This window comes from Bifidobacterium sp. VU/mBH4 (B4), assembly GCF_058199535.1.
In genome coordinates this window covers 288,358-339,287 of record NZ_JBVPQJ010000002.1, presented here as the reverse complement: position 1 = coordinate 339,287, position 50,930 = coordinate 288,358, and the positions used below count along the sequence as shown (strand labels likewise).

The following is a 50,930-nucleotide window of genomic DNA, read 5'->3' as shown; positions in this document are numbered from 1 at the left end:
ACCCCAACACCACACTCTGACCAACACACAACCAAACCCACACACAGAACCTAAAACAACGCGTTTAGTTCCTATAGGCCCCGATCTGGCGTTTGCAAGCCCAACGAATATAAAAAGATCCCGAGGTGACCTCGGGATCCTATCTGTGGAGCTAGGGGGATTCGAACCCCCGACCTTCTCCATGCCATGGAGACGCGCTACCAGCTGCGCCATAGCCCCGTGCTTGCCTTGCTTGGTGAAGCCTTGCTTATAGTACACCGGGATTGGCGAATGGAGCAACTCAGTGTGTTGCCCCGGAATTGCAGGGATTGTGAGCTAATTGATGGATTTTATCCTCGAATGGTCTTGAGTCATTCCTGAGCTTGCAAGTGCGCTAGCATGATGACAAGGGGCGACCAAGGGGGTCGGCAGCAACGGAAAGGCGGCGGACCATGACCGGCAAAAACGATGCCGAAGTGCGGGTTGAAAAGCGGAACGAGAACCATCCTGGGGACCAGCTCATCATCAACTGCCTGCCCTTGGACCAGAGTGAACGACAGGAATTCCTCCAGGCGGCTCCAGGCGTTCGTCAGGAGTTCATTGTCGACACGGACATGCGGCAGAGCATGCATTGGCTCATCGATGTCCCTCAATCCCTCAGATCGGAGGCCACGATCATTTTGGGTAATCCGCCGGCCGAGCAGGTGGTTGCCTGCCGTAACCTGGTCTGGTTGCAGACCAGCAGCGCGGGTGTGGATGCCTACATGAAACCGGGGGTTCTGCCTCCGGACGCCATGTTGACCAGTGCTTCAGGCGCTTACGGGCAGTCGGTCTCCGAGCACATGTTCGCCATGATGTGGGCTCTGATGAAGGACCTGCCGGCCTACCGGGACAATCAGCGTTTGGGCCGTTGGGAACCTCGCGGGGCCGTCCTTTCGCCGCATGGCTGCCAGGTTCTGGTTTTAGGCACAGGGAATATCGGAGCCTCCTTCGCTCGTCTGGCCAAGGCCGTAGGCGCGCGGACCATCGGTATCAGGCGCCATCCCGACCAGCCGGTGGAGGGGTTCGACCGTCTGGCTGGTTTTGACGATCTGGATGCCCTGCTGCCTGAGATGGATGTAGTGGCTCTGGCCCTGCCTTCAACGCCGCAGACCCGGCACATCATCGATGACCATCGTCTTGCATTGATGAAGTCCACCGCCGTGCTGATCAACGCGGGCAGGGGAGATGCCGTGGACTGCATGGCTCTGGCCCAAGCCTTGGATAAGGATGGCATTTTCGGTGCAGGTCTGGATGTGACCGAACCGGAGCCCCTGCCTGAAGATCACCCACTCTGGAGGCAACCACGCTGCCTGCTCACCCCGCATGTGGCCGGGGGAGCCCATCTACCCTCCAACATGGACAAGGTTCGGGAAATCTGCCTGGATAACCTTCATCGATTCATGGATGGCAGGCCCCTGCGCAACCGGATGAGGTGACCGCTGTGTCTACAGAGCGAAACCGCGGCGGCCGCAGCCAGCGGCGGACAGTGGTTCTGCGGTGGGCGGCTGTCCTGCTGGCGCTTGCATTGATTGTGGCGGGCTCCTTGGCCCTGGCTGGCAGGCTGGTGGGCGTCGGGCCTGCTCGCCATTCAGACAATCAAAACTCCTCCGCAAACGGCCCCAGGACCGCTTCTCACGGCCCTCCTGGATATTCTCCAGAGCAGACCGCGGCCCATTCGCCTCTGACCTCGCCTGTAGACTACAACCATGACGGCGTGGATGACTACACGGCCATGGTGCGTGGAGCCCATCAGGAGGCCCGCCGCCATCCTCATTATGACAGCGGCTACTACCAGGGCGGCTATCCTCCCGATGACCGCGGCGCCTGCACCGACGAGATCTGGAGGGCCTTCCGGCAGGCCGGCTACGATCTGAAGACCATGGTCGATGCCGATATCGCCTCGTCTCCTGGGGCCTATGCCGGAGTGATCAACAGTCCGGATCCGAACATCGACTTCAGGCGGACCAACGTCCTCGGCGTATTCCTGTCCCGGCATGCCCAGCGTCTGACCAACGACACTGCGGCCACCGACCAGTGGCAGCAGGGCGACATCGTCATCTTCGACACCTCCTGGCACATCGGCATGGCCTCCGATAGAAGGGACAGCCGGGGCATTCCCCTGCTTCTGCACAACATGGGCCAGCGCGACAGGGAGAACGACTACCTGGGCTCGCCAGGCCACCGTCCCATCACCGGGCATTTTCGCTTCGACGCCTCCAAAATCCAACCCGCCGTCCTGCGGCCATGGCGGGGATGACCGGGGACTACCCTGCGGAATTGAACACGGCGGTAACTGGTTATCTGCTACTATCGGTTCGGCCAGAAACGTCGGCCAGGTTTGAGCACGAGAGGCGGTGATGGCGATGATGAGAGTATTCAGCACCATGAACGGGCAGATCGAGCAGATCGGCAAGGCTTCCAAGGGCTCATGGATATGCTTATCGGCGCCCACCGATGTCGAGCTGGCCAACGTCTCCCAGACCACCGGTATCGACCTGGCTGACCTGCGTGCCCCCCTGGATGATGAGGAGCGCTCGCGTGTGGACGTGGAGGACGAGTACACCATGGTCATCGTCGACATTCCCCGGGCCGAGGAACGCGACGGGCGGGACTACTACGAGACCATTCCTCTGTCCATCATCGTCACCGAGGATCTGATCGTCACCGTCTGCATGCAGGACACCGTCCTGCTTCATCCCTTCATGGAGGGCACCATCCGGGGGTTCAACACCTTCATGAAGTCCCGCTTCATCCTGCAGATCCTCTACCGGAACGCCACCCTCTACCTGCGTTACCTGCGCATCATCGACCGCGAGTCGGACCGGCTGGAGCTCAAGCTGCGCCACTCCATGCAGAACCGCGAGATCCTCATGCTGCTGGAGCTCAACAAGACCTTGGTCTACTTCGCCACCAGCCTCAAGTCCAACGAGATCGTCCTGGAGAAGCTGACCGGGCTGGAGCGGATCAAGCGCTACCCGGACGACGAAGACCTCTTAGGTGACGTGATCACGGAGAACAAACAGGCCATCGAGATGGCCAACATCTACTCAAGCGTGCTTTCGAACATGACCGACGCCTTCGCCTCCATCGTCTCCAACAACGTCAACAATGTGATGAGGATCTTCACCATCATCTCCATCAGCCTGTCAGTGCCCACGCTGATCTTCTCCATGTACGGCATGAACTTCAACCAGGGCATGTTCGGCATGCCCTTCACCGACAAGCCCTGGGGCTTCGCGGTCGTGGTGATTCTGTCAGGTCTGGTGACCGCCCTGGTGACCTGGTTCCTGACGCGCTCGAGAATGTTCAAGTAGGGGCTGATCATGTTTGCACGCAGGATTGCGGCGGCTCTGGCGGCGCTGGTTCTGGCGGTGCCCCTGAGCGGGTGCGGCCGCCAGGAGGATCGCTACCGGGCCGGCTCCATCGGGCCCAAGATCAGCGTGGGCATCTCCTTCGACCAGCCCGGGCTTGGATTCGCCCAGTCCGGCCAGTACCGGGGTCTGGATGTGGATGTGGCCCAGTACGTGGTCCACGAGCTGGGATACGCCGAGTCGCAGATCGTCTTCCGCCAGGTGAAGCCTGCAGACCGCGAGCGCATGCTCGAACAGGGCCAGGTGGACATGGTCGTGGCCGGCTACTCCATCACCCAGGAACGGCAGAAGCTGGTGGATTTCGCCGGGCCCTACCTGGCTGCTGGGCAGGACCTGCTGGTTCGCCGTACCCAGAGCGATATTGCCGGGGTGGAGGATCTGGCCCAAAAGCGGGTCTGCGTGGCAGCGGGCTCCACCTCCGGGGCTCTAGTGCGCTCGCTGGCTCCGCAAGCCCGGGTCCAGGAGCGGGAGGAGTTTCCTGAGTGCGTCACGGCTCTGCTCAGCGGGGATACGGATGCTGCCAGCGGCGACGATTTTGCCTTGGCTGGACTGGCTCATGTTCGTGGCGGTGGCCAACTGCGTCTGGTCGGCAACCCCTTCTCCAATGAACATTACGGTATCGGCGTGCCCCACGGGGATCCGGAGCTGGTGGACGTCATTGACCAGGCTCTGAAGAGGATGATGCGGGACGGGTCCTTCAAGGCCGCCCTGGGCCGGGCCTCCAGGTCCATCGGCTATTCCATTGATGCCGCCGCCCGCACCCTGCGGCCCGGCGATCGCTGAGCACGGCTTCCGCCAAGGCGACGGATGCTGGACATTGGCTCGGCCGTGTCCATGTGAATGGCGATAATTCACCATATGAACGCGAATGAAGACAGGGATCATCAGCAGACCCAGGAATCCGATCAGCCCAAGTTCCGCTACGATGCCGCCATGGCGCAAACCATTGAGGAGCACTGGCAGAAGCGCTGGGACAAGGAGGGCACCTTCTGGGCAGCCAACACCAAGGGTGATTTGACCGATGCCCAGGGCGATCATGCTGGGGGCCGCAGTCCCTACTTCGTCATCGACATGTTTCCCTATCCTTCGGGCAAGGGCCTGCATGTGGGCCACCCACTGGGCTACATCGCCACCGACGTGGTCAGCCGCTACCACCGGATGAAGGGCGAGAACGTCCTGCACGCCATGGGCTACGATGCCTTCGGCCTGCCAGCCGAGCAGTATGCGGTCCAGACCGGCCAGCACCCCAGGGTCACCACCGAGCAGAACATCGCCAACATGCGCTGGCAGCTGCACCGGCTGGGGCTCAGCTTCGACGACCGCCGCTCCTTCGCCACCATCGATACGGACTACGTGCGCTGGACCCAGTGGATCTTCTCGCGCATCTACGAGTCCTGGTACGACCCCGACTACCGCCGTGCCGACGGGGGGACAGGCGCGGCCAGACCCATCAGCGAGCTGGTCGAAGCCTTCAAGGCCGGGAGCAGGCCCATCCCCGGCCATGCCGACGCCTCATGGGAGGACCTGGATGAGGCCGAGCGCTCCGAGGTGCTCAACGACTTCCGTCTGGCCTACATCTCGCGCTCGCCGGTCAACTGGTGCCCCGGGCTGGGCACGGTCCTGGCCAACGAGGAGGTGACCGCCGAGGGGCGGTCCGAGCGGGGCAACTACCCGGTCTACCAGCGTGAGCTCAAGCAGTGGTCCATGCGCATCACCGCCTACGGCCACCGGCTTCTGGAGGATCTGGACATTCTGGACTGGCCCGAAAAGGTCAAGCTCATGCAGCGCAACTGGATCGGGGAGTCGCACGGAGCCTCGGTGGATTTCACCGTGCCCAGCCCCGACGGGAACCAGACCATGGAGGTCTACACCACCCGTCCCGACACGCTTTTCGGCGCCACCTTCGCCGTGGTTTCGCCCGAGCACGACCTGCTGCAGCATCTGCCGCAGGAGTGGCCTGAGGATGTGCCTGAACAGTGGAAAGGCGGCTATGCCAATCCCGCGGAGGGCGTGCAGGCCTATCGCAGGGCCGCCGAGGCCAAGACCGCCAAGGATCGCGTAGACGAAGGCGGAGCCAAGACCGGCCTGTTTACCGGACTGTACGCTCTCAACCCCATCACCGGGGCCAAGCTGCCTATTTTCACCGCTGACTACGTGCTGATGGACTATGGCACGGGGGCCATCATGGCTGTGCCTGGCGGTGATCAGCGCGATTACGACTTCGCCGTCAAGTATGGCCTGCCCGTCGTCTACACGGTCAGCCCGCTGCCTGAATCCGGACAGACCCTGGACGACTATCGGGGCAAGGCTCCCTTCGTTTCCCACGATGGCATTGTGGTCAACTCCTCAGTCCAGGCCACCCAGGCCGCTGGCGACCCGCTCAGCCTGGACGGCCTGCGGGTCGACCAGGCCATCGAGAAGGTCACTGCCTGGCTGGAGTCGGCCGGAGTCGGCCATGGGACCGTTTCCTACCGGCTGCGCGACTGGCTCTTCTCCCGTCAGCGCTACTGGGGCGAGCCATTCCCGGTGGTCTACGACGATCAGGGCCTGCCCCACCTGCTGCCCGACGACCAGCTGCCGGTGGCCCTGCCGGACGTGCCCGACTACTCGCCCAAGACCTTCGACCCCGAGGATGCCCAGTCCAGCCCGGAGGCCCCGCTGAGCCGCAACCAGGACTGGGTGAACGTGACCCTGGACCTGGGCGACGGACCCAAGGTCTACCACAGGGACACCAACACCATGCCCAACTGGGCAGGCTCCTGCTGGTACTACATGCGCTACATCGACCCCAAGGACGACCGGCACATGGTCGATCCGGAGGAATACGACTACTGGCTGGGGCCCAAGCACAACGCTACGGCAGGGGAGTCAGGCGGTGTCGATCTCTATGTGGGCGGCGTGGAGCACGCGGTCCTGCACCTGCTCTATGCCCGCTTCTGGCACAAGGTCCTCTATGATCTGGGATACGTCTCTTCCAAGGAGCCCTTCCACAAGCTTTTCAACCAGGGGATGATCCAGGCCTACGCCTACACGGACCAGCGCGGCCAGTATGTGCCCGCCGCCGAGGTGGAGGAGCATGAGAAGGGCGGCAAGGTCAGCTACACCTGGCAGGGGAAGCCGGTCAACCGCGAGTTCGGCAAGATGGGCAAGAGCCTCAAGAACATCATCACTCCGGACGACATGTACCGTACCTATGGGGCCGACACCTTCCGCCTCTACGAGATGAGCATGGGACCCCTGGACGAGTCCCGGCCCTGGAACACGCGCAACGTGGTGGGCGGCATGCGCTTCCTGCAGCGGCTCTGGCGCAATGTGGTGAACGAGCAGACTGGCGAGGTGGTCCTGGATGAGGGCGAGCCCGACCAGAAGACCCTGAAATTGCTCAACACCACTATCCACGACGTGACTGTGGAGATGGAGGCCATGCGGCCCAACACAGCCATCGCCAGGATGATCGTGTTCAACAACCATCTGACCGGGTTGAATCCGACGCCTAGGGCAGCCGTTGAGCCACTGGTGCTCATGCTCTCGCCCATCGCCCCCCACATCTGCGAAGAGCTGTGGAGCCGTCTGGGTCACAAGGAATCCCTGGCGCATGCCCAGTGGCCGACCTGGGATGATCGCTATCTTGGCGAGGACACCGTCACCGCCGTGGTCCAGATCAAGGGCAAGGTCCGCGGCAAGTTGCAGGTCAGCCCCGACATCGCGCCTGACCAGCTCAAGGCCATGGCCCTGGCGCTGCCTGCCGTTCAGGAGCGGCTGGGCGGCAAGGAGCCGAGAAAGGTCATCGTCAAGGCGCCCAAGATCGTTTCGGTCGTGCCAGCCTGATCCTGCACTGCCCGCAGCCAGGCTGTGGACAGGCGATGACCTTCGACCACATAGCCCCTCGACCTCATATCGGGGGGCTTTTTCATGACAGGCTGGGCCCATGAGCATCAACATCACCCAGCCGCCGGCGCCGCCCCTGCAGGCTCTGGCCCTGAATCAGTCAAGTCGGTCGGAGCGATCGGCTGAAGACATGGCCGAATCACAGATTCGACGTGATCGACCCGTCTGGTCGTTTACGCCGCTTCAGGCCTTGACAGCCATTCTTATTCTGGTAGTTGCCCTTGCGGTCAGCCTGACCCTGCTGGCCCAGCAGGAACGGGCGCTGGCTGCAGGAGCAGCAATCGACGGATCCGGGGGCATGTCATCGACTCCGGCAAACGGCGATGCCCACAGTGCTGCACACCGCAGCAAGCACCGCTCAGGAAGCGATCGTAGCCGGAACACCCATGGTGACGAAGGCAGCGAACATACCAATGCGGCATCAGATTCCGCTCAGGATGGCGAAAGGGCAGACAATGCCTCTGCTGCTCCGGTCTCCGATGCATCCGCGGGAACAGCGGATCAGACCGGACGCGTGAATCTCAATAGCGCCAGCCAAGCGGATCTGGAGAATGTCAAGGGGATTGGACCGGTCACGGCAACAAAAATACTGGAGCATCGGCGTGCTATCGGCGGTCGCTACGCCTCGGTCGATCAGCTGCTGGATGTCCCCGGCATCGGTGCCAAGACCCTGGCCCGATTGCGCCCATATCTGGTGGCGCAATGATGGCCGGCCGGGCAGGAGATCGTCCTGCTGCTGATCGAGCAAACGGCAATCGCAATCTTCGTATGCTCCCCGCTGCTTGTCTGGCCTGGGCGGTTGCCCTGCTGGTCCCCTGGCTTCTGGACCGCAGCATGGGTGGATCCGTGGCCGGATCAGCCAAAAGCGGCGGCTGGTCCAAGACGGCAGGGGAGTCCAGAGGTGGCATAGCTGGTGGGGGCACGGGCATGTCGGTCTGGTTGATGCCGCTTGTCTTGGCGCTTCCATTACTCATAGCTATGGTCCTGCTTGCCTTCAAACTCGTTTGCTTGGTCGCTGCAGAGAACTCCGATTGCAAGGGTCAGGTATTGCGTCACCCCTCTCGCTCATACCCACGAAACCGCCTGCCCCAAGGTTGTGAGTCTCCGTGTATCCCCACCGTGCCGACCTTGGCATCCACTTGGTTTGGTCCTCGGAAACTGCCGACCTTGGCTGTCTTGGCTGCGGTGGCTCTGACTGCATCATTGGCCGCCGCAGTTGGTCATGAGTCAGCGCGCAGCTGGCCGGCAGCCCGGCAGATACGTCAGGGCAAAGCGCTGGCCGAGATTCGTGGCCGGGCTGTGGGCCCTATGAGTGCATCCTCTCGGCGAGGCTGGGACTGTCAGGCGGAGATCAGACTGCAATGGGTGACTGTGGCCGGAGTGCGCATGCCTTCCGATGAGCGCATCATGTTCTTCGCCCGCAGCCGGTCATGCCTGCTGCAACAGGGAGGGCAGTATCGTGCGAGAGGCCTGTTGGAGCCCCCTGCTTACGGCCGTCCTATTCCCTGGTTGGCTGTGGAAGACGGCACGAAACAGGTCGAGCCGCCAGGCCCTTGTAGACGGTTGATCGCCCGTATGCAAAGGGCCTTTCTCGAACAGACCAGCAGACTGGACGATCAGGGACGGATCCTGGTGCCGGGTTTGACCATGGGCATTCTGGGCAACCAGGCCCTGCCCGGGTCGGGTGGCTCCCTGGGCAGGCCGGCAGTGGAGCCCGCCTATGCCACCCGTCTGACCCAGGACTTCCGGACATCGGGCATCCTGCACCTGATGGCGGTCTCTGGCGGGCACTTCATGATCCTGGCCTCGCTGTTGGTCAGGATCATGCGAGCCCTGCGCTCGCCGCCCTTGCTGATGGCCTTGGTTTTGTCCGCCACTTATCTGGGTTTGGGCATGCTGATGGTCCCAGGTGATTCAGTTCTGCGAGCTCAGGCCATGGGGCTTCTTTCGGCCTTGGCTCTGGCTGCCTGCCGGCCTGCCCAGTCATTGAACACGCTGTCCTGGTGTGTCCTGCTGGTGCTGATCCTGCGACCTTCCATGGCTGCCAGCTTCGGCTTCGCGCTCTCTTGTGGAGCCGTGCTGGGCATCGGCCTGGGTAACCGGCGGTTGGCGGCCCTTCTCGAAGATCATCTTCCGACATTTTTGGCACGTCCATTGGCCACGACCCTGTGCGCCCAGGTCGGAACCCTGCCCGTGCAGGTGCTGATGAGTCCCGGGTTGCCTCTCCTGGCTCCACTGGCCAACCTGCTGGTCACTCCTGTGGTCGACGCTGCCACAGTGACTGGCCTACTGGCTCTGCTCACCTCCTGGCTCTGGCCTCCAGTGGGTCTGTTCCTGGCCCGACTGACCTCCCTGGGTACCGGAGTCATGGCTTTTGCCGCCAGGTGGCTGGGCGAAGCGGCTGCTCCGGCGGCCTGGCCACCGGGACCGGTCGGTAGCGCCTGCCTGGTTGGTCTGGGTCTCATGGCCGTGATCGATCATCGGCTGATTCGATTCATCCGTGCTCTGGAGCGAGACCATTCATGGCCGGCTGTGACAGGGGTGAATTCCGAGGTTCCCTTCCGGCCGTCCGCTTGGGTGTCAATCAAGGGCTGGCTACGGCAGACCTATGGCCTTCTAGCCCGGCTGGTCTTCAAAAATGACCGAGGGTAATGTCCAGCGATGAAGGGAGATTTGAGTCATGACCAAAGCTCAGCAGGAGAACCCTTCCGTCCATCTGGTGGTCGGCGGCGATCCCTTCCTCAACGCCCAGCGTTTCAAGGAGCTGTGCGCGCAGGCATGCGCCGCTCACCCGGACAGCGAATACATCGAGCTGGATGCGGCGGACTGCGACGCTTACGCCTTTCAGGAGGCGGTCGGACCCTCCCTGCTCAGTCAGACGGCCGTGGTTTGTCTGGATGATCTGCAGGCGGCTGATGAAGCCCTGAGCCAGGCCTTGATCGATTTCTGCCGCGAGAGCGCAGAGGACGAATCCAGTATCGTCATCGCACGTCATGACGGAGGCAACCGGGGCCGCAGGCTCCTGGACCAAATGGCGCGGGTCGGAGCTGTCACGGAGCGGATGCCGGATCTGAAGAAGTTCGACGACAAGATCGACTTCGTCTATGGGCGTTTCAAAGCCCATCAGCGCCGTATCCAGCCACGGGCTGCCCAGCGCCTGGTGGATGTTCTGGGCGAGCGCACTCCGGAACTGGCTGCCATGTGCTCCCAGCTCTGCTTCGATTTTGACCAGGATTCCATGACCTTGGAGATCGTCAACCGTTATCTGACCGATAACCCGGCTGTATCCGGATTCGCGGTGGCGGACAGGGCCCTTGCTGGCAGGCCGGCCCAAGCCGTCGTCGCTCTGCGTACGGCTCTGGAGCAGGGCAACGAACCAGTCTCCCTGATTGGCGTACTGGCCCTGAAGCTGCGGACGCTAGCCAAGGAGGCGGCCATCGAGTCGGGATCCATTACCACAGCCGAGGCCAAGGCCGCCTACTGGCAGTTGCGGGAGGCCAAGAGACAGCTGCATGGATGGACCTCCTCCGGCCTGGCGTCCTGCATCGAGGCCTTGGCCCAGGCTGATGAGATCAGCAAGACCAGCAGCGGCGACGCCCGCTATGCGCTGGAACGGGCAGTCGAGCTGATCGCCGCCAAGGGAAGGACATGGGCATGAGCTTGCAGGACAGTGCCGGGCAACAGGATGGATTTGAACTGGCTGTGCCCACAGGCGAGGACATGCAAGGCCTGGGCAGAAACCTGGCCTCGTGTCTGCAAGGCGGGGACGTGATCCTCCTGTCCGGGCCTCTGGGAGCGGGCAAGACCACGCTGGCCCAGGGGCTGGGCGACGGACTCGGAGTGGACGGCCCTGTGGTCTCGCCCACGTTCACCATCGCAAGAGAACTGCATGGCCACCTGTCCAATGGCTCGCCGGTTACCCTGATCCACGTGGATGCCTACCGGCTGGGCGGACAGGGCTATCTTCCTGGCGAGGATGCCGTGGATCGGCTCCTGGACGAGCTGGAGTCCCTTGGTCTGGATGAGGAATTGGAAGATCCTGGCCAAAGGACCATCATTCTGATGGAATGGGGCGAGCAGATGGCCTCTGCCTTGGCCGATCAACGTCTGGAAGTGACCATCGACCGGCACGTGGATCCCCGGGAAGATCCTGAGGCGCCACCCAGCTCCCAGGGTCAGCGTATGGTACGTCTGCGTGGAGTGGGTCCGTCATGGGCCAAGAGAATGGATCAGCTGAGAAAGGCGATGACGGCATGAGCGGGACCGATACGTCCCTTTTGGTGATCGATACCTCCTATGGCTCGACTGTGGGGCTGCCAGGGCGTGAGCCGTGCATCGAGACCGACTCGCGCTCGCACGTAGAACGCCTCCAGGTCAATATCGCCAAGGTCATGGATCAGGCTGGGCTGTCTGCAGACGATCTGCGGACCATCGTGGTGGGACTGGGGCCTGCGCCTTTCACCGGTCTGCGGGCAGGCATCGTCACCGCCAAAGCCCTGGCGTTTGCCACGGGTGCCCGTCTGCTGGGACAAGACATCCTGGAGCCGCAGGCCCGCTATGCCTACAGCAGGTTCAAACGGCAGGGCCAAGACCATGCACGGCTTCTGGTCCTGGCTGTCAACGATGCTCGGCGGCGGCAGCTCTACTACCGTCTCTTTGACGACTTCGGTGGCGCCGAGGCTCCGGCCCGGCCGCTGACCGACATGAGCATCGACTATCCAGCGGCTATCGGTGAGAAGATCGCGGCCATCGCGGAAGAGCGGGAGTCGGTGGATCAGGGTCCTGTCGCTCTGGTCATTAGCGGCCATGGAGCCGGCCGCTATGCCGACCAGTGGGAGCGTCTGGATCAGCATTCCGATATACGGGTGATGCTGGACGAAGGATCCTTCCTGGAGGATCGGACACGGGGGACAGGCCTGATGGCTGCTTGCGCTAGCATACGTGCCCAGCATGGGCTGATCGACCCGGTGGAGCCCCTGTATCTTCGCCGTCCGGACGTCTCCGTGCCTAATCCGCTTAAACATGTGGCAGTCCAATCATGATTCGCGGTGCGGTCTTGGAGGACCTGGACCGGTTGGTCGATCTGGAGTCGCGCGTCTTCGGCGACCAGGCCTGGAGCCGGCAGGAATTGCAGTTCGAGTTGTCTGCGCTTTCACGCACCTACCTGGTATGGGAAGACCAGGATGCCATCCTGGGCTACGGAGGCTACTGGTCGGGCGAAAGGGATGCCGAGCTGATGACCCTCGGGGTTTTGCCTGAAGCCCGGCATCGGGGCATTGCAGGATCTCTGCTGGCCAGGATAATTACCGGAGCCGATCGCGAGGGTCTGCAACGCATGAACCTGAAGGTCCGCGTAGACAACCCTGCGGCCATCGACCTCTACGAGAAATTTGGCTTCTCACAGACGGGTCTATGCAAGGGCTACTATCAGCCTGAAGACGTGGACGCCTGGGCTATGACCAGGCCTTTGCGCTCGGTTGGGCCGGGTCCGGTGGGTTTTGTCAGCAACAAGCCTTCGAAAGGACAGGAAAGGATCATTGACCATGAGTGAGCCCCTGGTGCTAGGCATCGAATCCACCTGCGACGAGACCGCTGCCGCCCTGGTCCAGGGCAACCGGCTGCTGTCCAACGTGGTCGCATCCTCCATGAACGAGCACGCCCGCTACGGCGGCGTCATACCTGAGATCGCCTCGCGGGCACACGCTGAGTCCTTTGTACCGGTCGTCTCCAAGGCCATGAAGGATGCGGATATGGACCTGTCCCAGGTGGATGCCATAGCGGTCTCGGCTGGTCCTGGACTGGCTGGATGCCTGGCTGTAGGCGTTTCCGGTGCCAAGGCGCTGGCTTGGGCGGCGAAAAAGCCCTTGTATGGCATCAACCACGTCATAGGACACATAGCGGTCACCCAGCTCCAGTTCGGCCCCTTCCCTCAGAATGCCCTGGCTCTGATCGTCTCCGGCGGCCACACCTCACTGCTGCATGTCGATGATCTGGCGCGATCGGTCCAAGTGGTGGGCACCACCTTGGACGACGCGGCGGGGGAGTGCTTCGACAAGATCGCACGTCTGCTCGGCTTCCCCTATCCGGGCGGCCCCCACATCGACCGCCACGCCCGGTTGGGCGACCCCCACGCCATCGCCGTGCCCCAGGGATTGACCAAGGGCCGGGCCGGAGCCGAGCATCCTTATGATTTCAGCTTCTCCGGAGTCAAGACCGCCGTGGCTCGATGGGTCGAACGCAGACAGCAGGCCGGACTCGATATTCCCGTGGATGATGTCTGCGCCTCCTTGGCTGATTCCGTGGCCACCGTCCTGTCCCGCAAGGCCATGGCCGCCTGCCACAGGTTCGACACGGATACCCTGATTGTCGGCGGCGGGTTCTCAGCCAACTCGCAGCTACGCGGCAAGCTCCAGGAGTTCGGCGACCAGGAGAGCGTCAAGGTCCGCATTCCGAAGATCAACCTGTGCACGGACAACGGCGCCATGGTGGCCATGCTGGGCGTCAACCTGGTCCAGGCCGGACTGCCCCCCTCTGCTCCTGACTTCTCCATCGATTCGGCCATGCCCATGGACAGGATTCTCATGTGATCGACACGCCAAGTTGTCGTATACGAGAGTCCTGACTATAGTATGGTAATTGTGTTCAGCGAGAGTTGAACGGGACATTCCCGCATAGCTCAGTTGGCAGAGCGTTCGACTGTTAATCGAAATGTCGCTGGTTCAAGCCCAGCTGCGGGAGCTCTCAGCCGCCGGTTCTCCGGCGGTTTTTTTCATTTGTATTGTGCGATCAATGCAACGAATGCAAGACCCGTTGCCCCAAGCGCTCTTGGTTGCTGTATGTACAGATATCAGAATGATCATTTGATTGAATTGCTGTTCAAAATGAATGATTAGGCAGCCGTTCGTTTAACACCAGGTGGTCCCTTTTCGAGATTGTGCAAAGCTGCAGCTGAGTGCTTTGCAGAATACACAACGTTGTACCATTCAGATGATCCATACTTCCAACATGAACGAGAAGTATGGACGACAAAGTCAGAACGAGGGAGTCAGACAGTGGCGCAAGGGCAGCAAACTCGCAGGAGCAGGGCACAGTTCAATGTGGATGAGGAGCAGGTGTCCACGTCCATTGACGATCGACTCTTCGGATCTTTCGTGGAACACTTGGGCCGGGGCATCTATTCGGGCATCTATGAGCCGGGCCATCCGACAGCAGACGAGCAGGGTTTTCGCGGCGACGTCATGAATTTGGTCAAGGAATTGGGCGTGACCACCATCCGATACCCGGGCGGCAACTTCGTCTCAGGCTATCGCTGGGAAGATGGGGTGGGTCCACGCGAAAGCCGTCCTCGTCGCCTCGACCTTGCCTGGCACTCCAGCGAAAACAACGAGTTCGGCCTGCATGAGATGAGCGATTGGCTGGACAAGCTGGGTGGCAACGAGCTCATGGAAGCCGTCAACCTAGGCACCAGGGGCATGCAGGAGGCCTTGGACCTGCTCGAATACTGCAATGTGCCATCTGGTACCGAGTTGTCGGAACGGCGGCGTGCCAACGGCCATGATCGTCCCTTCGACATCAGGATGTGGTGCCTGGGCAACGAAATGGACGGCGACTGGCAGATCGGCCACAAGAGTGCACAGGAATACGCCGATCTGGCCAACCGGACGGCTGTGGCCATGCGGATGATCGATCCGGGCTTGGATTTGGTCGTATGCGGATCTTCTTCGCACACCATGCCCACTTTCGGTCTCTGGGAGCATACCGTCCTGGAGCGCTGCTTCGACAATGTGAACTTCCTCTCATGCCATGCCTATTACGCGCCCAAGGATGGAGACATGGGCAGCTTTCTGGCTTCCGGTGTGGGCATGGACAGTTTCATCACTGATGTGACGGCCATCATCGCCGCCTCGCGTGCCCGGCTGGGCAGTGATCATCAGGTTTTCATCTCCTGCGATGAGTGGAATGTCTGGTACCAGGATGAAAAGGCCAGCAAATCGCCCGAAGGCATCGGCAATTGGCCTCTAGGCGCGCCGCTTTTGGAGGATGTCTATTCGGTGGCAGATGCCGTGGTGGTGGGTGACCTGCTGATCACATTGCTCAGGCATGCTGACGTCGTTCATGCGGCCAGCCTGGCCCAGCTGGTCAACGTTATTGCCCCCATCATGACCGAGTCCGGCGGCCCGGCCTGGAGGCAGACCATTTTCTATCCCTTCGCCCTGACTGCCCGTTATGCGCGGGGTGCCCGTGTACTCAAGAGCCTGCAAAGCGGCGACACCTATGAGACCTCTCGCTATGGTCAGGTGCCCATGACTGATTCTGTGGCCGTTAGAGGTGCCGACGGTTCCCTAAGCGTATTTGCAGTCAACCGTAGTCTTGAGCGTGCCGTTGATTTTAGCATCGTGCTGCCTGAACAGGATCGACATCGGAAGGTGGCGGTCAGCACCCTGCACGAGGATGACCCGTTGGTTCGCAACACCCTTGAACATCAGGAACGGGTCGTCATGCACGCCAGACAAGACTTCAAGATGGAAGAAAATGTCATCAACCTTCAACTGCCTCCCATCTCTTGGACGCTCATTCATTTGGCTTAGAGGGCAAGAAGGCATCTTGGCTGGGAATCCTTTCGAGGACTCTCGAGTAGCGTGTCTTGACAATCCATCTGAGTGTGGACGACTACATATTCGACCACATGCCTCCTATTAGTCCGCAAGGCTTTGGCATTAAGTCCATCATGATGGTGGACGCTCAATCGGGCATCCGTGATGACGGAATGAAGGTGCGATTATGGCCTGTGCGCGTGACCATAAGAAGAAGGGCATCCAGAGGGTTACCGGCCGGATGCCTGACATGCCTTCCGGCTGTCGGCCTCCCTGGTTTCCCAGGACCCTGCTGGCACTGATGCTGGCCCTGGTCCTGTCGGCCGCGGGGCCTACGGCAACCGTCGCGGCTCAGCCTGCGCCGACCCTGCCTTCGGCTGCAGCTCCGGCGCAGAATGGTCGGGTTACCTCATCGACCTCAGCCTGTCGCCGGGGCTGGCTGTGGCCCCTTGAACCTCTGCCTGGCGACAAGGCTGTTCCGCAGGTTATGCGTCCCTTCGATCCTCCGGATCATCCATGGCTGAGCGGTCATCGCGGGATTGATCTGGCAGTGCAACAAGGCAGGCGCATCCGGGCCCCAGCAGACGGTGTCATCACTTTCACCGGTTCTGTAGCAGGCAAGGACGTGGTCTCCATTCGTCACGGCAAACTGACCTCCACCTATGAGCCGGCGAAGAGCTCTTTGCCTGCGGGAACCCGGTTGCAGGCAGGCACAGTCTGGGGAAAGGTAGATGGGGTCTCTGACCATTGTGACCAAGATTGCCTGCACTGGGGGCTGAAAGATGGTCATAACCACTATCTGGATCCAGGCGCTAAAGTCGGACGGCATCGCATTCGTCTCAAGCCTCTATAGGAGTGCAGGGGTCCGCCTGCAAGACTCGCGCGTCTGCAGACCAGGTATATCGCAGGCCCGGGGAAGCGGTTAGAATCGTAAAGCATAACGCCGTTTCAGCAGGGAGTGGTCATGCAGAACATGCAGCAAGAATTTACGCGTCCGCTTGAGAAGCCCATAGACGCCGATGCCGGTGTCTTCTCCCTGCTTGAGGACAGGGTGAAGCGCCTGGGCGACGATCCTCTGATCGAATACCGGAGCGGACGCGAGTGGAACACGATAACGGCCCGGGAGTTTCGCGACCGTGTGGTCGCGCTGGCCAAGGGGCTTATGGCTCGAGGGGTTGGCCGGGGGGATTCGGTGGCCATCGTCTCGCACACCCGATGGGAATGGACCGCCCTGGACATGGCCATCCTGGCTATCGGAGCCGTGACGGTGCCGGTCTACGAGACGGACTCCCCCGATCAGATTCGGCGCATCTTCAACGACTCCCATGTCGGCATGGCCTTTCTGGAGGATGACGACATGAGGGCCCGAGTGGATGCGGTTCGCTCCCAGTGTGCCTATCTGAACGACTTGTATGTGATCACCAGGGGAGCGCTGACCACCATGACCGCCTACGGACGGGCGGTGGACCAGGCGGATTTCCAAGCCCGTGCCGACTCGGTGCAGGGCTCCGACTTGGCCACCATCGTCTACACCTCAGGCTCCACGGGCAAGCCCAAGGGCATAGAACTCAGCCATAGCAACATCGTCTTCACCGTCCGTTCGGGTGTCCAGGCCGTCCCTGGCATCTGCCTGGGCGAGGGCAGACGGCTTCTGCTCTGCCTGCCCCTGGCCCACGCTTTCGCCCGTTGTCTGCAGTTCTTCGCCATCGCCACGGATCTCACGCTGGGGCTTACCGGGTCCATCCGCAATCTGTTGCAGGACATGCAGACCTTCAAACCCACTTTCATCCTGGCTGTGCCGCGGATCTTCGAGAAGATTTACAACGCGGCCTCCCAGCGGGCCGGAACAGGTGCCAGGGGCAGGATTTTCCTGGATGCCGCAGGGGTGGCCAGGCAGTGGTCTCGTCATCAGCAGACCGGAAGCCGGGTTCCCATGTCGCTGAAGACCAAGCACCTCATGTATACGGGCACCGTTTACGATCCCATCCTGGAGGCCTTGGGCGGCCGGGTCCGGTATGCCATTTCGGGCGGCGCTCCTCTGGACAGGGACATCGCGGACTTCTTCAACGGCATAGGTCTGCCCCTGCTGGAGGGCTACGGCATGACCGAGACCATGGGTCCGGTGACGGTCAACCCCACCAAAGGCTACCGTCTGGGCACCATCGGCCTGCCCATGCCCGGCATCACCGTGGGCATTGACCAGGAGGGCCAGCTGTGTGTCAAGGGCCCCGATGTCTGCATGGGCTACCACAACCATCCAGAAATCACCACCAGGCAGATTCGCGAGGGCTGGCTGATGACCGGCGATCTGGGCAGTCTGGACGAAGACGGATTCGTGCGGTTGACTGGCCGGCGCAAGGAGATCATCATCACCGCAGGGGGTAAGAACATTTCGCCGTCGCTGCTGGAAACAGCCGTTGAACGTTCGCCCATCATCAGCCATTGCATGGTCATCGGGGACCGCAGGCCTTTCATTTCAGCCCTGATCACCCTCAATCTCGAGGAGGTCAACAAGTGGTTGCGGGATCAGGGTGCTGAACCCTTGGACGATGCCGCTTCGGCTGGGGAGAACCCCATCATCCGCACGGAGATCGATCGTGCAGTAGACGCGGCCAATGCTCAGGTCTCCCGGGCCGAGGGCATCCGCCGCTATCTGATTCTGGATCAGGACTTCACTCGTGAAAACGGATTGCTGACCGCGTCATACAAGCCCCGCCGTCAGGAGGTTCTCAAGCGGTATGAGGACCGGATCGAGCAAGAGATCTATGCTCAAAGACCCGCGTCGGCTGGCTTGATGTAGCCTGTATCGATCAGCGCCGCCTTGAGGTTGGAGGCCGAAACCGCAACCAAGGGTCTTGATAGGCGGCGCAGTTGCTTGCCGTCCTGGTTGACGGTCTGGATCGTATCCATGACTGGCACCTTGCCCTGGCTGTTGAGTCCGACACAGGCCTTGGCAATATCAGCCGCAAGCCCCAGTCTGTCCTCCAGGCCAGTCATCCACTGCCGTCCGTCCACGATTTGAGGGATGTTGTCTACGTAGGCGCCGTATCCGCTGATGATGGGCCAGGCAGCGTGGTCGTCCGAGGGTGTGGAATCCTGAGCCCTGCCCGTACCCTGTGAAGGATCCGCCTGCGACCCCGTCGGATTCTGTGCCGTAGGGCTATGAGCGGGTTTGGGCACGCGCTTCCGGTGCAGATCCTGGCGACCGACCATGGATCCCACAATGCCTGATATTGAGATCTCTGGGTTGACGTCCGCTGAAGAACCCCGATATCCCAGATCCCCGAGCTCAGAGACCACACCGGAAACAATGAAGTCGTTCATGGCCAGAATGCCGTCCACCTCAGTGTGCGTCTTGGCGCCATCGTTCGTGGCCAGGCGGGTCGCCAGCTCTTTGCCGGTAGCCGAGGCGTCCTTGCCTGGATCAAAGGCGATCGCCTGCCAGTCCTTCTCGGTGCTGTCTGCCGTCAGGAGCCCCGAGGGGCTGACAGCCCGTCCATCTTTGAAATAGGGCCCCAGCACCTGCCAGATGCCAGCGAAAGCCTGGGCGGGGAAGGAATTCTGCTCGGCCTGGCCGGTGTCAACGCCCTTGTCAGCAGGGGATGCATCGGATAATGCATCAGCTGTCCGGTTCGGCAGCAGAATCTCGATGCGGCAGGGGTTGTCCTTGCTGGCCTTGTCCAGCTCCAGCTTGCTGGCCAGCTTGTCCGCCTGCATCTGACCGATGGCCCGTGCGTCAGACAATTGCACGAACAGATCCGGTTGGATGCCCGGCACCTGGTTGGCCAGCAGGACCACATGCATGCCCGCGCCCGCAGCCAGCCGCAGAGACGAGACCAGACGTGCGCGCGCCTTGTCTTTGGCATCGGCATCCAAAGACTTGCTGATATAGTCGCCATACTGGCGGGTGATGGAATCCGGCGAGGTCATGGGTGCCACCACCAGTGTGGTCGGCTCTGAAGTCTTCCCGGCCTTGCGCTCCGAAAGGCGGTTGACCAGGTAATCCTGCAGCTCCTTGCTTTGATCCTCCAGATTCCCGCTGGTGTAGGCATCGATGTGTTTATCGGAAAGGTGCTCCTTGGCCAGAGCCGCCTTGAGCTCAGGAACCAGCGCGGCCCACTTGTTGATGGGCGTGTGCTGGGAGAGGGTGATGCCGTCGGAGGGAGTGAAAATGGCCACCCGACCGGGAACTTCAGCGGCCGGGGTGGTTCCCTGGCTCTGTGAGGCGCTCGGAGACTGTTGTCCACTGCCTGAGGCCGGACCACCGCAAGCAGCAGCCGAGGCTACCATGGCCAGGCCTGCCAGCAGGGCCAGCAAGCTGGACAAACGCCGTGCAAAGCCGGTCTTCTTCACGTTCGCTCCTTCATTCCGACAAAGCCCGACTCTGGCCGGGTCCCGAGCAACCATTCTATGGGCTCTCGGGCAGGAGCGTATGAAGGGTCGATGTTTCGCGTACACGGTCCTCGCCGATGGGACTGACAGTGCAGGCGGATCTGAGGAGATTCACCGCCTGCAATAACCGTCTGCAATGGCAGGAGATAGTAGTTTTGTCCGATCTGCTAGTCTGCTTTGGCCGTCTTGCGCCCCCTGGTCTCTGCAGCACCTGAAGCCATACGCTCGGCAAGTGCATGGTCCAAGGCGTCCATGAACCCGTCGGTGTCCAGCCAAGGCTGATCAGGACCTACCAGACTGGCAAGATCCTTGGTCATGCGACCGGCGCGCACGGTCTCGATGACTACGGATTCCAGTGTTTGCGCGAACTCGGCCACTTTGGGTGTGTCATCCAGCCGCGCTCGCTGCTTGAGCCCTCCGGTCCAGGCGAAAATGGAAGCGATCGGGTTGGTGGAGGTGGTTTCCCCCTTGAGCCAGCGCCGGTAATGCCTGGTCACGGTCCCATGGGCGGCCTCGGCCTCTACCGTCTGCCCGTCGGCCGTCATCAGCATGGAGGTCATGAGGCCCAGGGATCCGAACCCTTGAGCAATTGCATCTGACTGGACATCGCCGTCGTAGTTCTTGCAGGCCCAGACATAGCCGCCCTGCCACTTGAGCGAGGAGGCCACCATGTCGTCGATCAGCCGATGCTGGTAGGTCAGCCCCTCTTGCTCGAACCGACTCTGGTACTCCTGCTCATAGACCTGGGCGAAAATATCCTTGAACCGGCCGTCGTAGGCCTTGAGGATGGTGTTCTTGGTGCTCAGGTAGACCGGATAGTGCCTCTGCAGGGCATAGTTGAAGCAGGAGCGAGCGAAGTCGCGGATGGAGTCGTCAAGGTTGAACTGGACCTGGGCCACGCCTGGACCTGGGTAGACGGTCACCTCGCGGGTCACCGGGTCGCTCCCGTCTTCAGGGGTGAAGACGACGCTCAGCTTTCCCGGCCCCGGAACAGTGAAATCAGTAGCCTGGTATTGGTCGCCGAAGGCATGGCGCGCCACCACGATGGGCTTGGACCATCCGGGAACCAGCCTGGGGATGTTGTCGATGACGATGGGCTCACGGAAGATGGTTCCGCCAAGAATGTTGCGGATGGTGCCGTTGGGCGACTTCCACATGCGTTTGAGACCGAATTCCTGCACCCTGGCCTCGTCAGGGGTAATAGTGGCGCACTTGACGCCCACATGCTCGCGCTGAATGGCCTGGGCCGCCTGCACGGTGACCTTGTCGTCGGTGGCGTCCCTGTTGCGGATGCCCAGATCGTAATAGTCCAGGTCCACATCCAGATAGGGCAGAATCAGCCGTTCCTTGATCATTTTCCAGATGACCCGGGTCATCTCGTCACCGTCGAGCTCGACGATGCGTCCCTTCACGGCGATCTTCTCCATGGCGGCCTCCTAACAGTGGGCGGGTCGGGGGCCGGATCCTGCTCCCGGTGCCGCAGTTGCGCTCGCGAACAGTTCTATCCCAAGTTTGTTACTCTCTGTTCCCCTGCTCGTAACCCGTTCGTAGCAAGCCGGAGCGTCATCATGAGGCGCTAGGCTGGCAGACATGACACAGGAAATCGAAATCGGTCTCGGCAAGAAGGCCACGGTGGCCTACACGCTCGATGATGTCTCCATACTCCCTTCCAGAAGGACCCGGGATCCCCAGGATGTCTCCACGGCCTGGCAGGTGGATGCCTACGAGTTCGACCTGCCTCTGCTGGCGGCGCCCATGGACTCGGTGACCAGCCCTGAGACGGCCATTGCCCTGGGACGATTGGGCGGACTGGGTGTGCTGGACCTGGAGGGGCTGTGGACCCGATACGAGGATCCGCGCCCCCAGCTGGACCGGATAGCCCATGCCTCGCCAGAGCAGGCGACCGGGGTCATTCAGGAGGCCTACCGGGAGCCGGTCAAGGCGGAGCTGATCACCCGCCGTCTGCAGGAGATTCGCAAGGCCGGGGTCACGGTGGCCGGAGCCCTGTCCCCTCAGCGCACCCAGGAGTTCTATACCACGGTGGTCGATGCGGGTGTGGACCTCTTTGTGATCCGAGGAACGGCGGTCTCGGCCGAACATGTCTCCACCAGCCATGAGCCCTTGAATTTGAAGAAGTTCATCTACGACCTGGACGTGCCGGTCATCGTCGGCGGGGCCGCCACCTACCAGGCTGCCCTGCATCTGATGCGCACCGGTGCTGCCGGGGTGCTGGTCGGATTCGGCGGGGGAGCCTCCTCCACTGACTCCGCCACCGTCGGAATTCAAGCCCCGATGGCCACGGCCATCTCGGATGTAGCCGAGGCGCGTCGTGACTACTTGGACGAGTCCGGTGGACGCTACGTTCAGGTTATCGCCGACGGGGAGACTGGCACCTCGGGTTCCTTTGTCAAGGCCTTGGCCATGGGGGCCGACGCGGTCATGCTGGGCACGCCCCTGGCCAAGGCCACGGAGGCTCCAGGCCAGGGCATGCACTGGGGGGCCGAGGCCCATCATCCTGATCTGCCTAGGGGTCGCAGGGTCCAGGTCGGTCAAGTGGGGAGCTTGGAGCGCATACTCTTCGGTCCCAGCGACCGCACCGATGGCAGTCTGAATCTGATCGGGGCCCTGCGCCGGGCCATGGCTTCCACCGGTTATGTGGATGTCAAGAACTTCCAGAAGTGCCGTGTGGCAGTGACCCCCGCCCCCCGCTGCTGAGCAGAATAAGGCATTCACGGTTCAGTTATCCACAATCCGCATCAAGGCCGGTTCAGGTTGACCACATTCCTGAACTGGCCTTTACAATCCCTCGGTGCATTCCTACTCTGGACGTAATCGCTGTCGTTGCGTCGGTTGCCCAGTGCGCCTCGCCGGCATGGGAGGGGGGACAAGCACATCGGAGTGCGAGGAGAGAAGTATGACGGAGTATATGGATCTGGCGCCGGTCTGGGATCACGATCGAGCAAACGAGGAGTCGACAGGGCAGGAGATCGGCGGCTGGTGGCCGTCAACCTGTATGCAGGTGCCGCTGGGGCTCGGCGACATCAATTTGACCGTGCGAACGGTCAACTTCATTCGGCCGGGGGATGCTGCCGGACATGAGGGTCTGTCGGCGGATCTCAAGCGTATTCTTGTCAATCTGTGCGCCTTAGCATCCAGGGTCTTCGATGTGTTGCGGGGTCGTTTGCCTATGAAGAACCTGGACCGTGTGCTTACCCGCGTCTGCATGGAACGATTGGCCCTGTTGGCCCAGTTGCTGCGGGATCGGCATCTGGGCATGGTCCGCACTGCGGATCATGCCGGCATGACTTACCTGCCGCTAATTCCTAAACTGGTCGAGATCTACCGCGTAGATCGCGACCGGTACGAAACCACCATCGGATTTCTGGTCGGCGAGCGCACTGTGCTGACCAACCTGATCGTCGCCAGAAGCGGTTCGCGCTGGGTCTGTGTGCGCTTCGACATGGGCTAGGCGGCGGCTTTGGCGGGTTGACCCATATGATGGTGGGTATGTTGCGTGAATATACGGTCGAGCTTCAACACCCGACGACGGACAAGGACACCATCTATTCACTCCTGGCAAAACGCACCGCCCGCGACCCTGAGGAGCTGGTTGCCCAGTGGCAGGATCCCATGACCAGAAACTGGCACGATGTCAAGGCCGGGCAGATGTCCGCACGGGTTCGCGCCGTGGCCAAGGGCATGATGGCTCTGGGCGTGGAAAAGGGCAGCACCGTGGTCATCTATGCCTCCACCAGCTACGACTGGGGGGTCACGGACTTCGCCTGCGCCGCCATCGGTGCGGTCTCGGTGCCCATCTACGAGACCGACTCGCCCACCCAGGCCCAGAAGATCGTTCAGGACGTGGACTGCGTCCTGGCCTTCGCCGGCGACTCAGAGCATGCGCAGATCCTGGAGCAGGTCCGGGGATCCTCGCCCAAGCTCAAGTACGTCTTCAATTTCGAAGCCGGGGGCCTGAACGCAGTCAGTGAATTCGGTCAGGGAATCGAAGACGAGCGCCTGGATCAGGCCATTGCCCAGGTCAAAGCCGACGATCTGGCCACCATCGTCTACACTTCTGGCTCAACTGGGGAGCCCAAGGGTGCCATGCTCTCCAACCGGAATTTTGTCCACATCGTCTTCGTGGGCTGGGATGTGCTCTACCATATGTTGGCAGCACCCTCCCGCCTGATGCTCTTCCTGCCCCTGGCCCACTGCTTCGCCCGTTACATCCAGTACGTGGCCATCGGCGCCCAGGGCGTGGTCGGATACGTCTCCAACGCCAAGCACCTGCTGACTGATCTGCGCACCTTCCGGCCCACCTATCTGCTGGGCGTGCCCCGCGTCTTCGAGAAGGTCTACAACGCCGCCTCGCAGAAGGCCGGTACAGGTCTGGCCGGCAAGGTCTTCGCCAAGGCCACCAAGCACTTCATCAAGTGGTCCAAGGACGAGCAGGAGGGGAGCGGCCATTCGCTCCTGACCCGCCTGGCCCACGCCTTTTACACCAAGACCGTCGGCAACACGATCGAGTCCGCCCTGGGCTCCAACCTGAGTTACCTGGCCTGCGGCGGCGCGCCCATGAATGCCGACCTGGCCCACTTCTTCAACGGGATCGACGGGATCACCTTCATTCAGGGCTATGGGATGACCGAGACGGCGGCCCCCTGCATCGTCAACTTCGAAGATGCCAACGAGGTCGGCTCGGTCGGCCGACCTGGCTCGGGCATCACGGTCAGGCTGAGCGACGACGATGAGCTCCTGGTCAAGGGCCCCAGCGTCTTCATGGGCTACTACCACCAGCCCGAGCTGGATTCCACCGTGCTCGACAAGGACGGCTGGCTGCACACCGGCGACCTGGCCCAGATCGACGACCAGGGTTTCGTCTTCATCACCGGCCGCAAGAAGGACGTCATCATCACCGCTGGCGGCAAGAACGTGAGCCCGGCTCCTCTGGAGGATGTCATCAGCACCTGCCCCATAGTCTCCCAGGCCGTGGTCGTGGGCGACGGCAGGCCCTTCGTGGGCGCCCTGGTCACCCTGGATGCCGGCATGCTCAAGTCCTGGCTGACCTCCCAGGGCCTGGACGCTGACATGAGCATGGAGCAGGCCAGCCATAACGATGCCATCCATGCCTTCATCCAGCAATATGTGGACAAGGCCAACTGCAACGTCTCACGGGCCGAGTCGGTGCGCAAGTTCCTGGTGCTGGACAAGGACTTCAGCCAGGAGGACGGCACCCTGACCCCCAGCCTGAAGGTCGTGCGGCCCGAGGTGCTCAGCCAGTACGCTGAACTCGTGGACAAGGTCCTCTATGCGCCCAGGACGCCCGCCAAGACCGCCGCCAAAGAGAACGACATCGTAAGCAGGGCACGGACCACCATGAGCGATTCCCTGGCCAGCATGACCGGACGCAAGCGTGATGGCCACCAGGAGGAGCAAACAGACCAAGAGGACGAGAAGGACGGCCGTGACGGCCGGAATGACGAGGAGTAAGCAGTGGCGATTCGTACAATCAGAGTGGTTCCCGATCCGGTTTTGCGCACCCCCTGCGATCCTGTGACCAGCATCACCCCGGCTGTGCGCAGTCTGGTCCGTGACCTGGTGGACACCGTCGACGACCCGGGCAGGGCAGGCTTGTCGGCCAACCAGATCGGGGTGGGCCTGCGCGTCTTCTCGTACAATATTGGCGGCAAGGTGGGCTACATCATCAATCCGGTCATCGACAAGACCTCCGGCGAGCAGTATGGCGAGGAGGGATGCCTGTCCCTGCCCAACCTCTGGTATCCGACCAGGCGGGCCGACTACGCCCGAGCCCACGGCATCGACTTGGACGGCAAAACAGTGACCCTCGAGGGTCATGGCATCATGGGACGGATGATCCAGCACGAGTGCGATCACCTGGACGGCCATGTCTATGTGGATCGGCTGGAGAGCGACGTTCGCCGCAAGGCCATGCAGCAGCTGAGATCAGCCAGGTAGGCAGAGGGCGAACATGATACCCGAGGTCATTGGCCTTGGGTATCATGGTAATTCGGCGTGTCATTGCGCAGGTCCGCTGTCACGGGTGGGCAGGCGCGCCAAGAGTATTCCCGAACACACGCCGCAAATTCGCGCCATGTCCGCGACGTCCTGTGTCGGTCGGCTCCTCGGAGTTGCACGCAGGTGCACATGGCCAGGCAATAACCGACAATGAAAGGTACGGACATGGCACAGATCACCATGAGCGAAATGCTGAAGGCCGGCGTCCACTTCGGACACCAGACCCGTCGTTGGAACCCCAAGATGAAGCAGTACATCCTGATGGAGCGCAACGGCATCCACATCATCAACCTCTTCAAGTCGCTCGGTCTGATCGACCAGGCCTATGACTTCATCAAGCAGACCGTCGCCCACAACGGCACCGTGCTCTTCGTGGGGACCAAGAAGCAGGCCCAGGAGGCCATCAAGGCCCAGGCCACCCGGGTGAACATGCCCTACGTCTCCGAGCGCTGGCTGGGCGGCATGCTGACCAACTTCCAGACCGTGACCAAGCGGGTCGGCCGCTTGAAGGAGCTGGAGGAGATGGACTTCGACGACGTGCACGGCTCGGGGCTGACCAAGAAGGAGCTGCTGCTCCTGCGGCGCGAGAAGGACAAGCTGGAGCGCCAGCTGGGCGGCATCCGCAACATGAACCGCACCCCCTCGGCCCTGTTCGTAGTCGACATCAACAAGGAGGCCCTGGCGGTCTCCGAGGCCAACAAGCTGGGTATCCCGGTCGTGGCCCTGGTGGACACCAACACGGATCCCGAACTTGTCACCTACCCAATTCCCGCCAACGATGATGCCATCCGTGGCGTCGAGCTGCTGACTCGGCTCATGGCCGATGCCGTGGCCGACGGTCTGCTGGAGCGTTCCGGCAAGGCCGCCAAGACCGAGGAGGCCTCCGACCAGCCCATGGCCGAGTGGGAGAAGAACCTGCTGGAGAACAAGGACGGACAGCCGCAGGAGCAGGCCCAGGAAGCAGCCCAGGCCCCCCAGGCCGAGCAGCCTGCGCAAGAGCAGCAGGAGACCCCCGCTGCCGATCAGGCCGCCTGAACCTGGCATCTAGATAGGAGAGTTTTATGGCAAAAATCACCGCTGCACTGATCAAGGAGCTGCGTGACCAGACCGGCGCCGGCATGATGGACGTCAAGAAGGCCCTGACCGAGGCCGAGGGCGACATGGCCCGCGCCAAGGAGATCATCCGCGCCACCGGCATCCAGGCCGCAGGAGCACGTGAAGGACGCAAGGCCCAGGAGGGCCTGATCGCCTCCACCGTCGTCGAGGGCGGACAGGGCCAGATCGGCTATGCCGTCGAGCTCAACTCCGAGACCGACTTCGTGGCCAAGACCCCTCAGTTCGTCGAGTTCGGCCAGGAGGTCATCGACGACGTGGCCAAGGCTGATGCCTCCAACGCCGAGCAGGTCGATGCCGCTCCATCCAAGTCCGGCACCGTCAAGGAGACCGTTGAAGAGGCCGGCGCGCTCTTCCATGAGCACGTCAAGGTCGGCCAGGTGGCCCGGGTCGAAGGTCCCCGTGTGGAGATCTACGCCCACCGTAAGTCCGTGGAGATGCCCCCCTCCATCGTGGCCATGATCGCCACTGATGAGGCCGGCGCCCAGGTCGCCCATGAGGTGGCCCTGCAGATTTCCGCCATGAGCCCCAAGTGGCTCAGCCGCGAGGATGTGCCCACCGACGTGGTGGAGTCCGAGCGCCGCGTGGCCACCGAGAAGTCCCAGGCCGAAGGCAAGCCCGAGAAGATCATCCCCAAGATCGTCGAGGGGCGGCTGAACGCCTTCTTCAAGGAGACCGTCCTGCTGGAGCAGCAGTACGTCAAGGACACCTCCAAGACCATTGGCGACCTCTTCAAGCAGGCTGGCGGCAAGGCTCTGGCCTTCGCCCGTCTCGAGGTCGGCAAGGGCGACGAGGAGGAGTAGCCCAGCAATGTACTTGAGTTGCCTGGCCTGATCCTGCCTGAGGGATAGGCAGGCGACCCGCATTGATGGCAATTGACAGTAGGGGAGTGGCTTTCGTGGCCGCTCCCCTTCTTTCGTCCTGGGCCTATCACCTCAGCCTGCTCGAGGAGGGGTTGTCGCCCAGCCCCGGTACCCTATTAGCGGCGTATTCCGCCTGTCATCATGTTTGGAGAAAGGGCTTTTATGACCGGATCCGATTCAGCGCAAAACCCAGCATCGCCTCGTCGTGTGCTGCTCAAGCTCTCCGGAGAGGCCTTCGGGGGAGGCGAAGTCGGCATCGATGTGCAGGTGGTCAAGCGGGTGGCCAAGGAGATCGTTCAGGCGGTGCAGAGCGGCGTGCAGGTGGCCATCGTGGTAGGCGGCGGCAACTTCTTCCGCGGAGCCGAGCTCAGCCAGGCCGGAATCGAACGCTCGCGCGGCGACTACATGGGCATGCTGGGCACGGTCATGAACTGCCTGGCCCTGCAAGACTTCCTGGAGCAGGATGGGCAGGCCACCAGGGTGCAGACAGCCATCACCATGGGCCAGGTTGCCGAGCCCTACATCCCGCTTAAGGCCATCCGTCACCTGGAAAAGGGACGTGTGGTCATCTTCGGCGCCGGATCCGGCATGCCGTACTTCTCCACCGACACGGTCTCCATCCAGCGGGCCCTGGAGATTCATTGCGTCGAGGTCCTCATGGGCAAGAACGGCGTGGACGGCGTGTACACGGCTGATCCGCACAAGCAGGCTTCCGCGCGCATGTTCACCAACCTGAGCTACCAGCGTGCTCTGGTGGACAATCTGGCTGTTATGGATGCGGCAGCCCTGTCCATGGCCCGGGACAACGACATGCCCATTCGCGTCTTCGGACTGGAGGGCGAAGGCAACGTGACCGAAGCGCTCAAGGGCCAGCGCCTGGGCACCCTGGTCCACGGCGGTCCTGATCGTACCCTGTGACCGATTGCGGGCACACCCCGCGCCGCTTGGCCCCCGTGGCCCCATGGCCGTAGAGTATAAGAATGACGGACCTCGCGCGCACAGGCGGATGGTCCATACAGCAAGGAGCAGATCATGACCACAGTGGTGGACCAGGCCGGAAGGCAGATGGACAAGAGCATCGAGGCGACCAAGGAGAACTTCTCGGGAATCAGGACCGGGCGTGCCAACCCCTCCTTCCTCAACGACATCATGGTGGAGTATTACGGCACACCCACACCCATCAAGTCCTTGGCATCCATCGGCGTCCCAGAGCCCCGCACCCTGGCCGTCACACCCTTTGACCCCTCCCAGGCGGGCGCAGTCGAGAAGGCCATCCGCGATTCCGACCTGGGCGTCAACCCCAGCCGTGACGGCAACGTCATCAGGGTGACCATGCCCGAGCTGACCGAGGAGCGCCGACGGGACTACGTCAAGCTGGCCAAGACCAAGGCCGAGGAGGGCAAGGTGGCCGTCCGCAACATTCGCCGCAAGGTCAAGGAGGAGCTGGAGTCCAAGGTCAAGGATGGCGACCTGGGCGAGGATGAGGGCAACCGGCTGCAGAAGGAGCTGGAGACCGTCACCAAGCAGAAGAACGACATGATCGACCAGCTCCTGGATGCCAAGGAGAAGGAGATCCTCGAGGTCTGATCCGCCTGGGGAGGATCCACACTTCATGAGTACTAAGGAAAGCTCTGCCGAGAAGGCGGGTCAGGATGCCGTCGCAACCCTGAACAAGCGAACCGGGCGCAACATGCCGCAGGCGGTGGCCACTGGCGCGCTTCTGGTGGTCATCATCCTGGCCTGCATCCTGGTGCGCATCGACGCATTCATCTATCTGATCGTGATCTTCATGACCCTGGGGCTCTGGGAGCTCAGGGTGGACTTTGCCACAGCGGGCCTGCATATACCGGTGGTCGAGCTCTGGATCTGCTCGGCGGCCACCATGCTGGCCTCCTTCTACGCACCGGATCACGTGGCGGTCATGACCGCCGGTGTTCTGGTCACTGCCCTGGTCGGGGCTCTTGCGGCCACACGCAACCATCGCCTGGGCGGTCGGCTGGTCAAGGCGGTGAACGCCAAGCTGTCGGGCAAGGACGCACAGACCATGGCCGATGCCTCCTACGGCACTGCAGAAGGGGAGAGCCGATCAAGCAGCCTGGCCAATGTGGGCGTCACCCTGCTGACTGTTGTCTACATCACCCTCCTGGCCTGTCTGATAACCCTGCCCACCACCTTCGGCGGGCATCCTGCAGCACATGCCTTCATGGTGATTTTCCTGCCTGCCTTAAGTGACATCGGCGGCCTTCTCTTCGGCTCCCTCTTCGGCAAGCACAAGATCGCGCCCCGCATCTCTCCCGGCAAGTCGTTGGAAGGGTTGGCAGGCTCCATGCTCTGCTGCCTGGTTGGCGCTTTGGTCATCTTCGCGGCCACCTATCCCATGGCGGATTGGGGACGGATCTGGTGGGTCGCCCTGCTCATGGGCATCATGGTCGGAGCCACAGGCACCCTCGGAGATCTGAGCGCATCCTTGATCAAACGCGATCTGGGGATCAAGGACATGGGTCACCTGCTCAAGGGCCACGGCGGGGTGCTGGACAGGGTGGATTCCATTCTCATGTCCGCACCGTTCATCACACTGGTCCTTTTGATCACCGGCCTGTGACCGGGATTGATGGTCGGATAACTGATACTGGATGAGGTAGAGGTATGACAGATGTCGATATGACCGGTGCCGACCCTGAAACCGGCATCACCCCCGGAGGCAAGGATGGCGCCTTCAGGGACGTGCTGGCGGCCGACCATGCGCGTCGAGGCAAGCCGCCTCGTCACTTTACGGACATGGACCTAGAGGAGCGCCAGGAGGTCTGCGCTCAACTGGGTCTGCCGAAATTCCGGGTCTCGCAGCTGGCCAACCACTATTTCAACCATCTGTCCACCAATCCGGACGACTTCACGGATTTTCCCGCGTCCAGCCGTCAAGAAGCCGCGCGCCGCTTCTTTCCTGAACTGATCACACCGGTCACAGTTCAGAAGGCGGACCAGGGGACGACCATCAAGACCCTCTGGGAGCTCTTCGACGGGTCCAGGATCGAGTCCGTGCTCATGCGCTACCCCTCCAGGGCCACCCTCTGCATCTCCAGCCAGGTCGGCTGCGGCATGGGCTGCCCCTTCTGCGCTACCGGTCAGCTGGGATTGACCCGGAACATGTCGACCGGGGAGATTCTGGAGCAGGTAAGGGCCGCATCCCGGATGATGCGGTCCGGACAGGTCGCCGGAGGCCCGGGGCGCCTGAGCAATATCGTCTTCATGGGGATGGGCGAGCCCATGGGCAACTACCGGGCTGTGCTTTCCGCAGTCAGGCAGATCAGCGCCCTGCCGCCCAAGGGATTCGGCATCTCGGCCAGGAACATCACCGTCTCCACGGTCGGCGTGGTCCCCGGCATCCGCAAGCTGACCAAAGAGGGGATCCCGGTCCGTCTGGCCGTCTCCCTCCATGCCCCCAGCGACAAGCTGCGCGACGAGCTGGTCCCGATGAACCGCCGCTTCAACACCACCCAGGTCCTGGACGCGGCTCACGACTACTACCTGGCCAGCGGCAGGCGGGTCAGCATCGAGTACGCCCTGATGCGCGGCATCAACGACCAGGCCGAGCATGCCCGTCTGCTGGCCAAGCGTCTCAACCATTACGGGGACGACTGGGCGCACGTCAACCCCATCCCTCTGAACCCGATTGAGGGGTCTCGCTGGACGGCCTCCAAGCCCGAGGATGAGCAGCGCTTCCTGGACATTCTCCACAAGGCCGGCATCACTGCAACCATGAGGGACACCCGCGGATCGGACATCGACGGCGCCTGCGGCCAGCTGGCAGCCAAGGCCGTCAAGCTCCAGGCCTAATCCGGCGTTCTGCAATCACCATGCCATAGTGTGGACATGCCATGGTCTTCGGATGCCAGAGAAGCTAAGGTCTTGATTCAAACAAATCGGTTCAGGCAGGAAGGCAGGTCGCATGACGGTAGCGGTTCGTGTCATTCCCTGCCTGGATGTCGACCAGGGCCGTGTGGTCAAAGGCGTCCACTTCAAGAATCTGCGCGATGCGGGCGACCCGGTCGAACTGGCTTCCGCTTACTACCAACAGGGCGCTGACGAACTGACCTTTCTGGATGTGACCGCTTCGGGCAGCGGGCGAGCCACCATGGTGGACCTGGTCAAGAGCACTGCCGACCAGATCTTCATTCCGCTGACCGTAGGCGGAGGCGTGCGGACCCCGCAGGATGTCGACACTCTCCTGCGGTCAGGGGCCGACAAGGTCGGCATCAACACGGCAGCCATTGCCAATCCGCAGGTCATCGGCGACATCGCCCAACGGTTCGGTCGCCAGGTTCTGGTGCTTTCGGTCGATGCCCGCCGATCGAATGCCCAGGGCATTACCTCAGGATATGAGGTGACCACCATGGGCGGCCACCAGTCCACCGGCATCGATGCCATTGACTGGGTCAAGCAGGCCCAGAAGCTTGGAGCCGGCGAGATCCTTCTCAACTCCATGGATGCGGACGGTACCCGTCAGGGATTCGATCTGGAGATGATCGCCGACGTGCGCAAGGCCGTATCCCTTCCCCTCATCGCCAGTGGCGGCGCAGGCAAGGCCGCCGATTTTCCTCCTGCTGTCAAGGCTGGGGCCGATGCGGTCCTGGCGGCCTCCGTCTTCCATTTCGGCCAGGTGTCCATCAAGGATGTCAAGCAGGCGCTCCATACGGCCGGGTATCCGGTTCGATGGCAGGCCTGAACCAATCCCGCAGATAATTCGACACCGCAAGCTGCATGGCATTGGCTGGCCATGCAGGCAGCCATCGGGAAACCACACCCATACCAATAAACAATCAACCGGCAAGGATATGTCGGACAAATCAGGAGAATGAGGATCAATGTCACAGTCTTCGAAGGACCGGGAAGCACGTTTGGATCCAAGCATAGCGGCCAGGCTGAAGAAGGACGCCAAGGGACTTGTGGCCGCTGTGGTCCAACAGTATGACAGTCGTCAGGTGCTCATGGTCGGTTACATGGACGAGGAGGCCCTGAGACGGACCCTGACCACGGGAAGGGTCACTTTCTGGTCCCGCTCCAGGCAGGAATACTGGCGCAAGGGCGACACCTCCGGGCATGTCCAATACGTCAAGGGGGTCAGCATCGACTGCGACGGGGACGCCTTGCTCATCGAAGTCGACCAGGTGGGGGCGGCCTGCCACACTGGACACAGGTCGTGTTTTGAAGCCGGAGGACCCTTGCCAGCGGTGCAGGGCAATCGTACGCAGGCGCAAATGCAGAACCAGGAAGGGTAATTCAGTGCAGAAAGACGCTAAGGTTGTGGCAGGGAACACACAGGAAACTGGAGGGAAGGGCTCTATGACCGTCTTGGATGAACTGGTAGCCGGCGCCGTGGAAGATGCCAGGAGCCGGGTACAGCAGATTCCCTTGGAAAGCCTCAAGCAACAGGTCAGGAGCATGAAGCGCAAACCTCTGGATGCCGCTCGACTGCTCAGGGAGAGCGTCGGCATTCCGATCATCGCGGAAATCAAGCGCGCCTCGCCTTCCAAGGGGTACCTTGCCGACATCAACAATCCCGCCGCCCTGGCCCGGCAGTATGCCAACGGGGGCGCCTCGGCCATATCGGTCCTGACCGAGGGCAGGCGCTTCCTGGGGTCTTTGGAGGATCTGCGGCAGGTCAGACAGGCCGTAGGCATTCCCGTGCTCAACAAGAATTTCATCGTCTCCGACTACCAGGTCTGGGAGTCCAGAGCCAATGGGGCCGATATGATTTTGCTGATTGTGGCGGCCTTGGACGACGCCCGCCTCAAGCACCTGCTCGACCTGGCCGGGAGCCTGGGCATGACCGCCCTGGTCGAGACGCACGATCGTCAGGAGATCGAGCGGGCCATTGCGGCCGGCGCTCGGGTGATCGGCATCAACGCCCGGAATCTGAAGGACCTGAGCGTCGACGTTGACCAGTATGCACGGCTGGCCTCCAACCTGCCCAAGGACGTGGTCAAGGTGGCCGAGTCCGGGGTCTTTGGCACGGTCGAGCTGGAGCGGTACGCCCGGGCCGGGGCCGATGCGGTCCTGATAGGAGAAGGTCTGGTCACCTCGCAGGACCAGGAGGGTACCGTCCGCTTGCTGGTTCAGGCCGGTCACCGCTTCAAGGCCGCCGAGGCCAGACCCCTGTCGACCCATGACGGCCCCTATTTCGGCCCTTATGGCGGACGTTTCGTCCCTGAGGCCCTGGTGGGCGCCCTCGATGAGCTGGAGCGTGTCTACCAGGAGGCCAAGGCTGATCCGGCCTTCCGCGAGGAGCTGAACAGACTCAACCGGGTCTATGTGGGGCGCCCCTCGGCCCTGACGCCGGCGCCTCGGTTCGCCAAGCTGATCGGCGATCGGGTCGGCGGCCAGGTCAGGGTCTTCCTGAAGAGGGAGGATCTGAACCACACGGGCGCCCACAAGATCAACAACGCCCTGGGCCAGGGGCTCCTGGTCAAGCGTATGGGCAAGACCCGCGTCATCGCAGAGACCGGCGCCGGTCAGCACGGCGTGGCCACGGCTACGGTCTGTGCCCTCCTGGGCTTCAAGTGCCGAATCTACATGGGGCAGATCGACGCCCGCAGACAGGCCCTGAACGTGGCCAGGATGCGGATGCTGGGAGCCGAAGTTGTCGAGGTGACCACCGGAACCAGGATCCTCAAGGATGCCATCAATGAGGCCCTGCGCGACTGGGTGACCAACGTGGAGTCCACCCACTACCTGCTGGGCACGGTCGCCGGCCCCCATCCCTTCCCAACCATCGTCAGGGACTTCCAGAAGATCATCGGAGAAGAGGCTTCCGCGCAGCTTTCCGCATACGGCATCGACCATCCTGACGGGGTCGTGGCCTGCGTCGGCGGCGGTTCCAACGCCATCGGCATCATGAACACCTTCCTGGACGATCCACGGGTCTCTCTTTACGCTTACGAGGCCGGCGGGGACGGGCCCAAGTCTGGCAAGCACGCCATCCGCCTGTCGCCAGGCACCGGTCAGATCGGCGTCTTCCAAGGGACCAAGTCCTATCTTTTGGAGGACGACCAGGGCCAGACCATGGACACCTACTCCATCTCCGCCGGCCTGGATTACGCCTCGGTGGGGCCTGAGCACGCCTGGCTGCACGACATGGGCCGGGTCAAGTACGACTACGCAACCGATAAGGAGGCCATGCAGGCTTTCAGCGACCTCTGCCGGACCGAGGGCATCATCCCGGCCCTGGAGTCCTCGCACGCCTTGGCCGGAGCCAGCAAGGCGGCCACCGACCTTTTGCGCAAGGGAATCAGGAATCCGGTCATTCTGATCAACATCTCGGGCAGGGGCGACAAGGATGTAGCCACGGCGGGCAGATGGTTCGGCTATCTGTCCGAGCAGGAGGCCAGCGCTTTGGAAGCCCAGGCCGGGCACAACAGAAGCGATCAAGCAGAAGAGGAGGCCCGTTGATGGTCAACCAGCAATGGCAATGGCAGAAAGCCCCCGCCCAGCCCAAGGGGTTCAGCCGCGCGGCCAGCCCGGTGGCGTCCACCTTGCAGGCCCTCCGCCAGCAGGGCAGGCCGGCTTTCATCGGCTACTTCCCCTACGGATTCCCCGACGTGCCTACATCCCTGGAGGCCATGCGGGTCATGGTGAAAAGCGGGGTGGACATCCTCGAGATCGGACTGCCCTACAGCGACCCGGTCATGGATGGCCCGGTCATCCAGGCAGCCAGCAAGTGCGCCATCGACAATGGCGTCAAGATCGACGGTGTCTTCGACGCGGTCCGTCAGGTCCAGGCGGACGGTGCCAGGGCTCTGGTCATGAGCTACTGGAATCTGATCATGCATCATGGAGTGGCGGACTTTGCCGCCCGCATGGCCGAGGCCGGCGGATCCGGGCTGGTCACCCCTGATCTGATCGTCGACGAATCCGGGGAATGGATAGAGCAGTCGGACCGGTATGGTCTTGACCGGGTCTACCTGGTCTCGCCCGACTCCACCGATGCCCGTCTGCAGATCACCTCCCGAGCCGCCAGAGGATTCGTCTACGCGACCTCCCGGATGGGCGTGACTGGCGAACGGACCAGCATGTCCAACTCGGCCCAGAACCTGGTGGCGAGAGTCAGGCATGCGGGCGCCCCTTATGTGTGCGTGGGCATCGGGGTGTCGACCGCCCAGCAGGCCTCACAGGTCGGCGCCTACGCGGACGGGGTCATCGTCGGCTCGGCCCTGGTCCACTGTCTTCTGGATGACGAGGGCAGGCCAAGGAAGGACCGCAGAAAAGCACTGGATTCCTTGGCTGAGGTCTGCTCCGACCTGCGTTGGGGCATCTCCCAGTCAAGGAAGTGAATGGGCTGTAAGGCCCAAGGGCTAGATTGGGGCTTTATGACGCTTGCCTACATTCCATCGCCGGGAATATCCAGCTTCCATCTGGGGCCGGTCACCATCAGGTTCTATGCGCTGACCATGCTCCTGGCCATCATCGTGGCTGCCTGGATCACGGCCAGGCGCTGGAAGAAGGAGGGTGGCCGGACCGACCAGATTCTGGACATCGCCATCTGCGCGGTACCGGCCGGCATCGTCGGAGCCAGGCTTTACCACGTCATCACCACCCCGGAGCGGTATTTCGGAGCTGATGGCAACCCAGCGGACATTTTGCGCATATGGCGTGGCGGTCTGGGCATCTGGGGTGCAGTCCTCCTGGGAGCACTGGCAGCCTGGGCCTGGTGCCGTCACAAGAGCTACCCGACCGCCCTGCTGGCCGATAGCGTGGCTCCTGCCCTTCTGGTGGCCCAGGCCATCGGTCGGCTGGGCAACTGGTTCAACCAGGAGCTCTACGGGGCCCCCACCACGCTGCCCTGGGGACTGAAGATCGATGCGGCAGGTTCTGCCATCGGCAGCAGCGAACAGTGCTATGACGGGGCCACCTGTCCGACCGGCACCCTCTTCCAACCCACATTCCTGTATGAGATGATCTGGAACCTGATCGGCGCGGCCCTCCTGGTCTGGATCGGCCACAAGGCCGTGAACGTGCTCAAGGCCGGCTCGCTCTTTGCCCTCTATGTCATGTGGTACACCCTGGGGCGCACCTGGATCGAAGCCCTGCGCATCGACTTCGCCCATGAATTCCTGGGGGTCAGGGTCAACGTCTGGGTGTCCATGACGGTCTTCTTCCTGGCGGCCGCAGCCTTCGTCCTCATAGCGCGCAAGGGCAAGCCGACCTCCCTGCTGTCCGAAAAGCTGCGGACCATCACCGAGCTCGAGGTGCGTCAGGAATCCAAGGCCCAGAGCAGGTAGGACAGGGGGACAGTCATTCCAGGGTCGGTAGGTGTGCAATTGAGCCGCAAACCGGTGCCGCCGGTCTTCCGTACAACATAGAATAATCTGCATGAGCATTCAGATAGCACCCAGCATTCTTTCCGCCGATTTCGCCAACTTGGAGCGGGATCTTAAGGCTATTGCCAATGCCGATATGGTCCACGTGGATGTGATGGACCACCATTTCGTTCCCAACCTGACCCTTGGCGAGCCCGTGGTGGAGCGCATCTGCCAGGTGACCGACCTGCCGGTGGACGTGCATCTGATGATCGAGGACCCCGACCGCTGGGCCCCGGAATTTGCCAAGCTGGGTGTTGCCTCCGTCACCTTCCATACCGGAGCCGTTCATGCCCCGGTCCGTCTGGCCCGCCAGCTGCACGACATGGGGGTCAAGGCCTGCCTGGCCGTGCGCCCTGCCGAACCGGTGGAGCCGATATTCGACATTCTCGATGAGTTTGACATGATTCTGGTCATGACCGTGGAGCCAGGTTTCGGCGGCCAGAAGTTCCTGAACAATCAGATGCCTAAGACCCGCCGTCTGCGTGACCAGATCACCGCCCGCGGCCTGAAGACCCACATCCAGGTGGATGGCGGGGTAAGCCCCACCACGGCTCCCATCGTGGCAGAGGCTGGAGCCGATGTCCTGGTGGCAGGCTCAGCGGTCTACGGCGCTGACGACCCGGCCAAGGCCATTGACCAGATCAGGCAGGCCGCACAGGTAAGCTACAAGGACTGACAGGTTTTGCAGGAAGAATGGAGATAGCCAGATGAAGACCTTCGATGGGTTGTTTGAGGAGCTCACGACCAAGGCCAAGGAGCGCCCAGAAGGGTCCTTGACTGTTGAAGAGCTGGACAAGGGCACGCATTTCATCGGCAAGAAAATCAATGAAGAGGCCGGAGAGACCTGGATAGCCGCTGAGTATGAGGGCAAGGAGCGGACGGCCGAGGAGATGAGCCAGCTGCTGTACCACATCCAGGTCATGATGATCGATCGGGGCATCACCCTGGAGGATGTCTACAGGTATCTGTGACCCCTATCCCATCCCGCTGTAGATTCGCTTCCGCAATTAGGAGGTTGCCGTGTTGAAGGTCGCGGTGCCCAACAAGGGCATGTTGTCCCAGCCCGCATGGAGGCTGCTGTCAGAGTCCGGCTATCGTCTGCGTTCCAATGACCGGCAACTGGTGGTCGATGACGTCGACAACGACATCCAGCTCTTTTACTTAAGGCCCAACGACATAGCGGTCTATGTCGGCCTGGGAACCATCGATCTGGGCATCACCGGGCGTGACCTGCTGCTCAACTCCGGAACCAGGGCCGTCGAGGTCATTGAGCTGGGATTCGGCGCGTCCACCTTCAGGTTCGCCGCTCCGGAGGCCAGCTCCATCAGCACCTTGCAGGACGTGGACGGCAAACGGATCGGCACCACCTTCGACCGGCTTCTTGAGGACTACCTGACCAGCAAGGGGCTCAAGGCCGAACTGATCCACTTGGACGGGGCAGTGGAGTCGTCGGTTCAGCTTGGAGTAGCTGACCTGATCGCCGATGTGGTCTCCACCGGCACCACCTTGCGCAACGCCGGGCTTCGGGTTTTCGGCGATCCCATTGTGAAGTCCGAGGGGATTCTCATCAGGTCGCCACGCCTGGATCCGCATGATGAGCGGCTGGCGGTCATGTCCCGCAGGCTGGAGGGTGTGCTGACAGCCCGCCGCTATGTACTGATGGATTATGACATCCCGGTGGAGCGCGTAGCCATGGCGGTGGGCATCACCCCCGGCTATGAGTCGCCGACAGTCTCCTCCCTGCACGACAAACAGTGGGCGGCAGTCAGGGCCATGGTCCCCAGGGACCAGGTGAACAACCTCATGGACCGCCTCTATGAGATCGGTGCGCGTGCCATCCTTGTAACTGCCCTTCAAGCTTCTAGAATGTAGTCGGATGGCACTGATTGATCGAATTTCACGCAGCAGGTACAGCCCTGAGCCACGGTCGGTAATTCTCACCGTACCCAATGTCATCAGCATGCTTCGTATCCTATCCATACCTCTTATCGCCTATCTGGTGGCCAACCGCCATCTGATCATTTCCTTGGTGGTCATGCTGATTTCGGCCCTTTCAGACGGCGTGGACGGGATCATTGCCCGCAGGTTCAACCAGGTCAGCAAGCTGGGACAGATCCTGGACCCGGTCGCCGATCGGCTGCTCATTCTCTGTTCCGTCCTTGCCTTGAGCATTGCCTCCATACTGCCATGGTGGCTTCTGGCCCTGGTCGGTGTCCGGGATGTGCTCATGGGTCTATTGGTTTTGGCGCTGGCCCAGCACGATTATGGCCCATTGCCGGTGCATTTCGCTGGCAAGACTGGAACGGCCGTGCTCATGCTGGCCATACCGGCCCTGATTTTTGCGGATGTGGGCACTTCAACCTTCTTCCGTTTCTTCCACCTGGTGGCTCTTGCAGCCGTCATCTGGGGGGTTGGCCTTTACTGGCTGGCAGGGCTGATCTACGCACGTCAGGGCATCGGACTGCTTCGTCAGGACAGCCATCATGACTGAGCCGCAGATGACCCCAGAATCCTTCCCTGTGCCGCCTGACCGTGCCTTGATTCACCGCCGGGCGGCTTTTTCGCATTCCAGCGCAGGTCTGGAACGCCACTACGTGGACCAGGAAAGCTCGGAGCCTGCTCAGGAATCCATGCGTCGGCGCATGGCTGATGAGTCGTTGAGGCTGATTGACGACCTGACCAACCGCCCCATGGATCCCATGTTCGAGGATGCCCGTCTGCTGCCCGCCGAGCGTAGATCGCCGCTGAGCGTCTGGGTCAATCGGATACTGGTCTTCATCATTTGCGTGCTGGTCGGCCTGGCAGGCACGGGTATCGTTCAGGTGTTGCACCGGGACCCGCGTCAGAAGGTACGCGAGAAGCTCATCTCCCAGGTGGAGGCGGTCAGCAAGCGTGCCAATGACCTCAACAGTCAGATTTCGGACCTTAACGGCAATATCGACACGCTCTCGGCTCAGGAGGGTGGCCAGGGGCCGAACAGCACGCAGACCGCTGACGATCTGACCAATGGCACCAGCAAGGTGCAGGGGCAGGGCGTCGTCATCACCTTGGCCAACCCCATTGCCTCCAAGGATTCCCGGGACAATGCTGATCAGATCAAACTGATCACCGACCAGGACCTGCAGTGGTTCCTGACCAAGCTTTGGTCTGCGGGGGCCGAAGCCATGGCCATCAACGGCAATAGAATAGGAACACAGACATCAGTGCGTACGGCCGGTCAGACTATTTTGGTGGGGACCACCTCGATCGAGTCACCCTACAAGATCGAAGCCATCGGCGACCAAGGCGCCTTGGCTGATCTGATGGTTCGCAGCGATCTGCAGGGCCGCCTGCAGGACCTGAAGAAGGCGAACATCACTGTCAACGTGGTCAAACAGCGGCGCCTGAATCTGAATGCAGTGAGTTTGCCCAATCTGTCCTATGCCGGAAGGAGTCATTGACATGTCGGCAATTCTCGGCCTGATCCTAGGCGTGGTGGCGGGCATCTTCCTCAAGCCCGACATCCCCATTGTCCTGCAGCCTTATTTGCCCATCATGGTGGTGGCCGCCCTGGATGCTCTGATGGGCGCAGTCCGCTCCTACTTCGAACGCAGCTTCTCGGACCGGGTCTTCGTGGTCTCCTTCATCTCCAATGTGATCACGGCCACTTTGCTGGTCTTCCTGGGCAACCAGCTTGGCGTGGGCTCTCAGCTGTCCACGGCCGTCATTGTGGTCCTGGGCATCCGGATCTTCTCCAACGTCTCCGCTATTCGACGGTTCATTTTCAAGGGGTGAGCATATGAGACACACCTTGAGGAAGAAGCGCGACGAGGGCATGCCCAAGAGCATTCCGCCTAGGAGGCCCGGACGGGTCAGGGCCCCGGCCGACGATACGCAGACCGGTGCTTTTCCGGTGGTCCGTCGTCGGCCTCTGCGCACCCTCAATTCCAACGCCACTCGGGTCAGGCTGGTTACCAGCGTCCTGGTGGCCCTTATGTGTGCCCTCTTGGGCTTTGGATATGCGGTCCAGGTGCATAACAACCAGTCCTCCTACCAGAGCCTGTCCGAGGAGGAGCTGGTACGGGTGCTGGACGAGACCAGCAACCAGGTCGACAAGCTGGAGGAGCGCAAGAGCCAGCTCAACCAGCAGCTGACCTCCATCAAGTCAGCCGCCGACAAGCAGAAGGAGGCCGCCCGCATAGCCCAGCAGAATGAGCAGAGCAGCGGCATCCTGGCCGGACGGCTGCCTGCCCAGGGCAGGGGAGTGGTGGTGACAGTCACCGAAGACAGTGACCGGGTGGATGCCTCTACCATGTTCAATCTGATCGAAGAGCTGCGCAACGCTGGCGCCGAGGTCATATCCTTCAACGATGTCCGAGTGGTTACCAGTACCTATCTGTTAGACACCCGCACCGGCCTGCAGTGTGACCATGCCAAGCTGCGCAGTCCCTACATTGTCAAGGCCATTGGGGATCCGGACAGCCTGCAGAATGCCGTTCAGATAGCCGGGGGAGTGGGTTCGCGAATCAAGGTGCAGTTCCATGCGACCGTATCCGTGGAGCAGTCCAATAGTGTCAGAATCGACCAGGTTCGACGCGTGCAGGACTACCAGTATGCAAAGCCTGTAGAATAGGCAATTATGACAGATCCTATTCCCACTGCGGGCGAGACGACCATCATCGGCATGCCGGCCCTGAACATTCCAGTCACCTCCAATGGTGACCGTCCACTGACCAAGGACGATCTGGAGACCATGGCACGATTGCCTGAGGGCACAGCGCTGCTGATCTCTACCAGGGGAGCGGTGTCAGGATCGCGTTATCTGTTGGACGAGGATCAGGTCAGCGTGGGTCGCGATCCGAAGGCGGATATTCTGTTGGACGATTCGACGGTCTCCAGGGCGCACGCCATATTCGTACGGACCGACCATGGTTTTCGGGTCGAGGATACTGGCAGCCTCAACGGCACTTACGTCAACCGTGAACGCGTGGACCAGGCCGACCTGCACAACGGCGACGAGATCATGATCGGCAAGTTCAGGCTGGTCTACTTCGATAATCGGGCAGTCATCGCCAAGAACTGACAGGGGGCATGCATGGCCGGTGAGATGCCAATGCTGGTGCAGGGGGAACTTTTTTCGCCTGAGCAGGCCGAGGGCACGACCCGGGGCTATCGGGGCACAGTCGCGGCCAAGGTGGCTGGCATTACCTATCGGCAACTGGATTATTGGGCCCGTAAGCGAATCGTCGAGCCGTCGATCAAAGCCTCACACGGGTCAGGTTCCCGCAGGCTTTACTCCTTCAAGGATGTGGTCATCCTGGCTGTCCTTAAGCGCCTCTTGGATGCCGGTGTCAATTTGGTCAATGCCACGAACACCGTGAACTATCTTGAGCGTCGAACTGTCGGTCAGCTTGAGCATGTGACCGTGGTCTGCGACGGTGATCAGGTCACAGAATGTTCAGGCCCGGATCAGGTCTTTGCGCTGATGCAGTCCGGGCGTGCCGTCTTTGCTATCTCCGTGGGTGCTATCTGGCATCGCATGGATCTGGAGCTGCAGACCTGTGACCATGTGGATCTGACCACTGGACAGCTGACCCCGGGTCTTCCTGAGCGGCCTATTGACGAGCTGACGGCTATGCGTCTGCGTCAGCGCTTGGAGCAGCAGCACGAGCAGCGTCAACGGGCTGCCTGAACCCCGCGATGACGAAATCGCACCAGCGGCTTGTGGAAGCTGAACAGGGGAGAAAACGATAGATAATCTGACATAACGTACATTATCGGCTTACTAGGTCACTATTGCGATTTTCGCGGTTTTCCAGCGATTTCACGGCAAATCAGTTATGCCAACTTAGTGAAGTTGCAATGGCCACCCGAGATCACCCGGGTGGCCATTGCAAAATGAGATACAGTTCTGGCGACTCAGTGCTGAGTCTGATTGTTGCCGAAGTACTCGTCAGCCACTTGGCACAGCTGGTCGACCTGGTCGATGACTCGGTAGCAGCCATGGGACTCAAGTTCTCCGGGTTCGGCATAGCCCCAGCCGCATCCTAGGCAGTCCAGACCGGTTTCCAGGGCGCCATCGGCATCAGTCCAGCGGTCGCCGACCATCAGGGCACGGTCGCCGAGCGTAGCATCGAAACCAATATTCTCCAGAGCGTAGGTGATGACCTGGGCCTTGGTGATCCTTGTGGAGTCCTTGCTGGCTCCATAGACGCCATCTACCAAGGGTGTCAGACCGAAATGGTCACAGACCGGCAGAGCTTGATACTCGGGTTTGCAGGTAGCTACGGCCAAGGTCAGACCATGATTGCGCATTCGATTCAGCTGTTCGGGAATGCCGTCGAAAACCTCGGCGAGCAGACGTCCAGGAATGTGCTGGCCAGGATGTTCCGGATCCTCGAATGCTGCTATCCCGCTGTAATAGTGGCGATAGATCTGTACGCCCTTATCGATGTCTTCGGCTCTGACCTTGTTGCGTCGCAACGATTCGCTGACCGCCGGTCCGATGAATCGGCGCAGCTCTGCATCATCGGGCACGGGATAACCAAGCTCTTTGAACGTTTGCACCACGGAGGCAATAATGCCTGGATGCGAGGCTGTCAGGGTGCCGTCTAGGTCCAGCAGAACCAGGCGGCGCGGTGATTTACTCATAGTCAGGGAACCATCCTTCGCGGTGCATTTTCAGGCGCTTGTCAAGCACGGCCTTGAGCTCGTCCTCCGACCGACGCTCCAGCAGCATGTCCCAGTGGGTCCTGGTCGGTTTGCCGGTCTTGCTGGACTCCTGCTCGTCATGTCCCTCAAGGTGAGCGATCTGCCCGCAGCGGCACTCCCATTCCTGCGGTACGTCAGCGCCTTCAGCCAAGGGCAGGATAGTCCGATGGCCCTTGGGGCAAACATAGGCGACCTCGCTGCGTGCAGCGAAATCCACATTCTGATCGGATTCCAGGGACTTCGCCCCAATGCTCATGCCGCGAAGACTGCGCTCTGCCATGATTCCTCCATACTCGTGTCTGTCACTGCCTCCAAGCTACAGAACAGTGTTGACCTGAAACTTATTCCCTATATGCGGCCGTGTTCACTCCACGCCTGTATAGGCCACAATGCCGCGATTGACCTGGTCGGCGGCGATGCTGGCAGTCCTGGCCAGGTGATGCCCTCCCCTGCCCAGGTAGGGCTCCACCTGGACGATCTGGGTGAGCACATCGGACAGGCGCTTGGCGTTGCGGACGAAGTCCCCCGCCGTCAGATCGCTGTCACGCAGGATGGTGGTCAGCGAGTCGCCGCAGGCCCAGTCATAGATGGTTGGCCCCAAGCCAAAGTCGAGTTCAGGCGGCAGCTCCAATCCAGCCTGATCGCAGCGTTCCTGCACCTGGGACCACTGACGCTTCATGTCCTCCATGGCCTCAACCAGCCTGGGAGCTCGATACCCGGCCCTCTCCCCCGGCTGCTCCCCTACCCCACGACGGGATTCGTAGACCAGGCCGGAGACGGCCGCTGCAAGTTCAGCTGGCTCCAGATCGTTGAGGATGCCCCGATCCAGGATCTCGGCAAGGCTCAGATCCTGTTCGCTGTAAACTCGCCGGAGCAGCTGCCCCTTCCGGGTCAGTCGGCAGTCGTCAGGATCCACGGGCTGGGTGTACCGCAGGTCGGCCAGAATCCGGCAGATCCTGTCGAACTGGCGTGAGACTGAGCCTGTTTTGGACTCGTACTGTTCCCGGGTGCGCTGCAGCTCCTTGTCCATGCGGATCCATCGATTCCCCCAGCGCAGGTGCTTGGGCAGATCCGGGCATTGGCGGCAGGGATGGTTGCGCTCCTGCTCGCGCAGCTGGTCGATGTGTCGGTCAAGGTCTCGAAATGCCCGGTCGCGGGCCTTCTCGCTGGTGAAACGTTGACGCTTCAGACGGCGGCGATCATTCTTCTGGGCCGAAGAGAGGGCCGTACGGATGCGCATGAACTCGATCAGATCGCCACGGCTGCATTGGGCTGCCTTCCGGTAGTCCTCCAGACCGCTGGTCAGGGTCTCGATGCGTTCCTCCAGCTGTGAAGCTGATCGGTTGGCCTCCCACTGGGCAAAGGAGTGGTCCAGGGTGTCCCGGGCCCGGCTATAGCTGGAGGAGTTGAGCAGGTTGACGGCCATGTTGAAGGTGGGCCGGAAGCTGGAGTGCAGCGGGTAGACCCTCCTGCTGGACAAAGCAGCCATGGTCTTGGGGCTGAAATCCCGGTGATCGACGACCACCACATGGCCGATGTCGTCGATGCCGCGCCGGCCGGCCCGGCCGGTCAGCTGGGTGAACTCGCCAGGTGTCAGGGCTACATGGCCGGTGCCGTCGAATTTCTCCAGCTTTTCGACCACCACGCAACGAGCGGGCATGTTGATGCCCAGAGCCAGGGTTTCGGTGGCGAAGACCACCTTGAGCAGGCCTAATTCGAACAGATGTTCGACTATCTGCCGGAAGAGGGTGACCACGCCTGCGTGATGGGCGGCGAATCCCTGCTCCAGAGCGAAGCGGAACTGGGCGAATCCCAGCGCTTTGAGATCCTCCTTGCTGAGCTGGCCGGCTGCCATGGAGTCCACGATGTGCCGTATGCGGCGTGCCTCCTCATCGGTGGTCAGCTGCAGACCCGCCCGGATGCACTGCTGAACGGCCTGGTCGCAACCGGTGCGGGAGAAGATGAAGTAGATGCCGGGCAGCATGTCCATGAAGTCCAGCTCATCGACCACGTCGGCCCGGCTTGGACGATACCGCTCCCCCATCCGTCGCTCCGGCCTGCCGCCACGGCCATGGCGATGGCGGTGCCCCTGATCGCGGGCCTGGATGCGCTCCTGTCCGGCCTTGTCCAGCTGGGCCAGCCGGGAGACCAGACGCGGGTTGATCTTTGGGGTCTGCCGTCCTGAGCCGTCGTGCCGATACAGGTCCAGGATCTCGGGCTCGGTGTGTCTGTCGGCCTGGACCAGGACATGCTGCTCCAGCGGTACGGGCCTGCGCTCGGAGACCACCAGATGGGTGCGTCCGCGCACCGAGGAGATCCAGTCGGAGAATTCCTCCACGTTGGACACGGTGGCCGACAGCCCCACAATGCGGGTGGAGGCCGGCAGATGGATGATGACTTCCTCCCAGACGGGCCCACGGAAGCGGTCCGCCAGATAGTGAACCTCGTCCAGGATCACGTACTTCAGGGCAGTCAGGGTGGAGGACTGCTCATAGAGCATGTTGCGCAGGACCTCGGTGGTCATGACCACGATGTCCGCCTCCGAGTTGATGGAGGTGTCGCCGGTCAGCAGCCCCACCCGATCCTCGCCGTAGCGGTCGACCAGGTCATGGTATTTCTGGTTGCTCAGCGCCTTGATGGGGGTGGTGTAGAAGGTCTTGACGTTCTGCTCCTGGGCCAGGAATACTGCGAAGTCAGCCACGATGGTCTTCCCAGCGCCGGTAGGGGCAGCCACCAGGACGTTGTCGCCATCCTCCAGGGCGGTGATGGCCTCCAGCTGGAAGTCATCCAGGGGGAAGGGCAGCTTGGACTGAAAGCGTGCGGGAGCTCCGGTCATGCATTTGCGGTGACGACTGAAACGGGCGTAGCGTTCCGCCGGCCCCGGTTCGGATGTTGATGAATCCTGTCCGTGGTGACGATGACCTGACATGTTCCTCCAAGAATTACTGATTGAACTGCTTCCACCGCCGCCAGATGCGACCGTGGTTCCTCCTGCGTTGCTCCTTGCGCTCCAGCACCAGGGCATGGGCCTGGCTGTATCGCTCGGTTGACTGCGACAGGGGCAGGGCGAAGGACGGACCTTTCGTTCTATCCGTTGCCTGGGACTGCCCCGGCGCCGGAGGTTGGGGCATGTGCCGGTTCAGATCTTCTGAGACCCGTCCTATGGAGCGGCTGGCTGCCATGGCGTGACGGATGGCGTAGACGGCTCCGCCGATCAGCATGGCCAACATGAAGATCACCAGAAGGATCCAGATCCATCCAGGCATGGAACTCCTCTCCGACCGGGACTAGTGCCGGTCCTGCTCCTTGTCGTGAGCGTCGCTGATGGTGATCTCGCGCTGGGCGCGGGCCAGGATCATAGTGCGCAGGGTCTTGGGCGCCACTGCGGTGATGTGCTTGGCGTGGGCGATGCAGAAGGCCACGAACCAGGAGTCCGAGGAGACGGTCAGATGGACCTTCTGTCCTGATCCGCAGGGCTCCACCGAGGCGCCCGGCAGGGACTTGATGTAGGGCAGGTCGGGACGGTCAGTGATGAAGACGGCAGCCGTGCCGTTGTCGAAGGACCATTTGCGCAGCTCGCTGACCGGCACATCCGGGAACTCCACCTTATGGCTGGGCTTGACGATGGTCGCATGCTCGATTCTGGCGATTCGCAGAACCTGCCACTGCCTGTTGCGTCCGGTGCCCTGCTTGAGGTGGCGGCTGGAATCCGAGGGAGCGTCCGCAGCCTCAGTGCCTTCCGCTGCGTCGCCGATATCGGTCCAGGCGGCGACATAATAGACGCCCTCGTCCACGAAGATCTTGGCAGGTGCCACCACTTTGCGGCGGGTTCGGCCGGCAGCATCCGTGTACTCCATGTCCAGCAAGGATTCGGTCTTGATGGCCCGGCGAACCACCGAGAAGCTCTTGGGCTCGGTCTCATACCCGGTAAGGGAGAGCCAGGGGGTCACGCCCGGCCCCACATGCGTGCGCAGGCGCTGGTAGAGCGACTCGGCCTGGGTACGGGACTGCTCGGGCAGCAGGGGCGAATGGGCCAGGTAGTTGAGCGAGGCGGTCAGCATGCTCAGGTACTGGGGGGAAATGCCGGCCAGCCGTTCCAGCCCCAGCGAATTAGTGGCCGAGACAATGCCGCTGTCATCCAGCAGGGACCAGTCAATGTCGAAGAACTGGCTGCCGGCCATTTCCCCGTCGTCCGAGACCGTGGTCAGGGTGTTGATGTCCTTGTGGATGGTATTGACGTACTTGCGCAGCTCTTCCTTGCTGTTGGGGTGGCCGATGAAGCGCTCGGCCAGCTCGGCCAGGGAGAACTCCTCGCCCAGGTGTGCGGACAGGAAAAGCATGAGCCGCAGGCGGCGGTCCACCTCGGATCCGGTCTGGAAGGAGGATGCGCTGGCTCGGCGGGCGTGCCGAAGGTCGGTGTCGTCATCGCTGAGGTCGGTGGCGAAGTGCTCGACGCTGGTCCGGGCGATCTCAGGGGAAATGACGGTTGCTGCGCCAGGGCTCTGTGACTCGTCGGCCAGCTTGAAGCGGGTGGCTGCATCCAGACGACGCCGGAAAGCATCTGCGGCCTCCTGCGGGCTGACAATGGAGGCATCGGGGTGCTCCAGGACGAACATGGCCAGATCGTCCGAGTCGGCATAGGCCACGTTCAGGTTCTCCCCGTCCACGTCCACGGTGGCGGCGAAGCGGCGGGAGTCGATGACCTTGACCAGATTGTCGGGAATGCGCTGGGTACCCAGTCCAGGAGCTATGGAATCCAGGCCCAGACCAGGGATGGGCACCTGCGGCACCCGAGGAGTGGTGCGCGAGGCCGGGCGGACCGGCTCTTCGCATGCCTCCTGGGACATGGCGATGGAACGGGCCAGATAGTTGGCTGCGGCCAGCACCGGCATGTCCTCTTGGTTGAAGTGCATACGGATGCGGGGTTCGTCCCCCAGTTGCAGGCGGTAGGAGGCGAAATCCTGCCCCTCGGACTTGGAGGAGTACTCGGGCTGGCGGGATTCGATGGCGATTCCCATGGCTGCCAGCTTGGCCCGGTCACGCTGGAACTGCTTGGCGAAGGCGGCCTTGGCAGCCTGATCGGCCAGCTCACCGTAAGAGTCGGCATAGGCCTTGACCCGCTGCGCTATCTGCCGAGAAGTCAACCATTGAGGAAAAGCGGACGATAAGACGGCCAGGACATCAAGTTCGTGTTTGCCCCACTTGTCAGAGAAACGCCGTCTTCCGTTCGTACCTTCTGCCATCAGTCCTCGCGTATCGTTAAAATTTTGACTGTTAGTGCGCCTAACGCACATCTGTCTATCATAGATTCATTTTCAGGAACGTGGGAGCCAAACACTCAAATACGGTCCCTTTTCTTGACAGGCTGAACCCTGTTTTCCTTGCTTTAGACCCACTCATCGGGTTCGATCCCCTGTGGTCCCACATACTGACCGTTGGGCACGTATGAGGAACGTTCCCGATCGCTCAGATGGGCGTCTGCATACAGGGTCACATCCCTGCCGAAGGTCCAGTCCCCCTCGATAGTGACCGAGTTGGCAGCCGCCAGGCTGGGAACCCCGTAGGGGAAGCGCTCATCGAAGTCGGCAATGTACTTGTAGTAGCGTTCGTCCAGTTGGACGTTGGGGAAATCGTAGTTGCCATCCTCCATCTCGTAGGAGTCGGTCAGGTGGAAACGGTCGGAGCGCATGATGAACAGGTCGTCGGTGGTCTTGACGGGCAGGAAGCGCATGCGGTCCACCTGCACGCAGATGGCTCCCTCAAAGAGCGTGGCGGCGGAACCCATGGCGGTCTCCAGTTGCACCACGGGTCTGGTGGAAGGGTCGGTGGGATCGACGGTCTTGCGGTTCTCGATGATGGGCAGGGGCAGCACCCCGTCGTACTCGGCCAGCTTGTCGCGCAGGGCATCGACTCTGACCCAGATGCTGTTGGTATTGAAGTAGGGATGCTTGCGGATGGACATGGCCGAGCTGCGGTCGTGCGGATCCACCTGGGACATCTCCCGTAGAATGAGGCGTCCGCTGGCCTTGTCGATAACGATATGGCCACCTTTGCGGTCAGCCTCGGTCCGCTCAGCCACCTCGATCATGAAAGGCGCTCCGGACTGTGCAAAATAACCGGCCAGGGTCCTTGAAGGCCTGGCGCCCAGGTTGTCGGAGTTGGAGATGAACAGGTAGTCGATCCCCTGCTCCTTGAGTGTGTCCAAAAGGCCGGTCTCCCAGATGGTCGAGAAGATGTCGCCGTGGCCGGGAGGGCACCATTCCAGGTCGGGTTTGGCCGGGAAGTCGACAGGACGGCCGGTTTCGGCATCGATTTTGGGTTCGATGTGCTGAATGATCTCCATGGGCACCTCGTTCTGGACGAAGCGGCGGTCCTGCTTGACCACGCGCATGGTGTCTCGTGAGGTGCGGAAGGAGTTCATGAAGATCAGCGGCAGGGGTACCCCTAGGCGTTTGCGGGCCGTCAGCACTTGGCCCATGATGATGTCCAGAAAGCGCATCCGACGGGCCTTGTGGCGCCGGATGGGCAGCAGGGACTTGGCCTTTTCCAGGCCCATGGAGGTGCCCAGCCCACCGTTGAGCTTGATGAAGGCGGTGCGGGAGAATG

General features: G+C 61.7%; 47 protein-coding genes and 2 tRNA genes (1 of these 49 running past the window's edge). 40 read left to right on the top strand and 9 right to left on the bottom strand.

Features of this window, described 5'->3' with window-relative positions; translation table 11 throughout:
* Nucleotides 1–146 precede the first annotated feature (146 nt).
* Nucleotides 147–219 (bottom strand) — tRNA-Ala (locus AC0AII_RS04655).
* A 212-nt stretch (nt 220–431) separates the two neighbouring features.
* Here AC0AII_RS04655 and AC0AII_RS04650 point away from each other — a divergent pair.
* The 16 genes from AC0AII_RS04650 (at nt 432) to AC0AII_RS04575 (ending at nt 18,674) form a co-directional block, all read left to right on the top strand.
* On the top strand, nt 432–1,457 hold the full coding sequence (locus AC0AII_RS04650) for a D-2-hydroxyacid dehydrogenase (protein WP_490446298.1): 1,026 nt from the start codon (nt 432–434) through the stop codon (nt 1,455–1,457).
* Nucleotides 1,458–1,462: 5 nt separating this feature from the next.
* Nucleotides 1,463–2,278 (top strand): DUF1287 domain-containing protein, encoded by an 816-nt coding sequence (locus AC0AII_RS04645; RefSeq protein ID WP_490446297.1) that lies wholly within the window; start codon nt 1,463–1,465, stop codon nt 2,276–2,278.
* Between the two features lie 106 nt (nt 2,279–2,384).
* Nucleotides 2,385–3,335 (top strand): magnesium transporter CorA family protein, encoded by a 951-nt coding sequence (locus AC0AII_RS04640; protein ID WP_024627661.1) that lies wholly within the window; start codon nt 2,385–2,387, stop codon nt 3,333–3,335.
* A 9-nt stretch (nt 3,336–3,344) separates the two neighbouring features.
* Nucleotides 3,345–4,175, top strand: a complete 831-nt coding sequence (locus AC0AII_RS04635) for a glutamate ABC transporter substrate-binding protein (protein WP_490446296.1) — start codon at nt 3,345–3,347, stop codon at nt 4,173–4,175.
* 75 nt (nt 4,176–4,250) lie between these two features.
* Nucleotides 4,251–7,220, top strand: a complete 2,970-nt coding sequence (leuS, locus tag AC0AII_RS04630; protein WP_490446295.1) for a leucine--tRNA ligase — start codon at nt 4,251–4,253, stop codon at nt 7,218–7,220.
* 100 nt (nt 7,221–7,320) lie between these two features.
* A complete protein-coding gene (locus AC0AII_RS04625) occupies nt 7,321–7,986 on the top strand; it encodes a ComEA family DNA-binding protein (protein WP_490446294.1) in 666 nt (221 codons plus the stop codon).
* A gap of 479 nt (nt 7,987–8,465) precedes the next feature.
* Nucleotides 8,466–9,932, top strand: a complete 1,467-nt coding sequence (locus AC0AII_RS04620; protein ID WP_490446293.1) for a ComEC/Rec2 family competence protein — start codon at nt 8,466–8,468, stop codon at nt 9,930–9,932.
* A gap of 28 nt (nt 9,933–9,960) precedes the next feature.
* Nucleotides 9,961–10,938: a DNA polymerase III subunit delta gene (gene holA / locus AC0AII_RS04615; protein WP_490446292.1), complete on the top strand. Its 978-nt coding sequence runs from the start codon at nt 9,961–9,963 to the stop codon at nt 10,936–10,938.
* On the top strand, nt 10,935–11,537 hold the full coding sequence (gene tsaE, locus AC0AII_RS04610; RefSeq protein ID WP_490446291.1) for a tRNA (adenosine(37)-N6)-threonylcarbamoyltransferase complex ATPase subunit type 1 TsaE: 603 nt from the start codon (nt 10,935–10,937) through the stop codon (nt 11,535–11,537). Before holA ends, tsaE begins: the two co-directional genes overlap by 4 nt.
* Nucleotides 11,534–12,322 (top strand): tRNA (adenosine(37)-N6)-threonylcarbamoyltransferase complex dimerization subunit type 1 TsaB, encoded by a 789-nt coding sequence (gene tsaB / locus AC0AII_RS04605; protein ID WP_490446290.1) that lies wholly within the window; start codon nt 11,534–11,536, stop codon nt 12,320–12,322. The genes tsaE and tsaB overlap by 4 nt, the downstream gene beginning before the upstream one ends.
* On the top strand, nt 12,319–12,831 hold the full coding sequence (gene rimI / locus AC0AII_RS04600) for a ribosomal protein S18-alanine N-acetyltransferase (protein ID WP_490446289.1): 513 nt from the start codon (nt 12,319–12,321) through the stop codon (nt 12,829–12,831). The genes tsaB and rimI overlap by 4 nt, the downstream gene beginning before the upstream one ends.
* Nucleotides 12,824–13,867 carry a tRNA (adenosine(37)-N6)-threonylcarbamoyltransferase complex transferase subunit TsaD gene (gene tsaD / locus AC0AII_RS04595; RefSeq protein WP_490446288.1) on the top strand — a complete coding sequence of 348 codons (1,044 nt, stop codon included), beginning with the start codon at nt 12,824–12,826 and terminating at the stop codon, nt 13,865–13,867. Before rimI ends, tsaD begins: the two co-directional genes overlap by 8 nt.
* A gap of 78 nt (nt 13,868–13,945) precedes the next feature.
* A tRNA-Asn gene (locus AC0AII_RS04590) sits at nt 13,946–14,018 on the top strand.
* A 314-nt stretch (nt 14,019–14,332) separates the two neighbouring features.
* On the top strand, nt 14,333–15,868 hold the full coding sequence (arfA, locus tag AC0AII_RS04585; protein WP_490446287.1) for an arabinosylfuranosidase ArfA: 1,536 nt from the start codon (nt 14,333–14,335) through the stop codon (nt 15,866–15,868).
* 193 nt (nt 15,869–16,061) lie between these two features.
* A complete protein-coding gene (locus AC0AII_RS04580) occupies nt 16,062–16,727 on the top strand; it encodes a M23 family metallopeptidase (RefSeq protein ID WP_490446286.1) in 666 nt (221 codons plus the stop codon).
* 120 nt (nt 16,728–16,847) lie between these two features.
* Nucleotides 16,848–18,674, top strand: coding sequence for an AMP-dependent synthetase/ligase (locus tag AC0AII_RS04575; protein ID WP_490446305.1), 1,827 nt, complete (start codon nt 16,848–16,850; stop codon nt 18,672–18,674).
* Here the strand turns inward: AC0AII_RS04575 and AC0AII_RS04570 are convergent.
* On the bottom strand, nt 18,644–20,164 hold the full coding sequence (locus AC0AII_RS04570; RefSeq protein WP_490446304.1) for a type 1 periplasmic-binding domain-containing protein: 1,521 nt from the start codon (nt 20,162–20,164) through the stop codon (nt 18,644–18,646). The genes AC0AII_RS04575 and AC0AII_RS04570 overlap by 31 nt on opposite strands.
* 269 nt (nt 20,165–20,433) lie before the next feature.
* Nucleotides 20,434–21,693, bottom strand: coding sequence for an NADP-dependent isocitrate dehydrogenase (locus tag AC0AII_RS04565; RefSeq protein ID WP_490446285.1), 1,260 nt, complete (start codon nt 21,691–21,693; stop codon nt 20,434–20,436).
* Between the two features lie 163 nt (nt 21,694–21,856).
* Between AC0AII_RS04565 and AC0AII_RS04560 the strand changes: the two genes are divergently transcribed.
* The 24 genes from AC0AII_RS04560 to AC0AII_RS04445 all read left to right on the top strand — a co-directional run bounded on the left by AC0AII_RS04560 (nt 21,857) and on the right by AC0AII_RS04445 (nt 43,305).
* The gene (locus AC0AII_RS04560) at nt 21,857–22,981 is read left to right on the top strand and encodes a GuaB3 family IMP dehydrogenase-related protein (RefSeq protein WP_198200655.1); all 1,125 of its coding nucleotides are present in this window, start codon (nt 21,857–21,859) and stop codon (nt 22,979–22,981) included.
* Between the two features lie 199 nt (nt 22,982–23,180).
* Nucleotides 23,181–23,735, top strand: a complete 555-nt coding sequence (locus AC0AII_RS04555) for a hypothetical protein (RefSeq protein ID WP_490446284.1) — start codon at nt 23,181–23,183, stop codon at nt 23,733–23,735.
* A 38-nt stretch (nt 23,736–23,773) separates the two neighbouring features.
* Nucleotides 23,774–25,756, top strand: a complete 1,983-nt coding sequence (locus AC0AII_RS04550; RefSeq protein ID WP_490446283.1) for an AMP-dependent synthetase/ligase — start codon at nt 23,774–23,776, stop codon at nt 25,754–25,756.
* 3 nt (nt 25,757–25,759) lie between these two features.
* On the top strand, nt 25,760–26,242 hold the full coding sequence (locus AC0AII_RS04545; protein WP_015021747.1) for a peptide deformylase: 483 nt from the start codon (nt 25,760–25,762) through the stop codon (nt 26,240–26,242).
* A gap of 225 nt (nt 26,243–26,467) precedes the next feature.
* The gene (gene rpsB, locus AC0AII_RS04540) at nt 26,468–27,337 is read left to right on the top strand and encodes a 30S ribosomal protein S2 (RefSeq protein WP_490446282.1); all 870 of its coding nucleotides are present in this window, start codon (nt 26,468–26,470) and stop codon (nt 27,335–27,337) included.
* Nucleotides 27,338–27,363: 26 nt separating this feature from the next.
* The gene (gene tsf, locus AC0AII_RS04535) at nt 27,364–28,218 is read left to right on the top strand and encodes a translation elongation factor Ts (protein WP_490446281.1); all 855 of its coding nucleotides are present in this window, start codon (nt 27,364–27,366) and stop codon (nt 28,216–28,218) included.
* 222 nt (nt 28,219–28,440) lie between these two features.
* Entirely contained in the window at nt 28,441–29,196 is a 756-nt protein-coding gene (gene pyrH, locus AC0AII_RS04530) for a UMP kinase (RefSeq protein WP_101432299.1), read from the top strand.
* A gap of 114 nt (nt 29,197–29,310) precedes the next feature.
* Nucleotides 29,311–29,865: a ribosome recycling factor gene (gene frr, locus AC0AII_RS04525; protein WP_045924363.1), complete on the top strand. Its 555-nt coding sequence runs from the start codon at nt 29,311–29,313 to the stop codon at nt 29,863–29,865.
* 25 nt (nt 29,866–29,890) lie between these two features.
* Nucleotides 29,891–30,880: a phosphatidate cytidylyltransferase gene (locus AC0AII_RS04520; protein WP_313839212.1), complete on the top strand. Its 990-nt coding sequence runs from the start codon at nt 29,891–29,893 to the stop codon at nt 30,878–30,880.
* Nucleotides 30,881–30,924: 44 nt separating this feature from the next.
* Nucleotides 30,925–32,112, top strand: coding sequence for a dual-specificity RNA methyltransferase RlmN (rlmN, locus tag AC0AII_RS04515; RefSeq protein ID WP_490446280.1), 1,188 nt, complete (start codon nt 30,925–30,927; stop codon nt 32,110–32,112).
* A 112-nt stretch (nt 32,113–32,224) separates the two neighbouring features.
* Nucleotides 32,225–33,001 carry an imidazole glycerol phosphate synthase subunit HisF gene (gene hisF, locus AC0AII_RS04510; protein WP_490446279.1) on the top strand — a complete coding sequence of 259 codons (777 nt, stop codon included), beginning with the start codon at nt 32,225–32,227 and terminating at the stop codon, nt 32,999–33,001.
* Nucleotides 33,002–33,140: 139 nt separating this feature from the next.
* On the top strand, nt 33,141–33,554 hold the full coding sequence (gene hisI, locus AC0AII_RS04505) for a phosphoribosyl-AMP cyclohydrolase (protein WP_490446278.1): 414 nt from the start codon (nt 33,141–33,143) through the stop codon (nt 33,552–33,554).
* A 64-nt stretch (nt 33,555–33,618) separates the two neighbouring features.
* The gene (trpB, locus tag AC0AII_RS04500) at nt 33,619–35,724 is read left to right on the top strand and encodes a tryptophan synthase subunit beta (protein ID WP_490446277.1); all 2,106 of its coding nucleotides are present in this window, start codon (nt 33,619–33,621) and stop codon (nt 35,722–35,724) included.
* Entirely contained in the window at nt 35,724–36,605 is an 882-nt protein-coding gene (gene trpA, locus AC0AII_RS04495; protein WP_101432305.1) for a tryptophan synthase subunit alpha, read from the top strand. The genes trpB and trpA overlap by 1 nt, the downstream gene beginning before the upstream one ends.
* Before the next feature lie 36 nt (nt 36,606–36,641).
* The gene (gene lgt, locus AC0AII_RS04490) at nt 36,642–37,553 is read left to right on the top strand and encodes a prolipoprotein diacylglyceryl transferase (RefSeq protein WP_198200699.1); all 912 of its coding nucleotides are present in this window, start codon (nt 36,642–36,644) and stop codon (nt 37,551–37,553) included.
* Nucleotides 37,554–37,644: 91 nt separating this feature from the next.
* On the top strand, nt 37,645–38,310 hold the full coding sequence (gene rpe / locus AC0AII_RS04485; protein WP_046322854.1) for a ribulose-phosphate 3-epimerase: 666 nt from the start codon (nt 37,645–37,647) through the stop codon (nt 38,308–38,310).
* A gap of 31 nt (nt 38,311–38,341) precedes the next feature.
* Entirely contained in the window at nt 38,342–38,605 is a 264-nt protein-coding gene (locus tag AC0AII_RS04480) for a phosphoribosyl-ATP diphosphatase (protein ID WP_045935327.1), read from the top strand.
* A 49-nt stretch (nt 38,606–38,654) separates the two neighbouring features.
* Nucleotides 38,655–39,506 carry an ATP phosphoribosyltransferase gene (gene hisG, locus AC0AII_RS04475; protein WP_490446276.1) on the top strand — a complete coding sequence of 284 codons (852 nt, stop codon included), beginning with the start codon at nt 38,655–38,657 and terminating at the stop codon, nt 39,504–39,506.
* Between the two features lie 4 nt (nt 39,507–39,510).
* Nucleotides 39,511–40,125, top strand: coding sequence for a CDP-alcohol phosphatidyltransferase family protein (locus AC0AII_RS04470; RefSeq protein WP_490446275.1), 615 nt, complete (start codon nt 39,511–39,513; stop codon nt 40,123–40,125).
* The gene (locus AC0AII_RS04465) at nt 40,118–41,074 is read left to right on the top strand and encodes a DUF881 domain-containing protein (protein WP_490446274.1); all 957 of its coding nucleotides are present in this window, start codon (nt 40,118–40,120) and stop codon (nt 41,072–41,074) included. Before AC0AII_RS04470 ends, AC0AII_RS04465 begins: the two co-directional genes overlap by 8 nt.
* Before the next feature lies 1 nt (nt 41,075).
* The gene (locus AC0AII_RS04460; protein ID WP_015021764.1) at nt 41,076–41,408 is read left to right on the top strand and encodes a small basic family protein; all 333 of its coding nucleotides are present in this window, start codon (nt 41,076–41,078) and stop codon (nt 41,406–41,408) included.
* 4 nt (nt 41,409–41,412) lie between these two features.
* Nucleotides 41,413–42,246: a DUF881 domain-containing protein gene (locus tag AC0AII_RS04455; RefSeq protein WP_101432310.1), complete on the top strand. Its 834-nt coding sequence runs from the start codon at nt 41,413–41,415 to the stop codon at nt 42,244–42,246.
* A gap of 6 nt (nt 42,247–42,252) precedes the next feature.
* Nucleotides 42,253–42,696, top strand: coding sequence for an FHA domain-containing protein (locus AC0AII_RS04450; RefSeq protein ID WP_024627697.1), 444 nt, complete (start codon nt 42,253–42,255; stop codon nt 42,694–42,696).
* 12 nt (nt 42,697–42,708) lie between these two features.
* A complete protein-coding gene (locus AC0AII_RS04445) occupies nt 42,709–43,305 on the top strand; it encodes a MerR family transcriptional regulator (protein ID WP_490446273.1) in 597 nt (198 codons plus the stop codon).
* Between the two features lie 227 nt (nt 43,306–43,532).
* Here AC0AII_RS04445 and AC0AII_RS04440 read toward each other — a convergent pair whose 3' ends face one another.
* From AC0AII_RS04440 to AC0AII_RS04415, 6 genes are all read right to left on the bottom strand, one after another.
* Nucleotides 43,533–44,264, bottom strand: coding sequence for an HAD hydrolase-like protein (locus tag AC0AII_RS04440; RefSeq protein ID WP_490446272.1), 732 nt, complete (start codon nt 44,262–44,264; stop codon nt 43,533–43,535).
* Nucleotides 44,257–44,604 (bottom strand): RNA polymerase-binding protein RbpA, encoded by a 348-nt coding sequence (locus AC0AII_RS04435; protein WP_490446271.1) that lies wholly within the window; start codon nt 44,602–44,604, stop codon nt 44,257–44,259. Before AC0AII_RS04435 ends, AC0AII_RS04440 begins: the two co-directional genes overlap by 8 nt.
* Nucleotides 44,605–44,688: 84 nt before the next feature.
* Entirely contained in the window at nt 44,689–47,253 is a 2,565-nt protein-coding gene (locus AC0AII_RS04430; RefSeq protein ID WP_490446270.1) for a DEAD/DEAH box helicase, read from the bottom strand.
* 13 nt (nt 47,254–47,266) lie between these two features.
* Nucleotides 47,267–47,590 (bottom strand): hypothetical protein, encoded by a 324-nt coding sequence (locus AC0AII_RS04425; RefSeq protein WP_490446269.1) that lies wholly within the window; start codon nt 47,588–47,590, stop codon nt 47,267–47,269.
* 21 nt (nt 47,591–47,611) lie between these two features.
* Entirely contained in the window at nt 47,612–49,567 is a 1,956-nt protein-coding gene (locus AC0AII_RS04420; RefSeq protein WP_445341320.1) for a helix-turn-helix transcriptional regulator, read from the bottom strand.
* Between the two features lie 143 nt (nt 49,568–49,710).
* On the bottom strand, nt 49,711–50,930 hold the 3' portion of the coding sequence (locus AC0AII_RS04415) for a UTP--glucose-1-phosphate uridylyltransferase (protein ID WP_490446268.1). The gene runs 211 nt beyond the window's last position; the window shows 1,220 of its 1,431 coding nt (coding positions 212–1,431); its start codon lies off the right edge, out of view — the gene reads right to left on this strand; its stop codon occupies nt 49,711–49,713.

Coding starts and splice junctions, on each gene's coding strand:
- AC0AII_RS04650 (WP_490446298.1), top strand. CDS start 432: ATGACCGGCAAAAACGATGCCGAAGTGCGGGTTGAAAAGCGGAACGAG.
- AC0AII_RS04640 (WP_024627661.1), top strand. CDS start 2,385: ATGATGAGAGTATTCAGCACCATGAACGGGCAGATCGAGCAGATCGGC.
- AC0AII_RS04635 (WP_490446296.1), top strand. CDS start 3,345: ATGTTTGCACGCAGGATTGCGGCGGCTCTGGCGGCGCTGGTTCTGGCG.
- leuS (WP_490446295.1), top strand. CDS start 4,251: ATGAACGCGAATGAAGACAGGGATCATCAGCAGACCCAGGAATCCGAT.
- AC0AII_RS04625 (WP_490446294.1), top strand. CDS start 7,321: ATGAGCATCAACATCACCCAGCCGCCGGCGCCGCCCCTGCAGGCTCTG.
- holA (WP_490446292.1), top strand. CDS start 9,961: ATGACCAAAGCTCAGCAGGAGAACCCTTCCGTCCATCTGGTGGTCGGC.
- tsaE (WP_490446291.1), top strand. CDS start 10,935: ATGAGCTTGCAGGACAGTGCCGGGCAACAGGATGGATTTGAACTGGCT.
- tsaB (WP_490446290.1), top strand. CDS start 11,534: ATGAGCGGGACCGATACGTCCCTTTTGGTGATCGATACCTCCTATGGC.
- rimI (WP_490446289.1), top strand. CDS start 12,319: ATGATTCGCGGTGCGGTCTTGGAGGACCTGGACCGGTTGGTCGATCTG.
- tsaD (WP_490446288.1), top strand. CDS start 12,824: ATGAGTGAGCCCCTGGTGCTAGGCATCGAATCCACCTGCGACGAGACC.
- AC0AII_RS04580 (WP_490446286.1), top strand. CDS start 16,062: ATGGCCTGTGCGCGTGACCATAAGAAGAAGGGCATCCAGAGGGTTACC.
- AC0AII_RS04575 (WP_490446305.1), top strand. CDS start 16,848: ATGCAGCAAGAATTTACGCGTCCGCTTGAGAAGCCCATAGACGCCGAT.
- AC0AII_RS04570 (WP_490446304.1), bottom strand. CDS start 20,164: ATGGTAGCCTCGGCTGCTGCTTGCGGTGGTCCGGCCTCAGGCAGTGGA.
- AC0AII_RS04565 (WP_490446285.1), bottom strand. CDS start 21,693: ATGGAGAAGATCGCCGTGAAGGGACGCATCGTCGAGCTCGACGGTGAC.
- AC0AII_RS04560 (WP_198200655.1), top strand. CDS start 21,857: ATGACACAGGAAATCGAAATCGGTCTCGGCAAGAAGGCCACGGTGGCC.
- AC0AII_RS04555 (WP_490446284.1), top strand. CDS start 23,181: ATGACGGAGTATATGGATCTGGCGCCGGTCTGGGATCACGATCGAGCA.
- AC0AII_RS04550 (WP_490446283.1), top strand. CDS start 23,774: ATGTTGCGTGAATATACGGTCGAGCTTCAACACCCGACGACGGACAAG.
- rpsB (WP_490446282.1), top strand. CDS start 26,468: ATGGCACAGATCACCATGAGCGAAATGCTGAAGGCCGGCGTCCACTTC.
- tsf (WP_490446281.1), top strand. CDS start 27,364: ATGGCAAAAATCACCGCTGCACTGATCAAGGAGCTGCGTGACCAGACC.
- pyrH (WP_101432299.1), top strand. CDS start 28,441: ATGACCGGATCCGATTCAGCGCAAAACCCAGCATCGCCTCGTCGTGTG.
- frr (WP_045924363.1), top strand. CDS start 29,311: ATGACCACAGTGGTGGACCAGGCCGGAAGGCAGATGGACAAGAGCATC.
- AC0AII_RS04520 (WP_313839212.1), top strand. CDS start 29,891: ATGAGTACTAAGGAAAGCTCTGCCGAGAAGGCGGGTCAGGATGCCGTC.
- rlmN (WP_490446280.1), top strand. CDS start 30,925: ATGACAGATGTCGATATGACCGGTGCCGACCCTGAAACCGGCATCACC.
- hisF (WP_490446279.1), top strand. CDS start 32,225: ATGACGGTAGCGGTTCGTGTCATTCCCTGCCTGGATGTCGACCAGGGC.
- hisI (WP_490446278.1), top strand. CDS start 33,141: ATGTCACAGTCTTCGAAGGACCGGGAAGCACGTTTGGATCCAAGCATA.
- trpB (WP_490446277.1), top strand. CDS start 33,619: ATGACCGTCTTGGATGAACTGGTAGCCGGCGCCGTGGAAGATGCCAGG.
- trpA (WP_101432305.1), top strand. CDS start 35,724: ATGGTCAACCAGCAATGGCAATGGCAGAAAGCCCCCGCCCAGCCCAAG.
- lgt (WP_198200699.1), top strand. CDS start 36,642: ATGACGCTTGCCTACATTCCATCGCCGGGAATATCCAGCTTCCATCTG.
- rpe (WP_046322854.1), top strand. CDS start 37,645: ATGAGCATTCAGATAGCACCCAGCATTCTTTCCGCCGATTTCGCCAAC.
- AC0AII_RS04480 (WP_045935327.1), top strand. CDS start 38,342: ATGAAGACCTTCGATGGGTTGTTTGAGGAGCTCACGACCAAGGCCAAG.
- AC0AII_RS04470 (WP_490446275.1), top strand. CDS start 39,511: ATGGCACTGATTGATCGAATTTCACGCAGCAGGTACAGCCCTGAGCCA.
- AC0AII_RS04465 (WP_490446274.1), top strand. CDS start 40,118: ATGACTGAGCCGCAGATGACCCCAGAATCCTTCCCTGTGCCGCCTGAC.
- AC0AII_RS04460 (WP_015021764.1), top strand. CDS start 41,076: ATGTCGGCAATTCTCGGCCTGATCCTAGGCGTGGTGGCGGGCATCTTC.
- AC0AII_RS04455 (WP_101432310.1), top strand. CDS start 41,413: ATGAGACACACCTTGAGGAAGAAGCGCGACGAGGGCATGCCCAAGAGC.
- AC0AII_RS04450 (WP_024627697.1), top strand. CDS start 42,253: ATGACAGATCCTATTCCCACTGCGGGCGAGACGACCATCATCGGCATG.
- AC0AII_RS04445 (WP_490446273.1), top strand. CDS start 42,709: ATGGCCGGTGAGATGCCAATGCTGGTGCAGGGGGAACTTTTTTCGCCT.
- AC0AII_RS04440 (WP_490446272.1), bottom strand. CDS start 44,264: ATGAGTAAATCACCGCGCCGCCTGGTTCTGCTGGACCTAGACGGCACC.
- AC0AII_RS04435 (WP_490446271.1), bottom strand. CDS start 44,604: ATGGCAGAGCGCAGTCTTCGCGGCATGAGCATTGGGGCGAAGTCCCTG.
- AC0AII_RS04430 (WP_490446270.1), bottom strand. CDS start 47,253: ATGTCAGGTCATCGTCACCACGGACAGGATTCATCAACATCCGAACCG.
- AC0AII_RS04425 (WP_490446269.1), bottom strand. CDS start 47,590: ATGCCTGGATGGATCTGGATCCTTCTGGTGATCTTCATGTTGGCCATG.
- AC0AII_RS04420 (WP_445341320.1), bottom strand. CDS start 49,567: ATGGCAGAAGGTACGAACGGAAGACGGCGTTTCTCTGACAAGTGGGGC.